Annotated in this window: 43 protein-coding genes and 1 pseudogene; 27 read left to right on the forward strand and 17 right to left on the reverse strand. The window is 60.5% G+C overall.

Annotated features, from left to right (window positions below):
- Positions 1 to 135, reverse strand: a pseudogene (locus PMI11_RS38050) (alpha/beta hydrolase); the annotation flags it as partial.
- Between the two features lie 137 nt (positions 136 to 272).
- Positions 273 to 644, reverse strand: coding sequence for a DUF488 domain-containing protein (locus PMI11_RS11225; protein ID WP_007816787.1), 372 nt, complete (start codon positions 642 to 644; stop codon positions 273 to 275).
- A 230-nt stretch (positions 645 to 874) separates the two neighbouring features.
- Between PMI11_RS11225 and PMI11_RS11230 the strand changes: the two genes are divergently transcribed.
- Both PMI11_RS11230 and PMI11_RS11235 read left to right on the forward strand, forming a co-directional pair.
- On the forward strand, positions 875 to 2,650 hold the full coding sequence (locus PMI11_RS11230) for a cytochrome c biogenesis protein DipZ (RefSeq protein WP_007816790.1): 1,776 nt from the start codon (positions 875 to 877) through the stop codon (positions 2,648 to 2,650).
- Positions 2,651 to 2,693: 43 nt separating this feature from the next.
- Positions 2,694 to 3,452: an alpha/beta hydrolase gene (locus PMI11_RS11235; RefSeq protein ID WP_007816791.1), complete on the forward strand. Its 759-nt coding sequence runs from the start codon at positions 2,694 to 2,696 to the stop codon at positions 3,450 to 3,452.
- 32 nt (positions 3,453 to 3,484) lie between these two features.
- On the opposite strand, the gene dhaL (PMI11_RS11240) is transcribed toward PMI11_RS11235, so the two are convergent.
- The 13 genes from dhaL (PMI11_RS11240) to PMI11_RS11305 form a co-directional block, all read right to left on the reverse strand.
- Entirely contained in the window at positions 3,485 to 4,141 is a 657-nt protein-coding gene (dhaL, locus tag PMI11_RS11240; protein ID WP_007816793.1) for a dihydroxyacetone kinase subunit DhaL, read from the reverse strand.
- A 52-nt stretch (positions 4,142 to 4,193) separates the two neighbouring features.
- The gene (locus PMI11_RS36415; protein WP_007816796.1) at positions 4,194 to 6,284 is read right to left on the reverse strand and encodes a bifunctional sugar-binding transcriptional regulator/dihydroxyacetone kinase subunit DhaK; all 2,091 of its coding nucleotides are present in this window, start codon (positions 6,282 to 6,284) and stop codon (positions 4,194 to 4,196) included.
- 153 nt (positions 6,285 to 6,437) lie between these two features.
- Entirely contained in the window at positions 6,438 to 7,085 is a 648-nt protein-coding gene (gene dhaL / locus PMI11_RS11255) for a dihydroxyacetone kinase subunit DhaL (protein ID WP_007816798.1), read from the reverse strand.
- Positions 7,086 to 7,099: 14 nt separating this feature from the next.
- Positions 7,100 to 8,095 (reverse strand): dihydroxyacetone kinase subunit DhaK, encoded by a 996-nt coding sequence (locus tag PMI11_RS11260; RefSeq protein WP_007816799.1) that lies wholly within the window; start codon positions 8,093 to 8,095, stop codon positions 7,100 to 7,102.
- Positions 8,096 to 8,117: 22 nt separating this feature from the next.
- Positions 8,118 to 8,888, reverse strand: coding sequence for an SDR family oxidoreductase (locus PMI11_RS11265; RefSeq protein ID WP_007816802.1), 771 nt, complete (start codon positions 8,886 to 8,888; stop codon positions 8,118 to 8,120).
- A 59-nt stretch (positions 8,889 to 8,947) separates the two neighbouring features.
- Positions 8,948 to 9,934, reverse strand: coding sequence for a substrate-binding domain-containing protein (locus PMI11_RS11270; RefSeq protein ID WP_007816804.1), 987 nt, complete (start codon positions 9,932 to 9,934; stop codon positions 8,948 to 8,950).
- 95 nt (positions 9,935 to 10,029) lie between these two features.
- Positions 10,030 to 11,034, reverse strand: a complete 1,005-nt coding sequence (locus PMI11_RS11275) for an ABC transporter permease (RefSeq protein ID WP_037071153.1) — start codon at positions 11,032 to 11,034, stop codon at positions 10,030 to 10,032.
- Between the two features lie 40 nt (positions 11,035 to 11,074).
- Positions 11,075 to 12,553 (reverse strand): sugar ABC transporter ATP-binding protein, encoded by a 1,479-nt coding sequence (locus tag PMI11_RS11280; protein ID WP_007816809.1) that lies wholly within the window; start codon positions 12,551 to 12,553, stop codon positions 11,075 to 11,077.
- A gap of 100 nt (positions 12,554 to 12,653) precedes the next feature.
- Entirely contained in the window at positions 12,654 to 12,911 is a 258-nt protein-coding gene (locus PMI11_RS11285) for a hypothetical protein (RefSeq protein WP_157179622.1), read from the reverse strand.
- Positions 12,912 to 13,087: 176 nt separating this feature from the next.
- A complete protein-coding gene (locus PMI11_RS11290; protein ID WP_007816813.1) occupies positions 13,088 to 14,071 on the reverse strand; it encodes an ABC transporter permease in 984 nt (327 codons plus the stop codon).
- The gene (locus tag PMI11_RS11295) at positions 14,068 to 15,063 is read right to left on the reverse strand and encodes an ABC transporter permease (RefSeq protein WP_007816815.1); all 996 of its coding nucleotides are present in this window, start codon (positions 15,061 to 15,063) and stop codon (positions 14,068 to 14,070) included. The genes PMI11_RS11290 and PMI11_RS11295 overlap by 4 nt, the downstream gene beginning before the upstream one ends.
- Entirely contained in the window at positions 15,060 to 16,598 is a 1,539-nt protein-coding gene (locus PMI11_RS11300) for a sugar ABC transporter ATP-binding protein (RefSeq protein WP_007816818.1), read from the reverse strand. The genes PMI11_RS11295 and PMI11_RS11300 overlap by 4 nt, the downstream gene beginning before the upstream one ends.
- Positions 16,599 to 16,676: 78 nt before the next feature.
- Positions 16,677 to 17,816, reverse strand: a complete 1,140-nt coding sequence (locus PMI11_RS11305; protein WP_007816825.1) for a sugar ABC transporter substrate-binding protein — start codon at positions 17,814 to 17,816, stop codon at positions 16,677 to 16,679.
- A gap of 235 nt (positions 17,817 to 18,051) precedes the next feature.
- On the opposite strand from PMI11_RS11305, the gene PMI11_RS11310 reads away from it, so the two are divergent.
- Positions 18,052 to 19,086: a LacI family DNA-binding transcriptional regulator gene (locus PMI11_RS11310; RefSeq protein ID WP_007816827.1), complete on the forward strand. Its 1,035-nt coding sequence runs from the start codon at positions 18,052 to 18,054 to the stop codon at positions 19,084 to 19,086.
- Here the strand turns inward: PMI11_RS11310 and PMI11_RS11315 are convergent.
- On the reverse strand, positions 19,058 to 21,361 hold the full coding sequence (locus PMI11_RS11315; protein ID WP_007816829.1) for an FdhF/YdeP family oxidoreductase: 2,304 nt from the start codon (positions 21,359 to 21,361) through the stop codon (positions 19,058 to 19,060). The genes PMI11_RS11310 and PMI11_RS11315 overlap by 29 nt on opposite strands.
- Positions 21,362 to 21,609: 248 nt before the next feature.
- On the opposite strand from PMI11_RS11315, the gene PMI11_RS11320 reads away from it, so the two are divergent.
- The 17 genes from PMI11_RS11320 to PMI11_RS11400 all read left to right on the forward strand — a co-directional run bounded on the left by PMI11_RS11320 (position 21,610) and on the right by PMI11_RS11400 (position 47,302).
- Positions 21,610 to 22,197 carry an ANTAR domain-containing response regulator gene (locus PMI11_RS11320; protein ID WP_007816832.1) on the forward strand — a complete coding sequence of 196 codons (588 nt, stop codon included), beginning with the start codon at positions 21,610 to 21,612 and terminating at the stop codon, positions 22,195 to 22,197.
- 37 nt (positions 22,198 to 22,234) lie between these two features.
- Entirely contained in the window at positions 22,235 to 23,518 is a 1,284-nt protein-coding gene (locus PMI11_RS11325; RefSeq protein ID WP_193385603.1) for a CmpA/NrtA family ABC transporter substrate-binding protein, read from the forward strand.
- A 360-nt stretch (positions 23,519 to 23,878) separates the two neighbouring features.
- Positions 23,879 to 25,177: a CmpA/NrtA family ABC transporter substrate-binding protein gene (locus PMI11_RS11330; RefSeq protein WP_007816837.1), complete on the forward strand. Its 1,299-nt coding sequence runs from the start codon at positions 23,879 to 23,881 to the stop codon at positions 25,175 to 25,177.
- A gap of 59 nt (positions 25,178 to 25,236) precedes the next feature.
- Positions 25,237 to 26,118 carry a nitrate ABC transporter permease gene (gene ntrB / locus PMI11_RS11335; RefSeq protein ID WP_007816839.1) on the forward strand — a complete coding sequence of 294 codons (882 nt, stop codon included), beginning with the start codon at positions 25,237 to 25,239 and terminating at the stop codon, positions 26,116 to 26,118.
- A 20-nt stretch (positions 26,119 to 26,138) separates the two neighbouring features.
- Positions 26,139 to 26,936 (forward strand): ABC transporter ATP-binding protein, encoded by a 798-nt coding sequence (locus tag PMI11_RS11340; protein WP_007816841.1) that lies wholly within the window; start codon positions 26,139 to 26,141, stop codon positions 26,934 to 26,936.
- A 3-nt stretch (positions 26,937 to 26,939) separates the two neighbouring features.
- Positions 26,940 to 29,390 carry a nitrite reductase large subunit NirB gene (gene nirB, locus PMI11_RS11345; RefSeq protein WP_007816843.1) on the forward strand — a complete coding sequence of 817 codons (2,451 nt, stop codon included), beginning with the start codon at positions 26,940 to 26,942 and terminating at the stop codon, positions 29,388 to 29,390.
- Positions 29,391 to 29,401: 11 nt separating this feature from the next.
- Positions 29,402 to 29,731 (forward strand): nitrite reductase small subunit NirD, encoded by a 330-nt coding sequence (nirD, locus tag PMI11_RS11350; protein WP_007816845.1) that lies wholly within the window; start codon positions 29,402 to 29,404, stop codon positions 29,729 to 29,731.
- A complete protein-coding gene (locus tag PMI11_RS11355; RefSeq protein ID WP_037071163.1) occupies positions 29,731 to 32,385 on the forward strand; it encodes a nitrate reductase in 2,655 nt (884 codons plus the stop codon). The genes nirD and PMI11_RS11355 overlap by 1 nt, the downstream gene beginning before the upstream one ends.
- Positions 32,357 to 33,832 (forward strand): siroheme synthase CysG, encoded by a 1,476-nt coding sequence (gene cysG, locus PMI11_RS11360; protein WP_007816849.1) that lies wholly within the window; start codon positions 32,357 to 32,359, stop codon positions 33,830 to 33,832. The genes PMI11_RS11355 and cysG overlap by 29 nt, the downstream gene beginning before the upstream one ends.
- Before the next feature lie 174 nt (positions 33,833 to 34,006).
- On the forward strand, positions 34,007 to 37,294 hold the full coding sequence (locus tag PMI11_RS11365) for a GH36-type glycosyl hydrolase domain-containing protein (protein ID WP_007816851.1): 3,288 nt from the start codon (positions 34,007 to 34,009) through the stop codon (positions 37,292 to 37,294).
- 308 nt (positions 37,295 to 37,602) lie between these two features.
- On the forward strand, positions 37,603 to 38,910 hold the full coding sequence (locus tag PMI11_RS11370) for an ABC transporter substrate-binding protein (protein WP_007816853.1): 1,308 nt from the start codon (positions 37,603 to 37,605) through the stop codon (positions 38,908 to 38,910).
- Positions 38,910 to 39,869 carry a carbohydrate ABC transporter permease gene (locus PMI11_RS11375; protein ID WP_007816859.1) on the forward strand — a complete coding sequence of 320 codons (960 nt, stop codon included), beginning with the start codon at positions 38,910 to 38,912 and terminating at the stop codon, positions 39,867 to 39,869. Before PMI11_RS11370 ends, PMI11_RS11375 begins: the two co-directional genes overlap by 1 nt.
- Entirely contained in the window at positions 39,866 to 40,687 is an 822-nt protein-coding gene (locus PMI11_RS11380) for a carbohydrate ABC transporter permease (protein WP_007816861.1), read from the forward strand. Before PMI11_RS11375 ends, PMI11_RS11380 begins: the two co-directional genes overlap by 4 nt.
- 4 nt (positions 40,688 to 40,691) lie before the next feature.
- Positions 40,692 to 42,743, forward strand: a complete 2,052-nt coding sequence (locus PMI11_RS11385) for an alpha-L-fucosidase (RefSeq protein WP_007816863.1) — start codon at positions 40,692 to 40,694, stop codon at positions 42,741 to 42,743.
- Positions 42,744 to 42,883: 140 nt separating this feature from the next.
- The gene (locus tag PMI11_RS11390) at positions 42,884 to 43,918 is read left to right on the forward strand and encodes a LacI family DNA-binding transcriptional regulator (RefSeq protein ID WP_007816865.1); all 1,035 of its coding nucleotides are present in this window, start codon (positions 42,884 to 42,886) and stop codon (positions 43,916 to 43,918) included.
- 37 nt (positions 43,919 to 43,955) lie between these two features.
- On the forward strand, positions 43,956 to 45,053 hold the full coding sequence (gene ugpC / locus PMI11_RS11395) for an ABC transporter ATP-binding protein (RefSeq protein ID WP_007816867.1): 1,098 nt from the start codon (positions 43,956 to 43,958) through the stop codon (positions 45,051 to 45,053).
- Positions 45,054 to 45,055: 2 nt separating this feature from the next.
- The gene (locus PMI11_RS11400; protein ID WP_037071164.1) at positions 45,056 to 47,302 is read left to right on the forward strand and encodes a glycoside hydrolase family 95 protein; all 2,247 of its coding nucleotides are present in this window, start codon (positions 45,056 to 45,058) and stop codon (positions 47,300 to 47,302) included.
- A gap of 171 nt (positions 47,303 to 47,473) precedes the next feature.
- On the opposite strand, the gene PMI11_RS11405 is transcribed toward PMI11_RS11400, so the two are convergent.
- Positions 47,474 to 49,087: a hypothetical protein gene (locus PMI11_RS11405; RefSeq protein ID WP_007816870.1), complete on the reverse strand. Its 1,614-nt coding sequence runs from the start codon at positions 49,085 to 49,087 to the stop codon at positions 47,474 to 47,476.
- 327 nt (positions 49,088 to 49,414) lie between these two features.
- On the opposite strand from PMI11_RS11405, the gene PMI11_RS11410 reads away from it, so the two are divergent.
- From PMI11_RS11410 to PMI11_RS11440, 7 genes are all read left to right on the forward strand, one after another.
- Positions 49,415 to 50,548 (forward strand): transporter substrate-binding protein, encoded by a 1,134-nt coding sequence (locus tag PMI11_RS11410; RefSeq protein WP_007816872.1) that lies wholly within the window; start codon positions 49,415 to 49,417, stop codon positions 50,546 to 50,548.
- Positions 50,545 to 51,126, forward strand: a complete 582-nt coding sequence (locus PMI11_RS11415) for an ANTAR domain-containing response regulator (RefSeq protein WP_007816873.1) — start codon at positions 50,545 to 50,547, stop codon at positions 51,124 to 51,126. Before PMI11_RS11410 ends, PMI11_RS11415 begins: the two co-directional genes overlap by 4 nt.
- Entirely contained in the window at positions 51,126 to 51,974 is an 849-nt protein-coding gene (locus PMI11_RS11420; RefSeq protein ID WP_007816876.1) for an ABC transporter permease, read from the forward strand. The genes PMI11_RS11415 and PMI11_RS11420 overlap by 1 nt, the downstream gene beginning before the upstream one ends.
- Complete coding sequence (locus tag PMI11_RS11425) at positions 51,974 to 52,894, forward strand: ABC transporter permease (RefSeq protein WP_007816878.1); 921 nt, start codon at positions 51,974 to 51,976, stop codon at positions 52,892 to 52,894. Before PMI11_RS11420 ends, PMI11_RS11425 begins: the two co-directional genes overlap by 1 nt.
- A 25-nt stretch (positions 52,895 to 52,919) precedes the next feature.
- Positions 52,920 to 54,539, forward strand: coding sequence for an ABC transporter substrate-binding protein (locus PMI11_RS11430; RefSeq protein ID WP_007816879.1), 1,620 nt, complete (start codon positions 52,920 to 52,922; stop codon positions 54,537 to 54,539).
- Between the two features lie 67 nt (positions 54,540 to 54,606).
- Positions 54,607 to 55,551, forward strand: coding sequence for an acetamidase/formamidase family protein (locus PMI11_RS11435; protein WP_007816881.1), 945 nt, complete (start codon positions 54,607 to 54,609; stop codon positions 55,549 to 55,551).
- Positions 55,548 to 57,224: an ABC transporter ATP-binding protein gene (locus PMI11_RS11440; protein WP_007816883.1), complete on the forward strand. Its 1,677-nt coding sequence runs from the start codon at positions 55,548 to 55,550 to the stop codon at positions 57,222 to 57,224. Before PMI11_RS11435 ends, PMI11_RS11440 begins: the two co-directional genes overlap by 4 nt.
- The last annotated feature ends 447 nt before the right edge of the window (positions 57,225 to 57,671 follow it).

The following is a 57,671-nucleotide window of genomic DNA, read 5'->3' on the forward strand; positions in this document are numbered from 1 at the left end:
CCCTGCCGTCACGGCGGGCGCGGTAACCTGTGACTGGGCACCAGCGGCGCTGGTCAGGCCGAATTCGACCGCCGCCACGGTCATGGCCGCAACACCGAAAAAACGACGACGCTGAAGATTGATTTCGCTGGACATTGGCTCTCTCCGTTTCAAGTTGATGGCAGGGAGAAAACAGCTCGCATGTATCCCCGATGTTTCGGGTATCCGCTTCAATTGCATGCGGATGTAGCATCCGGCCTTCCAGATACGTTCTGATACAATTGGCTGCCTTCTCAATCGAAATTCCGTTGGATGAGGAAATCACGAAGCACCACGGCATTGTTGTGCTCGTCATCGCTGGTGGCATAAAGCAGCGTGACGGTGCCTTTCCTTATGAAATCGGTCACGGGCTTCAGCTCTTCCTCTTTATGCTCAAGCTCTGCAGTGTAGCGCCGGCGGAACTCCTCCCAGCGAGAGGGCTCATGATTGAACCAGTCGCGCAACTCGGTGCTTGGCGCGACATCCTTTAGCCAGGCAGTCATTGCAGCACGCTCCTTGCTGAGACCGCGCGGCCAGATGCGATCGACCAGCAGTCGGGCGCCATCCGCATCCGCCTTGGCCGCATAGACCCGCTTGAGCTTTATCGTCTCAGCTCTGGCTGTCATCTGATCCTCCTCATTCACCGATCATCCCTCTTCTTGCGGGATCCCGGCCGGGCGAAGCGCTGATGCATGGAAGATAGCGCAGCCCTCATCGGAGCGCTTCCTACACTTCGGTACATATTGCCGGGAAATCAGACACATCCGAGATACATCGCCCCGACCAGATAGCCGCGTTGCTGGTCGGGCTGCATCGCCGTCCAGAGCCCGATCACCCGGTTTCAAAGGAAACGATGATGACGCTTCTTATCATTGCCTATCTCGGAGGGGCGCTGACCATATTCAGCCCCTGCATCCTCCCCATCCTGCCCTTCGCCTTCGCCCGCGCCGGACAGCCATTCGCGCGCAGCACGCTGCCCATGCTGATCGGCATGGCCGCCACGTTCGCGTTGGTAGCCACACTTGCCGCCGTTGGCGGCAGCTGGGCGATCAGCGCCAATGAATATGGCCGCCTTGCCGCGCTGACCTTGCTTGCCGTCTTCGGCGTCGGTCTTCTTTCGCCGCGTGTCGCAAGCTTCATCACCCAGCCGGTCGTCGATTTCGGCAATCGCCTGCTGAACGCTTCCGGCAAGACCGGTGTTGCGCCGACTGTGGCGAGCGCGCTCGTTCTCGGCGTTGCAACCGGTCTGCTCTGGGCGCCCTGCGCAGGACCAATCCTCGGTCTCGTACTGACCGGAGCCGCACTCCAGGGCGCCAACCTGCAGACGACATTCCTGCTGCTGGCCTATGCAGCGGGCGCGGCCACCTCACTCGCAATCGCCCTCTCCGTCGGCGGCAAGATCTTTGCCGGCATGAAGAAGTCGCTCGGCATCAGCGAGCGCATTCGTCAGGGCCTCGGCGTTGCCGTGCTTGCAGGTGTCGTCGTTATCGCACTCGGTCTCGACACCGCCCTGCTTTCGCGGCTTTCCTACGCCAGCACCGCATCCTTCGAGCAGGCCGTTCTCGACAGGGTGAATGTGAAGCCAACCGATGGAAGATCGTCCGAAGTCGCGAGCAACGACAAGACGATCGGTCTTGCCGATGCGAAGAAACCCTTCCATAGCGATCTGCCGGTCGAAGGCCGTGCGCCATCACTGGACGGGGCCGTCGAGTGGCTGAACTCGCCGCCGCTGACGGCGGAACAGCTTCGTGGCAAGGTCGTGCTTGTCGATTTCTGGACCTATTCCTGCATCAACTGCATCCGCACTATCCCCTATGTCCGCGCCTGGGCTGAAAAATATAAAGACCAGGGTCTGGTTGTGATCGGCGTGCATGCCCCGGAATTTGCCTTCGAAAAGAAGATCGACAATGTCAAAAGGGCCATTGGCGACTTCAACATCGGCTATCCGGTCGCAATCGACAACGACTACAAGATCTGGCGCGCCTTCGATAACAGCTACTGGCCGGCCCATTATCTGATCGATGCCAAGGGCCAGATCCGCGAACATCACTTCGGCGAAGGCAACTACCGACAGACCGAGCAGGCGATCCAGGACCTGTTGCGCGAAGCCGGCAGCGAGATGGCAACAAGCGCACCGGTCGTGCCGGATGCGAAAGGTGCCGAGGTGAGCCCGGACCTGAAGGACATCGGCTCTGGCGAGACCTATATCGGCTATAAGCAGGCCACCGGCTTTGCGTCCAATGAGAGCATGCGCGCCGATGCCACCAAGGACTATTCGGTCAAGCAGCCGGGTCTCAACCAGTGGGGTCTTGCGGGCAAATGGACTGTCGGTGCCGAAGAGGCGACCCTGGATCAGGCAGGCGGCGGCATCGCCTACCGCTTCAGCGCCCGCGATCTACATCTCGTTCTTGGCCCAAGTACTGACGGCAAACCGATCCGCTTCCAGGTGACGGTCGACGGCAAGGCGCCGGGTGCCGACCACGGCAGCGATATCGATGCCGATGGAAACGGCACGGTGACCTCGACCAAACTCTACCAGCTCGTGCGCCAGTCAGACACGGTGGAAGCACGCAACTTCGAGATCCATTTCCTCGATCCCGGCGTGCAGGCCTACGCCTTCACATTCGGCTGAGCATTCCTTCTCTCGTTTAACTTGAACAACAGGAGCAATCACCATGAAACGCAAGTATTTTTCTACCATCGCCTTTGCCTTCGCCACCAGCGTCATCGCTTTTGCTGCCCAGGCGGCCGAGGTGAAAAACATCGTCGTCGTCCACGGCGCACTCGCCGATGGCTCCGGCTGGCGCCAGGCAACCGAAATCCTCGAGCGCCGCGGCTTCAACGTCACCATCGTCCAGGAGCCGATCACCTCGCTTGCCGATGATATCGCCGCCACCAACCGGGTGCTGGAACTGCAGGATGGCCCGACCCTGCTCGTCGGGCACAGCTATGGTGGCATGGTGATCACCGAAGCCGGCAACAGTTCCAACATCGCGGGCCTGATCTATGTCGCAGCCTTCCAGCCGGACAAGGGTGAAAGCCTCATCAGCCTGGCGAGTTCCAAGCCGCCTGGCGGCATGAATATTCGTGAGACGAAGGACGGAAAATACCTCTATCTCGACCCGGCCACCTTCACGAACGACTTCGCCGCCGACCTGCCGAAGGACGAGGCCGCGTTCCTCGCGAAGTCGCAGGTCTTCGCCTCCAAGGAGGCCTTCTCGGCCAAGATCGGCGATCCCGCCTGGAAGACTAAAAAGAGCTGGACGATTGTCGCCACCGAAGACCGTTCCATCAATCCCGACCTCGAACGCGACATGGCAAAGCGGGCCGGCAGCACGGTGACGGAGATCAAGGCAAGCCACGCCGTCTTCGCATCTCAGCCGGAAAAGGTTGCCGATGTGATCGCGAAGGCTGCCAAGGCAGCCGGCAAGTAATCAGATCAAAAGCGGCAACCGGAGCCGGTGGATCACTCCGCCGGCTCATTTTCCGTGAACGTCTCCTTCATCGCCTTGATGATGACGACGGCCGATGCCGCGCCCGGATCGATGTGGCCAAGGGATCGTTCGCCGAGGCGGGCGGCACGGCCGCGGGTGGCAACCATCGAACGGGTCGAGCGTGCGCCGGCATCGGCCGCTTCAAGAATTCCGTTCCACATGTCCGAGACGGTCGCCTGTCTGTCGCGGGCAGCCGCCGCCGCTTCTGTTGCCGGGATCCAGGCATCCAGCATCGTCTTGTCGCCGCGCTGACCCTTGCCGCGGTCCCGGATACCTGATGTCATGGCCTCGACAATTGCAGCCTGAGCGGCGATCGAAAGCGTCTCATCCCGTTTCAGAGCCTGCGCTGCCTTGCGGAAGGCCGTGGCATAGAGCGGGCCGGTCGATGCGCCAACGGCATCCAGAAAGGCGGATGCGGCAAGCGAAAAGACTTCTGATGGCAACATCTCATCGAGATCGCGTTTCGCCAATTCGCCATTCACCGCCTGGAAACCGAGCGACATGGTAATGCCGTGGTCGGCATCGCCGATCGCGCCATCCAGATCGGAGAGATGATCCTTCTCAGCCGAAATCGCCACAGAGATCCGGTGAAACATCCTGCTGAGGCGGCGGGCCGCGTTTGCCGACATGCGTATCCTCCCAATTCATGCAGCCCAGCCCCCTGGGATGCTTTTATGCTTTTCAGTTTACGACCCTCAGAAACGCCGTATCGCAGGGGTGATGCAGCAGATCCGTCAGTTCCTGGTCGAGATGCAGGATCGATATGGATGCGCCGACCATGTCGAGCGATGTGCAATAATGCCCCACCCAGTTCGCTTCGATCTTGATCCCCTTCGCGCTCAGGCGCTGTTCCACCCGCCGGTAGAGAATATAGAGCTCCATCAGCGGCGTGCCGCCGAACGAGTTGACGAGAACGGCAACGCGGTCCCCCGCCACCGGTTTCATCTCCGAGAATATGCGGTCCATGACGACATCGACCACAGCATCGGCGCTCATCATCTTCTCGCGCATCACGCCCGGTTCGCCGTGGATGCCCATGCCGATTTCCATATCGTCGGGACCGATCTCGAAATTGTGGCGACGCGTCTGCGGCAACGAACAGGGCTCCAGCGCGACACCCATCGTGAACGTACGGTTATTGGCTTTTCGCGTTGCTGCCTCGCAAGCATTCAGCGACAGGCCACGATCGCAGGCCGCACCGGCAATCTTGAAGATGAAGAAATTGCCGGCAACACCGCGGCGTCCATCCCGATCCTCCAAAGGCGATGAGGAGATATCGTCGGTCGTCACCACGGTGCGGACTTCGATATTGTCCTCTGCCGCCATTTCGGCAGCCATCTCGAAATTCATGACATCGCCGGCGTAATTGCCGTAGACGAAGAGCACGCCCTCCCCGCCCGACGCTGCCTTGGCGCATTGCAGGATCGGCCCCGGAGGTGGCGAGGAAAAGATATTCCCGACCGCGACAGCGTCAGCGAGCCCTTTGCCGACATAACCGAGGAAAGCCGGCTCATGGCCGGTGCCACCGCCGACGACCAGTCCGACCTTGCCGGCCCGCGGGCCCGCGCGGGCAACGAGAGCGCGGTTGGAGCCGTCGACCGGCCGGAGGTAATTCGCATGCGCTTTGACGACACCCTCGAGCATTTCCTCGACGACATCATCAGGATTGTTCAGGAACTTCTTGATATGGGTGCGAGCGCTGTTCGGTGGCGCCGACACCTCGCTTTCCACGCGCGGACGCTGGGAGAGCCTTTGGGCGATCTCGGTGACGCCATCGGCATTCAGGATGCCGCGACCGGTAGCTGCATCGGTGATCAGGACATTGACATAGCCGCCGCGAAGCGCGGCGAGGATCGCCGGCACCTTGTCGAAACCACCGGCAACAGCAATGCGCATGTTGATCTTCTTCAGGAGGTCGAGCGAAATGCCGACGGTTCGGTCGTCCAGCGGACCGGCGACGGGCCGTCCGTGTCCATCGATGAAGCGTCCGGCAACGACACCGGTCGCGTCCTTCGCCAGATAATCCTGCAGCGATACCGACTCAAAAAAGCCGCTGGTGTGGATGGTAGAATTCGGCCGCATGGAGGCGATGCCGAAAATCACCCTGTTTGCCCGCGAAAGCGCCTCAAACTGCTGATCGATCAAAGGTTCGCGCATCAGCATGTTACGCAATTCGGCGCTGGAAACGATGGCAGGCGCCGAAATGTTGATGAGCCGGCCATCGACCGCGTCGGCAAAGGCCGCGGCACAAAGTTCCGGCGTGTAGGCGAAGGTTGCACTCGTCCCACCTGTCGCCTGCACGATGGTCATATCCTGCAGTCCCGAAATGGTGGCCTGCTCGCCGACCGCCATGATGGTGCGGCCCCAGACGACCGCCATTGTATCCCCGGATTTCAACAGTTTCTGCAGTGCCTGCGCGCCGGCTGCGCCAAGCCGTTCGATCAGCGGCCGGGCATTGTCGTCGCTCGGCACGACAAGACAGTCATGCAGACCGAAATGCCGCTTCAGTTCCTGGGCGATGGTGAGCGAACTCAGGCGCGAGGGTTCGATGGAAATGTTGACGATGCCGCGGGCGCGTGCATCGGCGAGGTAGCTGTTCACCGTGGCGCGTGAAATGCCCATGGTTTCGGCGATATCGCCTTGGGTCATGCCATCTTCGTAGTAAAGCCAGCATGCCCACACATAGGGATCGTCGCCGTAGCGCAGCGGGATTGGTTCAGCCGCGATATCAGCCGTAGTGTTCTTTCGTGCCGATGATGTCTTAGCCGTCATCCTGCCTGGTTTCCCCTCGTCTGCAATCGACGGCGAAGATGAGCGCAAAAGCTGCAGTTTTCAACGTGCCTCCGCCCAATTGTTCCCGGCCGCCGAAGCGGCCGGGAAGGTGATGCAAGGGAGGATCACGGGCTCTCACCAAAGCCCGATTTGTCAAGCGGGCTGGAGCCTCGTTTCCACGCCATCAGCCAGCGACTTCAGAATCAACGCGCAGGATGTCGCGCCCGCGTCGAGCACGCCGAGCGAACGTTCACCAAGGCGGCTAGCCCGACCGATCTTGGCAACGAGATCGCGTGTACTGTCCCGTCCGGCCTCCGCAGCTGCGACGAGAGCCTGAAGCGCCTCGCCAAAGGACTTTCCGCTGCCAATCGCCGAATCGAACGCACTAATCGCCGGCACGAGCGTGTCGAGCAGCGTCTTGTCGCCGACCTTGGCCGAGCCGATCGCCTGGATGCCATCGAGGCCATTGTGGAGCATGGTGCTAAATGTCGCGGCGTCGATCGCATCAGACTTCTCGATCGTTTCGGCAAACTGCGTGAACATGACGCCATAGAGCGGTCCCATGGAGCCGCCGATCTCCGTCATCAGCACGGTGCCGAGCGTGTCGAGCGCCTCCGCCAGGGACATATCTGCCCCCTTGACGCGCTCGGCAGCCATGCCGAAACCCTTGGCCATGTTGACGCCATGATCGCCGTCGCCGATCTTGCCGTCAATTTCGCTCAGATAGGCGCGATTTTCGATGATCCGATCGGCAAGCGAGAGAATGATATCGCCTGATTTGGCATTCCGAAATTGCTGCATTCGCCTGCCTCCCCTCAGAGCATCGCAGGGCACTGAACATCGACATTCAGCAGCCGCTTAAGCTCGTCGTCCAGTGCCATGACGGTCAGTGTTGCGCCGACCATTTCCAGCGATGTGAAATAGTTGCCGATATAGACCTTGTAGATCTTCAGTCCGCGTCCGGTGATCTCGGATTCAATCGTATCGTGGAGAATATAGAGCTCGTTGAGCGGCGTTGCGCCAAGCCCGGACACGATAACTGCGACTTCGGCTCCAGCAGGAAGCTGGTGATCGTCGAGAACGATCTTCGCCATCTCCTCGGCAACCTCCTTGGCGGACTTCAGCGGCTCGACGCGCACGCCGGGTTCGCCATGATGGCCGATGCCGACTTCCATCGTGCCAGGCTCGATGGTGAAGTTCGGATGGCCGACGGAGGGCAGCGTGCAGGGGCCGAGGCCGACGCCGATCGAACGGCAATTGTCGATCGCTTTCTGAGCGGTCGCACGAACCTCTTCAAGGCTCGCGCCCTCGGCAGCCTTTGCCGCGCCGCACTTCCACATGAATATCTCGCCGGCGACGCCACGGCGCTTTTCGCGCTCCTCGGGGCCTGCTGAACATACATCGTCATTGGCAACGACGGTGACGATCTCGATGCCTTCCTTGGCCGCCAGCTTGATTGCCATCTTCACGTTCATGTTGTCGCCGGCATAGTTGCCATAGAGGCAGACGACGCCATTGCCGCCATTGGCTTCGCGCGCGGCATCGAGGAAGCTCTTTGCGGTTGGCGAAGAGAAAAGTTCGCCGACGGCCACGGCATCCAGCATGTTGCGGCCGGTATAACCGATGAAGGCCGGCTCATGGCCCGAACCACCACCAGTGATGACGCCCACCTTGCCGGCGACCGGTGTTTGACGGGCGGCAATGACACGGGGATTTTGTGCCGATAGCCTGACGATGTCGGCATGGGCCTTGACGAAGCCCTTGACGGTATCCTCGACGACCTCGTCCGGATTGTTGATAAATCTCTGCATTATAACTCCTATCTACCGTGCGTCAGATAATGGTGTAGCCGCCGTCGACCAGAAGGTCCGCGCCATTGATCATATCGGCACCGTTGGAAGCCAGGAACACCGCCGCCGCCGCAATCTCCTCTGGAAATGCAAAACGGCCGGATGGAATGCGCTGTTTCAGCGCCTCACCGCGTGGGCCGTCCCATGCCTTCCTGCCGAGATCGGTCAGGACGACGGTCGGAGAAATCGTGTTGACGTTGATGCCGTGCTTTCCCCATTCGGCAGCCAGCGTCTTGGAAAGACCGATGACGCCGAACTTCGACGCACAATAGGCAACATGCTGGTCGATGGCGACCGTGCCTGCCTGTGAGGCCATGTTGATGATCTTGCCGCCCCTGCCTGCCTTGATCATGGCGCGGCCGGCGGCCTGGGACACCAGGAAGGTGCCTTTGAGATTGATCGCGATGGTCTTGTCCCACGCATCGAGGCTGAGTTCCTCTGCCGGCGCGAGCATGACGACACCGGCGCTGTTGACGGCAATATCAATGTGACCGAATGCGGCCACCACGTCGGAAACCACCTTTTCGACCGATTGCGGGTCCGATACGTCGCAGACGAATGATTTCGCGCCGTTGCCGAGTTCGTCGGCCTTGGCCTTCGCGACCGATCCATTGATGTCCACCACGCCGACGATCGCGCCTTTGGCGGCCATGGCGGATGCGATGGCGCTGCCGATGCCGGAGGCCCCACCCGTGATCAGAGCGACCTTACCGCTCAAGGAAAAGTTCAAATCAACCTGTTTTGAATCAGTCATGGCTTTCTTCTCAACCTGTCGGGATATGGGGCGGAATCTTCATCCCGCCCCAGGGAGGATCACTTGCGAGTGGAAAGCAGTTTATCGACGTTTTCAGCCGTCACCGGGGTCCACGGGACATTATAGGTCTTATCCTTGCCGTCGTTCCACGGCATATCCTTGTAGGTGGTCCAGATATCGGATTCCGGCTTATAGTTACCCTTCTTGGCATTGAAGATCGCAAGATCCAGAGCGCCCTGCGCCTGGGCACGGGCATCCTGAAGGATCGAGGTCATCTCACCGGCCTTGGCAGCCCGCAGCGCATCGGTGACGCCGTCGATACCGGCGATGGCGAAGCTCTTGACGTCGAGCCCGGCAGCCTTGATCGCCTCGATGGCGCCGAGCGCCATTTCATCGTTCTGGCCGATAATGCCGTTGATCTGGTTCGGGTGCGACGTCAGCCAGTTCTCCATCAGCGTCTGGGCTTCGGCGCGCGACCAGTTTGCAGTCTGGTCTTCGAGAACCTTGACGTTAGGGCACTCGGCCAACGCCTTCTTGTTACCCTGCAACCGTTGGATCTGCGCCGACTGGCCGACCGGGCCCTCGATGATCACGACATTGCCCTTGCAGCCGATCTTGTCCAGCACACTCTTGGCTTCGAGATAACCGGAAACCGTGTCATCGGAACCGACATAGGAGGTCAGTTGATCGGAATTGACGCGGGTGTTGGAGCCGATGACCGGTATGCCGGCGTCGACGGCGGACTGAACGGCAGATGCCCCTGCATCAACGTCGATCGGAGCGAAGATGATGGCGTTGTACTTCTGCGTGATCATCGTCTTGAACTGGTCCTGCTGAACCAGCGCGTCATAGCGGCCATCGAAGACCGTCAGTTCGACCTCGCCGCTCTTGACGGCGGGGTGGTCCTGCAGGGCCGCAGTCCAGATCTGCATGAATTCCGCATTCAAGCCGTAGGGTGCTGCGCCGATCTTGATCTTTTCCTGGGCTGCGGCCGACGTCGCCAACAGCGCCGTTGCCGAAGCAAGTACAATCAGAAGCTTTTTCATTTTCATTATCCTCCACCTTGGGTTTAGGCTGCCGGCATGGCTTGCCTGTCGAACGGGGCGACCGAAGCGCCTGCCCCGAATTTCTTTTGTTGAGTTCAGGCTCCGAAATTTCGTTTCTGGTCGAGCATCACGGCGCCGACGATCAGGGCGCCTTTCAAGACCTGCTGGTAGTAGGACTGGATACCCATCAGATCGAGACCGTTGTTCATCACGCCGATGATGAGCGCGCCGATCAGTGTCCCCGTCACCCGGCCGACACCACCGGAAAGGCTCGTCCCCCCGATGACGACTGCCGCGATCGCATCCAGTTCATACGCGACACCAGCCTGCGGCAGGCCCGAACCGGTGCGGGCGCTGAGCAGGATGCCCGCAAGCCCTGCCAGGCCGCCGGAGATGACATAGACGGTGAAGCGGATACGGTCGGTGTTGATGCCCGAAGTCTTGGCCGCATGCGGGTTGCCGCCGACGGCATAGATGTAGCGGCCGAACCGCGTACGGTTGAGCACCCACCAGGAAGCCACAAAGACGGCCGCAAGCACGATGACGGGAGCGGGAAGACCGAATACATCACCGGTGCCGATCCAGCGAAAGGCGGGTGTCAGCGCCGGAACCGGGCGACCGCCACCGTAGATCAACGTCATGCCACGGGCAGCCGAGAGCATGCCGAGTGTGGCGACGAAGGCGGGCACCGAGAAGCGCGAGACGATCGCGCCTGAGATCGAGCCGCAGACAACACCGACCAGGACGCCGACCAAGAGGCCGATAGCGACCGGATAGGGCGAACCGATGACGCCGGCCGTTTCCGAAGTGGTGGCAAAACTGGCGCTGACGATGCCGGCGAGCGCCACGACAGAGCCGACAGACAGGTCGATGCCGCGCGTCAGGATCACGAAGGTCATGCCGATCGCCAGCACGCCGTTGATGGACGTCTGCAGCAGCACGTTGGAAATGTTGCCGCCGGTCAGGAAGAACTCATTCGAGAACGACAGGATAACGACCAGAAGCAGGAAGGCGAGGAAGATGCCGTATTCCTGCACGATCAAACGCCGCTGCTCGGTCTTGAACCAGCTGCCCGCACTCTTGTTCTCACTCACTGACACTGCCTGCTCCTCTGCTGCCGGACGAACGCCCTGACCCTGGTCAGGTTGATAAGTGGACGAGTGATTGGGCATTCGTCTCCTCCCGGCTGTATATTCCGGCGCTCTTGCCGGCGCGCATCACCATGATGCGGTCCGACATGCCGAGAACTTCGTCTATTTCCGATGAGATCATCACCACCGTGCCGCCGCCTTCGGCGAAGTCGCAGATGATGCGGTAGATTTCGCGCTTGGCGCCGACATCGACGCCGCGTGTTGGCTCATCCAGCAGCAGGACCTTAGGGTTGCGCAGGAACCATTTGCCGAGAACGACCTTCTGCTGGTTGCCGCCGGAAAGGCCTGATACCGGCATGGTGTCGCGCGCTGCCTTGATCTGAAACTGCTCGCGCATCCGCCTGCTGGCATCCACTTCCTTCGCATGGTCCATCGCAAAGGCGGGGCTCAACTCCGGCAAGCTTGCCATGCAGATATTGGCGCGAACGGAATCGGAAAGATTGAGCCCCGTCTGCTTTCGATCCTCGGTTACCAGCGCCAGTCCATGAGCCATCGCGTCCGAGGGCTTCGCGACCGAGATCGGCGCACCGTCCACTGCAATGTGTCCCTTCGATGGTTTATCGAGGCCAAAGAGGCAGTTGAAGATTTCCGTACGGCCGGAGCCCATAAGCCCGTATATGCCGAAGATCTCGCCCTTATGGGCGGAAAAGGAAATGTCCTCGATCTTGTTCGGGCAGGAGAGCGCACTGACCTCCAGACCGATCTGAGGTGTCGGCGTATTGGTCTTGACGTATTCTTCCGACAATTCCCGTCCGACGATCATGCGGATCAGGCTCGGCCGGTCGATCTCCGACAAGGCGCCGGCACCGACGAAGGAACCGTCGCGGAAGACCGTGTAGGAATCAGCGATCTGGAAGATTTCCGACAGGCGGTGCGAGACGTAGACGATACCGCGCCCCTGGGCCTGCAGGCGGCGGATCGCCGCAAAGAGCTGCTGGGCCTCACGCTCGCCGATCGCCGATGTCGGCTCGTCCATGAAGATGACTTCGGCATCGTGGCTCAGCGCCTTGGCGATCTCCACAAGCTGCATCTGCGCGACCGAGAGGTTCATCATGTACTGGTTTGCGCGGATATCGAATTCCAGTTCATCGAGCAGCTTTTGCGCCGCACGGTTCATGGTGCGGAAATCGATGCCGCCGAAACGGGCTGACGGCTCGCGGCCGAGATAGATGTTCTCGGCGACCGTCATATGCGGAACCGGGCTCAGCTCCTGCTCAATGATGGCAATACCGGATGCGAGCGCATCAGCAGGACTGGAGAAATCCACCTCCCGGCCCCGCCGGCGGATCGAGCCGGCATCGCGCTTGTGAATGCCCATCAGAATTTTCAGGAAGGTCGATTTGCCAGCGCCATTGCCGCCGCAAAGCGCATGGACTGAGCCGGCGCGAAGTTGAAAGCGGCCGTCGCGCAAGGCTGCGACACCACCAAAGGACTTCTTGAGCCCTTCCACTTCCAGCAGAAATTCCACGTCCGTCTCCTCCACGCATGCGTCTGGCGAGCACATTCCAGCGCGCCATTCGACATCCGGAAACCTCCGCCCGAATATCAATTCTGACAATATTCGATTGCTATTCGACAAATGTCAAGTGATACACAATCACGTAAATGTCAGGGTATCCGAGAGCCAGGAACGGCGCCAAAAAATCCAGCGATTTCAGGGCGAAGAGCGACAGCGCGGCGGAAATGAGGGCCTGCGGAACATCATGCCGACGTAGCGCAAAGAGATTATCGACGGCGAGCATGATCGCGTCCCGCTCTTCTGAGGAGCGGGCACCGGCGTGTCGATTTCTGCCAACAAGCATCCGGGCGGCGCTGATCCACGACACCTATTCTGCCGAGCGCGCCGCCAAGTCATCACCACCGTGGGTACACGCGTGGTCAGCCCCGAACCCGCCAAAGCGATCGTCGATAACTATCTCGCCCCAGCTTCGGCCCGAATGGTCTATCGGTCGAAAACGTCAGGGCAATCGACAGCCTGAACCGGGCAAAACACTGAATTTCGTCACAAGACCTTCTGCCGCCCGTAAAGCAGCAACATGCCGATGATGACCGCGCCATAGATGAGCTGACGGCCGGCCTCCTCGATCTGCATGACCGAAAGGATCGACTGAAGAAGGGTGATCAGGATGACACCGGCGACGGTTCCGAGATAGGAACCCTTGCCGCCGAGTACATGCGTGCCGCCAAGCACCACGGCGGCAATCGACGGCAAGAGATAAGCGTCACCCATGGATTGAGACGCCTTCGAGGCGTAACCGGCGAGAAGCACGCCGCCGAGAGCGCTAAGCCCGCCTGACATGATGAAGGCCAGCAGGGTGACCCTACGGGTATTGATGCCGGACATGTACGCGGCGCGCTCGCGATTGCCGATCGCATAGAGCGCCCGGCCGAAAGTCGTTCGCCTCAGCAGGAAGACGGCGAGCAGGCCGACGGCCAACCACACCAGGACGCCATTCGGAAGCCCGGGTACGGCATAACCAGTAGCCAGAAAGCGCATTGATGCTGAGGCCGAGTCCTGCGGTGAGAAGCCACCTGTATAAACGACCATCAACCCTTGAGCGACGGCATTGGTCGCAAGCGTGATGATCATCGAGGGAATGCGCAGATAGGCGACTGCGATGCCATTGACGAGACCGATCGCGGCACCGCAGAGAATACCGAAGGGGATTGCGAGGACCGCACCCGTCGTTCCGTAAGCAGTGGCGGCGCAGGCCATCATTGCCCCTGTCGTCACCACCCAGGGAACAGACAGGTCGATTTGTCCAAGTAGGATGACCGCCATCATGCCGGTTGCGATGACGCCGAGGAAGGAAGCCACCTTCAACTGCTGCACCAGGTAATCCGGCGACAGGAAGTTGGAGGAGTAGAGCGAACCGCCGAGAAGCAGGAGGATGATGCAGCCGAAAGCGATCGCCACAGCCGGATCGACGCCGCGCAGCCGGGCGGGCACAGGAATTTGCCGCATGGTGGAAGCATCCTCGCTCATTGGAACCACTCCAGACGATTGCGAACACGCGACAGGCCGATGCAGCCGATGCTGACCGCCAGCATCAGCACCACGCCCTGGAAGAGCGGCTGCCAGAGCGGATCGAGATCGAAGACGAACAACAGGTCGCCGATGGTGCGGAAGGCCAGCGCACCGAAAACGGCGCCGACAGCGCTTCCCTTACCACCCGCAAGCGAAACACCGCCGAGCACCACTGCTGCAATCGAATAGAGCGTATAAGCGTTGCCGCTCGCAAGGGCCGCCTCGCCCGTATAGGAAAAGAAGGTCAGATAAAGCCCGCCAATCGCTGACAGCAGACCAGCCAGTGCATAGGCAGCAAGCTTTGCCCGCTTCACCGGCATGGCGGACATATAGGCGGCATTTTCTGCCGAGCCGACCGCATAGGCAGTGCGGCCGAGCACCGAACGGCTGAAAGGCACCCAGATCACCAGGACGACAAGCGCGAGCACGACAAGGCTTGCCGGGATGACGCCGAAAAGTTTCGAAGTAAAAACATCGGCGAGATCTTCATTGACCGAGCCGCCGGGTGTGGGCCGCAACAGCAGCGCAAGTCCGTAAAAGACCGCGCTGGTCGCGATCGTGGTGACGATCGGCTGTAACCGCCCGAAGATGATGATGAGCCCATTGAGCAAGCCGCAGGCGAGACCGGTCAAAAGTACGACCACGACACCCAACCCCGTCTGCAGCGGCGTGCCGACGACAAGCCACGAGGCGAGGCAGTTGCACAGGATCAGGATCATGCCGACCGAAAGGTCGATCCCCGCCGTTATGACCACGAAACACTGCGCCATGGCCACGAAGGCGAGCAATGTCGCCTTGTTGGAGGCCGTCTGCACCACATTGGGCGTGAAGCCGGCGGGATGGTTCGAGACATAGATGATGAACATCAGGATGAAGAGGAGCGCTGCAAAGAGCGTGCCCTTCTGCTGAACGTACCGGTAGCGCCATTCACCAGTCGCCTGCCTGCTCATTGGGCCATCCTTTGCTGCGCCTCGGCGGCGCCGATGTTGAGGGCGGCACTCACCAGCTCGCGCTCGTTGATCTCGTCTCCCTCGAGAATGCGGACGATGCTGCCATCATACATGACGAGCACGCGGTCGCAGCAACCGACCAACTCATCATAGTCGGTCGAATAGAAGATGATGGCCGCCCCCGCATCGGCAAGCTTACGCAGCAGGGCATAAATTTCCTGCTTGGTGCCGACATCGATGCCGCGTGTCGGATCGTTGAGCAGAATGATGCGCGGCCGGTTCATCAGCCATTTGGCGATCACGACTTTCTGTTGATTGCCGCCGGACAGCGAGGCGACGGGCATGTCGATCGTCGCCGCCTTGATCGCCAGCAGCTTCAGAAGTTCGTCGATCTCCCTGATCTCGGCTGCGCGGTCGATCACGCCATTGCGCGAAACACGATCAAGGGCTGCGATCGACAGGTTTTCGCGCACCGTCATCGGCAGCATCAACCCCTCCGTCTTGCGGTCCTCCGGGATCAGCGCCATGGAGATCTCGCCCGATTTCGCAGCGCCCGGGCTCTTCAGCCTTACCGGTCTTCCATCGACTGTCACCTCACCTTTGAGGTCCCGCAGCACGCCGAACAGCGCCAACAGCAATTCGCGCTGCCCCTGCCCGTCCAGGCCGCCGAAACCGATAATCTCGCCAGGGCGCACGTCGAAATTGATCCCGGAGAGTCGGCCTCCCCAGGAGAGGTCGCGGCAGGACAGAACCGGCGCGTCCGCCCTCGATTGCAGTGGCTTGGGCGGAAAGACGTTGGAATATTCGCGTCCGATCATCAGCTCCACCACCTGCTGGTCGGTCTTGGTGCCGGCGGGATAGGATTCGATACTGCGGCCGTTTCTAAAGACCGTGCAGTCATCGGCCAGTTGCGCAATCTCATGCATGCGATGGGAAATATAGATCAGCGCCATGCCCTCGGCCCTGAGCTGCTTCAGCACGGCAAAAACCTTCTCGACATCCGACTGGGTCAGCGCCGAGGTCGCCTCGTCGAGGATCATCAGACGCGGCTTGCGGGCAAGTGCCTTGGCGATCTCTACCATCTGCCGGCGAGAAAGCGGCAAATCCTTCACCAGGGAAGATGGATGGATATCGGCAGCGCCGGCGCGGGCAAGTGCTTCCTCGGCAATCTGGCGCTGCCTCTTACGGTCGATCATGCCGAAACGCAGCGGCGGATTGCTGATGACGATGTTGTCGGCCACCGAAAGATCGGGAATGAGCGACAATTCCTGGAAAACACAGACGATACCGGCGGCAATGGCGGCGGCCGGCGAGGCAAAGGAAACCTCATTGCCCTCCAGCAGCATGCGCCCTTCATCCGGCGCCACCACACCGGCCATGATCTTGATAAGGGTCGATTTTCCGGCCCCGTTTTCGCCGAGAACGGCGTGGATCGCCCCTGGTCGAACGGCGATATTAGCTTCCTTCAGCGCAATCGCGCCGCCATAGCGCTTCGATATGCCTTCCAGGCGCAGAAGCGGTTCGGAAAGGGTCATGCATCCAGCCTCCATTCGGTCGTGTCGAGATCGAGGCTACGGGCGCGGGCGCCCGCAGCTAGGTCCGGATGGTGGTGCTTACTGGTTTTCCTTGGTCTGCCCCATGATTTCCTGTGCGGAGAAATTGATGCCGCAGGTCGGGAAGGAGTTGCCGACGAAGAAGTTGTCGGACTGGGTGGGGTAATAATCCTCCCCTTCCTTGAAATCGGGATCGGAAACGAGGGCCGTCGGTAGCTTGACGGCCTGCGGAACGACCTCGCCTTCGAGAGCTGCGATGGCCGTCTTGATGGCAACAGCAACCTGTGCTGGGCCGGTGCCTGCCGACGAGCATTTCAGGCCATCCCCGGCATGGGCCGCGCAGAATTTACGGAAGCCATTTTCCGTCTCACCGCCGAAGGGCACGAAGGGATGCTTCGCATCGATCATCGCCTGCACGACACCAGTGTCACCGCCCTGCGCGGTGATGCCATCGAACGGGCCATTGGTGGCGATCGCATCGGCCGTTGCCTTCTGCGCTACGCCATCATCCCACTTGCCGACAACTTCAGTGACGGTGAACTTCTTGCCGGAAGCGTCCAGCGTTTCATGAATGCCGCTATGGCGATCCGTATCGACGGAGGTACCGGCTACGCCGCGCACTTCCAGGATCTTGCCGCCCTGCGGCAGGTGCTTCACCAGCCAGTCGGCCCAGATGACACCAAGGCCTTTCTGGTCGACGTTGACGTTGATCGCATCCTTGGTGTCGAGGATATTGTCGAAGGCGACAAGAACGACGCCAGCTTCCTTGGCGCGCTTGATGACCGGACCAAAAGCTGTCGGGTTCTGGGCGTTGACAACGACGGCATCATAGCCGGCGTCGATGAAGTTGTTGATCGCCGAAATCTGGGCCGGAACATCCTCGCCGGTCGACACGACCTTGAATTCTTTCAGCTTGGCGGCGACATCCGGCTGAGCGGCATAGGCCTTTGCCGTCTGCACCATCTGGATGCGCCAGGTATTGGCGATATAGCCGTTGGCAAGCGCGATGCGGTAAGGACCATCCTTCTTCGGATATTGCAGGAATTGGGTTTCGGCCGACCACGGAACCATGCAGTTCGGATCGGCGGCCGGGCCGGACACGACCTTTGGCGCCGCCATGGCCGTGCTGCAGAGCAGAGCAAACGCCGACGCGGAAAACGCGGCGATACGGACCATCTTCGCTTTCTTCACCTTAAGCATTGAATGTCTCCTCCTCAGGCGGACCAGACCGCCCCTCCACAAAATCTTATTGGCATGCTGATCCCGGAAGGCTCCATCCCATCCTTTTCCGGTGCAATTTGAGCCTAACATAGTTGACAGCGCTGTCAAATCGGATTTGCTAGCGCTGTCAACTGTAATTATCGATAGGAAATATTTCGCAATTGCGAGATACATTACAGATCGGCATGAGTTTGCTGTATAAATCGAGATGACAATGCGAAGAATAACCTTGGATGACGTGGCAACTCTGGCCGGCGTCAGCCCGATCACAGTTTCACGCGTACTTCGCAAGCCCGATGCGGTCTCGGAGGCGCTGCGGCTGCGTGTCAATGCCGCCGTCCAGGAACTCGGCTATGTGCCGAATATTGCGGCCAGCCGGCTTGCCTCGTCGCGCACGCATGCAATCGGCGTCATTGTACCGACCCTCTATAACGTGATCTTTGCGGAGTATCTCTTCGCTCTACACGACGTGCTTGTCGGGGCGGGCTTTCAGGTCATCGTCGTCAATAGCCGGTATTCAGAACAGGAAGAGGAAAATGCCATCAAGGTACTGCTCGGCCAACGGGTCGAAGCGATCATCATCGCCGGCATTCATCATACGCCGCTTGCCCATCAGCTTCTGATGCGGGCGCATTTGCCCGTTGTCGAGACATTCGAGTTATCGCCCGATCCGATCGACCTCAATATTGGTATGCTGCAAGATCGCGCCGGGCAGGCAGCAACGCAGCATCTCATCGACCGCGGCTTCAAGCGTATCGCCTTTCTGGCGGGCAATCTCGACCATCGTTCCCAGTCCCGCTTCGACGGCTATCGCCTAGCGATGCAGGAAGCGGGCTTGGAGAACCTTGAGATCGTCACCCAGCGGCCGCGGCACAGCTCGGTTGCACTCGGCTCCGATCTCCTGGCCTTCATGCATGAACGTGGCGACCGCCCGGAAGCGATATTCTGCACCGACGACAACGTGGCGCTCGGCGCCATGCAGGAGTGCCGCAAGCGCGGCATCCGCGTGCCTGACGATATCGCCATCATCGGTTTTCATGATCTGGAATTTTCTGCCTGTGCGTCACCATCCCTCTCATCGATCGTGACGAGGCGTTTCGAGACGGGCAAACTTGCCGCCGAAAAGGTGCTGACGGCTCTCAATTCGACGAGCCACCAGCCGCCGAGCCAGATCGATCTTGGTTTCGAGGTCATCGCCCGCGAAAGTACGGGCGTGACCATCAGGCAGCAGCTTGGGCCTCGCTCTTAGCGATCGTGACCGGAACACCCTTGTAGCTCGGCGTGCCCGACTTGCGATCGTAGTGATCGAGCGCGATCACCGCATTCATTTCCGGATAATAGCCGGCCACCGAACCGACGGGGATATTATACTCGACAGCCGTGAAACCAATGACGGTTTTCCCGCCGCCGTTTCCGGTGGCTGAACGGATATCGATCCGGTCTCCGTCACGCAGGCCCCGTTCAGCAAGATCCAGACTGCTCATGAAGATGACATCACGGCGGCCGAAAATACCGCGATATCGATCGTCAAGGCCATAGACGGTCGTGTTGTATTGGTCGTGGCTGCGCAGCGTCGTCAGCACCAGTGTCGTCGGGTCCTTCAGGCGGGGATCTTCGTCGAGACCGGGGGCGATAAGGAAATTCGCCTTTCCGCTCGCCGTCTTCCAGACGCGATAGGCGGCCGGAACATCGAGCCGGAAGCCGCCGCGGACCCGGACGCGACTGTTGAACTCGTGAAAATCCGGAAAGACCACTTCGATCTTTTCTCGGATTCGATCGTAATTGGCGATCAGCCCGTTCCAGTCAATGCCATATTTTGTACCGAGTGTGGCCATCGCAATGCCGGCGATTATGGCGGGCTCGGATTTCAGAAACTCGCTCGGCGGCTTGAGGAAGCCGCGCGAGGCATGCACCATCGACATGGAATCTTCCACCGTTACGGACTGCGGGCCTGATGCCTGCGTGTCGAGGTCGGTCCGCCCGAGGCACGGAAGGATGATCGAGGTCTTTGCCGTCAGGAGATGCGAGCGGTTGAGCTTGGTGGCGATATGGACGGCAAGATCGAGCTTGCGCATCGCCTCGAAGGTGACGTCAGGATCGGACATGGCGACAGCCAGATTGCCGCCGAGGCAAATCAGCGCCCTGGACTTGCCGGTCGCAATTGCCTCGATGGACTCGACCGCATTATGGCCCTTCTCTGCAGAAGGCCGAAAACCGAAGGCGCGTTCCATGCCGTCGAGCAGCGCCTTGTTCGGGATTTCCGTAATGCCGACAGTCCTGTCCCCCTGTACATTGGAGTGGCCACGCAACGGGCAGAGCCCCGCGCCCTGGCGGCCGATATTGCCACGCAGCATTAGGAAATTGGCAAGCTGCTGGACATTCGCCGTTCCGTTGGCGTGTTGTGTGACCCCCATGCCGTAGCAGAGAATGACATTGCGGGCATTGAGATAAACATCGACGGCGCTGTTCAGCGCCTCCATGGTAAGGCCGCTAACGCTGAGGATATCGGCCCAGCTGGCATTGGCGAGATCCACCTTCAGGGAATCGATGCCGACGGTGTGTTCGGTAATGAAGGCCCGGTCGAGAACGCCCTCACCGCCGGCTGCGAGATCGGCCTCGTCGCGCTCGAAGATCAGCTTCATCAGCCCCTTGAGGGCAGCGAGGTCGCCGCCTGTGCGAAGCTGATGATAGGCCGATGCAATGCGTGTCGAGGACAGGGTCACCATTTCCACCGGGTTTTGCGGCGCCGCGAAACGTTCGAGCGCCCGCTCCTTCAGCGGGTTGAAGACAATGATGGGAACACCGCGACGGGACGCCTCATGCAAGGTCGTCATCATGCGGGGATGGTTGGTTCCGGGATTGTGGCCGAAGCTGAAAATGGCGTCGGCATGATCGAAATCCTCAAGCGTCACCGTACCCTTGCCAACCCCGAGCGACAGCGGCAGGCCGACGCTCGTCGCCTCATGGCACATGTTCGAGCAATCGGGGAAATTGTTCGTACCATAGGCCCGCACGAATAGCTGATAGAGGAACGCCGCCTCGTTGGACGCGCGCCCGGACGTGTAGAATTCAGCCTCGTTGGGGCTTGCTAGCTTGTTGAGTTCTGCGCCGATCAAGCCGAAGGCATCATCCCAATCGATCGCCTCATATTTATCCGTGGCGCTATTGTATTTCAAAGGATGCGTCAGCCGACCCTGGTCTTCGAGCTTGTGATCGATCCATTCCCAAAGCTCAGAGACCGTGTGTTCGGCAAAGAATTCCGGCGCGACACGGCGGGCTGTCGATTCCCAGGTGATGGCCTTTGCGCCGTTTTCACAGAATTCGAAGGAAGAGGTGTGCTTCGGATCGGGCCAGGCGCAGCCGGGACAGTCGAAGCCTTCGGGCTGGTTTGCCTTGAGCAGGGTCGTACTTCCCTGCGCGACGATCTGCTGATGCTTCAGCGTTTTCGCCACCGCTTTCAGTGCATCCCATCCGCCTGCGGGGTGACTGTATGCCTCAACGCCTTCCGGACGCTTGTCGCTCATCTTCGCTCTCCGTCTTCAAGATAGCCCGACGATAACAGCGAGTGTCCGGGCGGTGCATTATACTGAGGCATAGGTAGCGCAGCCGCCGACAAAGGCATGGATGTCGTAATCTTTTTCGAAATTCCCAACGCAGAAAAGAACTGCACATATACCAAGCAAATAGATCATTATTTAAGCATTTTCACCGAATGCCTAATAAATTGCCTTTTTAGCTTGTCCGCCTTGCTGCATTGCGTCATAAATGATGCATGAGCCGGCTCGATCTGACCATCCTTGTGATCGATGAAAACACCATTCGCGCCTCCATCATCGAAGAGGGGCTGCGAGAGGCGGGGCATGCGCGCGTGACGGTCATCCATGAAGTCCAAGGCGTGGCGCGTATCATCGATACGCTGCGGCCGGACGTCATCATCATCGATATCGAGAACCCCAATCGCGACATGATGGAGCATCTGTTCCAGTTGACCCGTACCGTCGGCAGGCCGATTGCCATGTTCGTCGACCGCTCGGACACCGCCTCTATAGAGGCCGCGGTTGATGCCGGCGTGTCGGCTTACATCGTCGACGGGTTGAAGAAGGAGCGCGTCAAACCCATTCTTGATATGGCGGTCAGCCGCTTCAATGCCTTCAGCCGGCTGCAGCGCGAACTTGCCGATGCCAAGTCGGCTCTTGAGGAACGCAAGGTCGTCGAACGCGCCAAGGGCATATTGATGAAGATGCGCGGCCTTTCGGAGGAGGAAGCGTTTGCATTGCTTCGTCAGACGGCAATGAACGAGAAGAAGAAAATGTCCGACATCGCCCAGAGCGTCGTGACCGCGGCAGGACTTTTAATGTGATGGCCGGTCCGGTTGCGACTGTCCGGAGGAAGCCGGAGTGAATATGATGACGAAAAGCCTTGATCCCGATGCCGGCCTGCCCGCGCCTGCTCGCGCCAACGGCGAAGGCTCCAGAACGCTGAGGGCCGGCTTCATTCCGCTCGTCGATGCCTCCGTGCTCATCGCCGCAGCGGAATTCGGCTTTGCTGAGCGGGAAGGCCTGACGCTCGATCTCGTCAAGGACGTCTCCTGGGCGAACGTTCGCGACCGCCTCGCTTTCCGGCAGTTCGATATCGCCCACATGCTCTCGCCGATGCCCGTTGCCTCCATGCTCGGCCTCGGCTCCAATCCATCGCCGACGATTACGCCCTTCTCTCTCGGGCGCGGCGGCAATGCGATCACGCTCTCGACCCGCCTGTTCGACAGGATGCGGGACGCCGCTCATCTATCGGAAAGCGCCAGCGCGCTGGAAAACGCCAAGGCACTGGCAAAGGTACTGGCGGAGATGAAGGCAAGCGGCAAGCCACTGCCGACCTTCGGCGTCACCTATCCCTTTTCCTCGCATAATTACGAATTCCGCTACTGGCTCGCCGCCGGCGGCATCGACCCGGACAAGGACGTAAAACTCGTCGTCGTGCCGCCGCCGCTGACCTCGGATGCGCTGGCCGCCGGGGCGATTGACGGATTTTGCGTCGGCGCACCCTGGAACATGGTGGCGTCAGAGCGCGGTGTCGGGCGTATCGTCGCTACCAAACAGGATATCTGGCCATCAGCACCGGAAAAGGTGGTCGGCATGCGCCCGGAATGGGCGGACAGCCATCCGGAAACGGTCTCACGGCTGATTGTCGCTCTCGACGCAGCGGCACGCTGGTGCGACCGGCCGGAAAACCACGATGCGCTTGCCGAGGCCCTGGCGGATGCCCGCTACATAGCAGCACCGGTCCACATCATCCGTCATGTGCTGGCCGGCGAGTTCAGCCTCGATGCAAAGGGGAACCGGCGCATCATCGACAATTACTTCATGTTCCATTCTGGCTTTGCCAATTATCCGCGCACGAGCCAGGCGCTCTGGATCTACAGCCAGATGATCCGCTGGGGCCAGGCCGAACTCGGACTCAACCCCGCACGCGCAGCCGCTTCCGCCTATCGCCCGGACCTTTATCGCACAGCCCTGGGCGAGGGCAGCGCACCTATCGATGCTGACGTGCGCATCGAAGGCGCCGACGAAACCGACCGCTTTATGGACGGCCATGTTTTCGATCCATCGAAACTGCCTGACTATATTGCGGGTTTTGCGGTGAAGAGCGCCCTGCCCTTCATTCCGCATCCTGATGAAACCTGAAAAGGTTGCTGCATTGCATAAATCGCTTGCAGCATTTTCGACCCGCAACTGAGCAATCGCACAAAAGTTTTGCAGAGCAATTTCGTGCTTCGAAAAGCGGCAGCAGGCACAACTCAAAGAAATTTCTTTTTATTTCAATAGCTTGCAGCAACAACAACAAATTGGCACGCCGCTTGCAAGACTAAAACCGCACCGGTCAACGGCGACCAGGTGCGGGATGAGCGCGTAATAAGCGCTTACAACAGACATCGACGTCGCAAGGTTTTTGCTGTCCGGGACTTCTCCCTTCCCGAGGACGCAATCTCCGAGCGGCGTTTTTTTATTTCGAAAATTCCGGCAGCCACCCAGAGGAGCCCGCGCATGACCAAGATTTTCACGACCGCGATCAGCCGTCGCAGCATGCTGAAGACCACCGCCGCCGCCGCCCTCGTGAGCGCCGTTCGGACGGCATTTCCTTCAGGCGCTTTCGCTGCTGCGGCCACACCTGAGGTGACCGGCGTCAAGCTTGGCTTCATCGCTCTGACGGATGCGGCGCCTCTCATCGTCGCCAAGGAAAAAGGTCTGTTCGAAAAGCACGGGCTTCCTGAAGTCGACGTGGCGAAGCAGGCCTCCTGGGGTGCAACGCGTGACAATCTGGTTCTCGGCGGCGCAGCCAATGGCATCGATGGCGCGCATATCCTCTCGCCGCTGCCCTATCTCATGCACACCGGCAAGGTGACCCAGAACAACCAACCGGTGCCGATGGCACTGCTGGCACGTCTGAACTACGACAGCCAGGGCATCTCGGTCGCCAAGGAATATGCCGATACCGGCGTCCAGCTCGACTCCTCCAAGCTGAAAGCCGCTTTCGAGAAGAAGAAGGCCGAGGGCAAGGAGGTTAAGGCCGCCATGACCTTCCCCGGCGGTACGCATGACCTGTGGATCCGCTACTGGCTCGCCGCCGGCGGCATCGATCCGGACAAGGATGTCTCGACCATCGTCGTGCCGCCGCCGCAAATGGTGGCAAACATGAAAGTCGGCAACATGGACGTCTTCTGTGTCGGCGAGCCCTGGAACGAGCAGCTTGTCAACCAGGGCATCGGCTTCACAGCGGCAACGACCGGTGAGCTCTGGAAAGGTCATCCGGAAAAAGCCCTCGGAATGCGCGCCGACTGGGTGGAAAAGAACCCGAATGCCGCCAAGGCCCTGCTGATGGCCATCATGGAAGCCCAGCAATGGTGCGACAGCATGGACAACAAGGAGGAGATGGCGACCATCCTCGGCAAGCGGCAATGGTTCAACGTGCCGCCGAAGGATGTGCTCGGCCGCCTGAAGGGCGACATCAACTACGGCAATGGCCGGGTCGCGCATGGCACTGATCTCTACATGAAATTCTGGGCCGGCGGCGTCTCCTACCCCTTCAAGAGCCACGACACCTGGTTCATGGCGGAGAACATCCGCTGGGGCAAACTCGCGCCGAATACGGATATCAAGGCGCTGGTCGACAAGGTCAACCGCGAGGACATCTGGCGCGAGGCTGCAAAGGACCTCGGCGTCGGCGCGGCCGACATTCCGGCCTCGACGTCGCGCGGCAAGGAGACCTTCTTCGACGGCAAGGTCTTCGATCCGGAGAACCCCTCTGCCTATCTCGACAGCCTCTCCATCAAGGCCGCTTCGTAACCCCCGCCTCCGGCGCGTGAGGCGCGCGCCGGCCTTTTATTCCATGAAGGAGCGAACGTATGTCAGCGCTTGCAAAGAATGAAACCATCAAGGCGGCTGTTGCGCCGAAGACGGCCAATGTCGTCCATCTCGCAAAGAAGCCTGCGCGCAAGATCGATCTGCGGCTCCTTTTGGTCGCTGCCGCCCGCAATATCGTGCCACCGCTGATCGTTCTCGCGATCATTCTCGGCCTCTGGCAGATCCTCTGTTCCTCGCCGAACGCCTCGCTGCCATCGCCGCACCAGGTCTGGCAGGAAAGCTATGATCTGATCGCCTATCCTTTCTTCAACTACGGATCTCAGGATATCGGTCTCGGCTGGCGCGTACTGGTTTCGCTGCAGCGGGTTGCCTATGGCTTCGGCCTTGCAGCCGTAGCCGGCATCGTCATCGGCGCCGTTATCGGCCAATCGGTCTGGGCGATGCGTGGCCTCGATCCGATCTTTCAGGTGCTGCGCACCGTGCCGCCGCTTGCTTGGCTGCCGCTGTCGCTCGCGGCCTTCCAGGACAGCAATCCTTCGGCGATCTTCGTGATCTTCATCACTTCGATCTGGCCGGTCATCATCAATACCGCCGTCGGCGTGCGCAATATCCCTCAGGATTATCGCAACGTCGCCGAAGTGTTGCGGCTCAACCAGTTCGAGTTCTTCTTCAAGATCATGCTGCCCTCGGCAGCCCCCTACATCTTCACCGGCCTGCGCATCGGCATCGGCCTTTCATGGCTGGCGATCGTCGCTGCCGAAATGCTGACCGGCGGCGTCGGCATCGGCTTCTTCATCTGGGATGCGTGGAACTCGTCCCGCCTGCCCGACATCATCGTGGCGCTTGCCTATATCGGCGTCGTCGGCTTCGCCCTCGACAAGCTCGTGTCCGCCGTCGGCAAACTCGTCACGCGCGGCGCCTAGGCCAATTGAGGGGATCGACCATGAATGCCTATCTGAAACTCGACCATATCGACAAACATTTCGATCGGGCGGGCGCCCGCACCGAGGTGTTGAAGGATATCAACCTCGTCATCGACAAGGGCGAATTCGTCTCGATCATCGGCCATTCCGGCTGCGGCAAGTCCACGCTGCTCAACCTGATCGCCGGCCTGACGCCTGTCTCGAAGGGAGCCGTGCTGCTCGAAAACCGCGAGGTCAATGAGCCTGGCCCCGAACGCGCCGTCGTCTTCCAGAACCATTCGCTGCTGCCCTGGCTGACAGTCTATGAAAACGTCAATCTCGCCGTCTCGAAGGTCTTCAGCAATAAGAAGAGCAAGGCGGAGCGCCACGACTGGGTCATGGCCAATCTCGACCTCGTGCAGATGGCTCATGCAAAAGACAGGCGCCCCTCCGAAATATCAGGCGGCATGAAGCAGCGCGTCGGCATTGCCCGGGCACTCTCGATGGAGCCGAAGATCCTTCTGCTCGACGAGCCCTTCGGCGCGCTCGACGCACTGACCCGTGCGCATCTGCAGGACGCCGTGATGGAAATTCACGCCCGGCTCGGCAATACGATGGTCATGATCACCCATGACGTCGACGAGGCCGTACTGCTTTCCGACCGCATCGTGATGATGACCAACGGCCCCGCCGCCCGCATCGGCGAAGTGCTGGACGTGCCGATCGCCCGGCCGCGCAACCGTATCGAACTCGCCTCCGACCGAACCTACCTCAAATGCCGCGAAGCCGTGCTGAAGTTCCTCTACGAACGTCACCGCTTCGTCGAAGCCGCGGAGTAAACCATGACCGAAAAACTCGTCATCATCGGTAACGGCATGGCGCCTGGGCGCATGCTGGAACACCTCTTCGAACAGGCGCCGGGCCGCTATCAGGTCACGATCTTCAACGCCGAGCCGCGCGTCAATTACGATCGCATCATGCTCTCGCCGGTCCTCTCGGGCGAAAAGACCTACGAGCAGATCGTCATCCATGGCGATGGCTGGTACATCGACCACGGCATCACCCTCTACAAGGGCCACAAGATCGTCTCGATCGACCGCGACAGGAAGACGGTTACGTCGGATCATGGTGTGACCGAGAGCTATGACAAGCTCGTCATCGCCACCGGCTCCGTGCCCTTCATCATTCCCGTTCCCGGCAAGGATCTGCCCGGCGTCATCACCTATCGCGACCTCGATGACGTGCAGGCCATGCTGCTCGCCGCCCAGTCGCGGCAGAAGGCGATCGTCATCGGCGGCGGTCTGCTCGGGCTCGAAGCGGCCGCCGGCCTCGCCCAGCGGGGCATGGATGTCACCGTATTGCACGTCATGCCGACGCTGATGGAGCGCCAGCTTGATCCCGCCGCCGGCTACCTCTTACAGAAGGCAGTTGAGGAACGCGGCATCAAGGTCATCTGCAAGGCCAACACCAAGCAGATCATCGGCAACGGCAAAGTGGAAGGCGTCGAGCTCGACAACGGCACGGTCATTCCGGCGACACTTGTCGTCATGGCGGTCGGCATTCGCCCGAACGTCAATCTCGCCAAGGAAGCCGGACTTGCGGTTAATCGCGGGATCGTCGTCGATGCCGGCATGCAGACCTCCGATGGCGACATCTACTCGCTCGGCGAATGCGCCGAAGTCGGCGGCATGGTCTACGGTCTTGTCGCACCGCTCTACGAGATGGCCCGCGTGGCAGCCTCCCATCTGGCGGGCGATACGAAGCCGGGCTTCGTGCATTCCGATACACCGACCAAACTCAAAGTTACCGGCATCGAGCTCTATTCTCTGGGTGATTTCGCCGACGGTGATGACCGGCAGGAAATCGTGCTGCGCGATGCAACTGCGGGCGTCTACAAGCGCTTGGTGCTGAAGGACAACCGCATTATCGGCACGGTGCTTTATGGCGAAACCTCCGACGGCGCCTGGTTCAACGATCTCAAGAAAAAGGCGGTCGACATCTCTGAGATGCGCGACACTCTGATCTTCGGCCAGGCCTATCAGGGAGGGTCCCCGCTGGACCCTATGGCGGCCGTTGCAGCCTTGCCGGATGATGCGGAAATCTGCGGCTGCAACGGCGTCTGCAAGGGCAAAATCACTTCAACGATTACGGCCAAGGGCCTGACATCGCTCGATGATGTGCGCGCCCACACCAAGGCTTCCGCCTCCTGCGGCTCCTGCACCGGCCTTGTCGAGCAGCTCATGTCCTTGACGCTGGGTGATGCCTATAATCCGAAAGCCGTGCAGCCTATGTGCACTTGCACGGAACTCGGCCATGACGATGTGCGCCGCCTGATCAAGGCGAAAAAGCTGAAGACCATACCCGCCATTATGCAGGAGCTGGAATGGAAGACATCCGGCGGCTGCGCCAAATGTCGCCCGGCACTCAACTACTATCTCGTCTGTGACTGGCCGGATGAATATGCCGACGACTATCAGTCGCGCTTCATCAACGAACGCGTTCACGCCAATATCCAGAAGGATGGCACCTATTCCGTCGTGCCACGCATGTGGGGCGGGGTGACCAATTCCGGCGAGCTGCGCGCCATCGCCGATGTGGTCGACAAGTTCGCGATCCCGATGGTCAAAGTGACCGGCGGCCAGCGCATAGACCTGCTCGGCGTCGAAAAAGAAGACCTGCCGGCCGTCTGGGCCGATCTCGGCAAGGCCGGCTTCATCTCCGGCCAGGCCTATGCCAAGGGCCTGCGCACGGTGAAGACCTGCGTCGGCTCTGACTGGTGCCGCTTCGGCACGCAGGATTCCACCGGTCTCGGCATTCGCATCGAGAAATTCATGTGGGGCTCCTGGACACCGGCCAAATTGAAGATGGCAGTCTCCGGATGTCCGCGAAACTGCGCGGAGGCCACCTGCAAGGATATCGGCGTCATCTGTGTGGATTCCGGCTTCGAGATCCATTTCGCCGGCGCTGCAGGTCTCGACATCAAGGGCACGGAGGTGCTCGGCCTGGTGAAGACAGAGGACGAAGCGCTCGAACATATCGTGGCGCTGACCCAGATGTATCGCGAGCAGGGCCGCTATCTCGAGCGCATCTACAAATGGGCCAAGCGCATCGGCCTCGATGAGATCCGCCGGCAGATCATGGAGGATCACGACAAGCGCAAGGCCTATTACGAGCGCTTCGTCTTTTCCCAGAAGTTCGCCCAGGTCGACCCCTGGTCGGAGCGCGTCTCCGGCAAGGACAAGCACGAATTCCGGCCGATGGCGACCATCGGCTTCAATCAGGCAGCCGAGTGAGGAGATCAACCATGAACTGGCACCCGATCGGCGAGATCTCCGATATTCCTTTGCGTGGCTCCCGCTGCGTGAAGACCCCGCATATGAATATCGCCGTCTTCCGCACGGGCGAGGACGAGGTCTATGCGATCGAAAACCGCTGCCCGCACAAGGGCGGGCCGCTTTCCGAGGGCATCGTGCATGGAAATGCCGTCACCTGCCCACTACACAACTGGGTGATTTCGCTGGAGACCGGCAAGGCACTCGGCGCCGATGACGGCGCGGTGCGTACGATCCCGCTCAGGAACGAGGGCGGCAGGCTCTATATCGCGCTCGAAAGCCTCGTTATGGCGGCCGAATGATGGGAGCGGAGGTCAGGACCACCTGCCCCTATTGCGGTGTCGGCTGCGGCGTGATCGCCCGGGTTGACGAGGCCGGCACCGTGACAGTGAAGGGCGACCCGGAGCATCCGGCTAATTTCGGGCGGCTCTGTTCCAAAGGTTCGGCGCTTGCCGAAACCATCGATCTCGACGGTCGGCTGCTCCATCCTGAAATCGATGGCAGACAGGCGGGCTGGGATGAGGCACTCGATCTTGTCGCCAGCAGGTTTTCCGAGACCATTGCCGAACACGGCCCTGATGCTGTCGCCTTCTATGTCTCGGGCCAGCTTCTGACCGAGGATTACTACGTCGCCAACAAGCTAATGAAGGGCTTCATCGGCTCTGCGAATATCGACACCAATTCCCGCCTCTGCATGTCTTCCTCGGTCGCCGGCCATCGACGTGCTTTCGGCTCGGATACGGTTCCCGGCCTCTACGAGGATCTGGAGCTCGCCGACCTCGTCGTGTTGACAGGCTCTAACCTCGCCTGGTGCCATCCGGTTATCTACCAGCGGCTCGCTGCCGCCAAGGCGGCCCGGGCGGGCCTGAAAATCGTCGTCATCGATCCGCGCCGGACGATGACCTGTGACATTGCCGACCTGCATCTTGCCATTCGGCCGGATGGCGACGTGGCGCTCTTCATGGGACTGCTCGCCCATCTCGCGGCAAGCCCCGCCATCGACCAGAACTATATCGGTGCCCACACGGAAGGTTTTGGAGCGGCCTTCGCCGCTGCCGCTGCACTAACGGTAGACGACCTGCTTGAGCGCACTGGCCTGCCAGCCATGCAGGTGAGAGAGTTCTTCCGCCTGTTCGAGACGACCGAGAAGGTCGTCACCTGCTACAGCCAGGGCGTCAACCAGTCCGCTTCCGGCACCGACAAGGTCAATGCCATCATCAACTGCCATCTGGCGACGGCGCGCATCGGCCGACCCGGCATGGGGCCGTTTTCGTTGACCGGTCAACCGAACGCCATGGGTGGTCGCGAGGTCGGCGGGCTCGCAAACATGCTGGCCGCCCATATGGCGATCGAAAGCGCTGACGATCGCGACCGGGTGCAGCGCTTCTGGAATGCGCCTGATATTGTCGCCAAACCCGGCCTGAAGGCCGTCGATCTGTTCCGCGCCGTCGAGGAGGGGCGCGTCAAGGCGCTCTGGATCATGGCGACCAATCCGGTCGTTTCCCTACCGGATGCCCGCCGCGTCGAGGCGGCGATTGCCGCCTGCCCCTTCGTGGTCGTGTCCGACATGTTGCGCGAGACCGATACGACGCGGCACGCGCATGTGCTGCTGCCCTCCCTCGGCTGGGGCGAGAAGGACGGAACGGTCACCAATTCGGAACGTCGCATATCGAGGCAACGCCCCTTTCTCGCTCTGCCGGGAGAAGCGCGCGCCGACTGGTGGCAGATGGCAGAGGTCGGTCGCCGGATGGGCTTTAACGCCTTCGACTACACGTCTCCGGCCGATATTTTCGCCGAGCACGCGGCACTCTCCGCCTTCGAGAATGATGGCAGCCGCGACTTCGACATCGGCGCCTACGCCGAGATGGAAGCACCAGCCTATGACGCACTGAAACCATTCCAGTGGCCGCAGCCTTCCGGAACGGAAAAAAGGGAAACGCGGTTCTTCGCCGAGGGTGGTTTCTTCCATCCCGATCGCAAGGCGTGTTTCGTCGCCGTCGAAGCGACAGCAACCGACAGAACAGATTCGGCCTATCCCTTCACGCTGAATACCGGCCGCATCCGCGACCAGTGGCACACCATGACGCGAACGGGAAAGAGCGCGCGGCTGTCATCCCATATCGCCGAGCCTTTTGCGGAAATCCATCCGTGTGACGCGATGGAACTCGGCGTGGCCGATGCCGCCCTCGTGCAGATCGAGAGCAGCTATGGCAAGGCCATCATCCGCGCGCTGGTGACCGACCGGCAGGCACGCGGCAGCGTTTTTGTGCCGATGCATTGGAGCGACCAGAATTCGGCTGAGGCGCGGATCGGTGCCGTCGTCAAACCCGCGACGGACCCCGTTTCTGGTCAGCCCGCCTCGAAGAATGTCGCGGTTGCCGTCAGCCGCTATCGCGCTGCCACTTACGGCTTCGCCGTCAGCATGGCAAAGCCTGATGTGGCGGGCGCGGACTATTGGGCACTCGCCAAGGCCGATGGCGGATGGCGGTTGGAGCTTGCGTTCCACGACGGCATCGAAGACTGGACGGCCTGGAGCCGGAAGAGCTTCGGCATTGCCGACCATATCGAGCCCCTAGGTTACGCCGACCAGCAATCCGGCGACCGGCGGATCGCCTTCTTCGACGGAGAGAGGCTGCTGGCCGCGCTCTTCCTTGCAAGGGAGCCGGTTGCCGTCGCGCGCAACTGGGCGGTGTCGCAGCTGACCGCCGATCACAGCGATCTGCGGCGCCGCTTTGCCATCATCGCCGGCCGGCCGGGCGCCGACAGGCCGGATCCGGGTGCGACGGTCTGTTCCTGTTTCAGCGTCGGCGTCAACCAGATCGTCGCCGCCGTCCGCTCCGGCTGCCGCAGCGTCGAAGCGATTGGCAACGAACTCAAGGCCGGCACCAATTGCGGTTCTTGCCGCGCCGAAATCAGGGGGATCATCAATGCCTGTGTTGCAGACGCTGCCGAATAATGTTGCCGACCGGGCGCCCGCCCGCATGGCGCCGCTTGCCAAGCTGCCGGTCTTCTGGTCGCTTGCCGCGCAACGGGTGATCGTCGTTGGCGGCTCGGATGCCTGTGCCTGGAAGGCGGAACTGCTGGCCGCCTGCGGTGCGAAGGTCGATATCTATGCCGAGCACCTCGGCGAAGCCTGTGTCACCCTCATTGAGCGCGGCTCATCGCATCCGGATGGTGCGTTTATCTACCATCCGACGGCATGGAGCGAAGATATTTTTGCAGGCGCGGCGCTTGCCATAGCGGACTGCGAGGATGAGGCCGAGGCTCGAACATTTTTCGAAGCGGCGCAGCGAGCCAGCGTTCCCGTCAACATCATCGACAAGCCTGCTTTCTGCCAGTTCCAGTTCGGTTCCATCGTCAACCGCTCGCCTGTCGTGGTGTCGATCTCGACGGATGGCGCCGCCCCCATTCTCGCCCAGGCCATTCGCCGCCGCATCGAGACGCTGCTGCCGACATCCCTGAAGTCCTGGGCGGTGCTTGCCCAGTCACTGCGCGAAGAAATCGCCCTTCGTCTGAAGCCCGGCGCAGAGCGCCGCGCCTTCTGGGAGCGTTTTGTCGATCGCGCTTTCGGAGCTGAACCGACGGAAGCAAGCGCTCGCGATCTGCTTGCCGATGTGGAAAGGCCAGCTCGGGCGTGCCCCGTCGGGCGGGTGACACTTGTCGGCGCCGGTCCGGGCGATGCGGAATATCTGACGCTGAAGGCCGTGCGGGCATTGCAGGCCGCCGATGTCATCCTGTTCGATGATCTGGTGTCGGATGAGGTTCTGGAACTGGCGCGGCGCGAGGCAAAGCGCCTGCTCGTCGGCAAACGTGGCGGACGCACAAGCTGCCGCCAAGAAGACATCAACGAGATGATGCTGACCTTCGCCAAGGCCGGCAAGAATGTTGCCCGGCTGAAATCTGGCGACCCGATGATCTTCGGCCGCGCCGGCGAGGAGATCGCCTATCTGAAGCAGCATAATATCCCGGTCGAGGTCATCCCCGGCATCACGGCGGCCAGCGCGATGGCGTCGCGGCTCGGCGTGTCCTTGACGCATCGCGATCATGCGCAGAGCGTCCAATTCGTCACCGGACATTCGCGTCACGGCAACTTGCCTGACACGATCGACTGGCAGGCGATCGCAGACACAAGAAAAACGACGATCTTCTACATGGGCGGACGCACTGCTGGAGCGATCCAGAACAAGCTGATCGAGGCCGGCCTCGATGCAAAAACGCCCGTCGTGATCGTCAGCTCTGTTGCCAATGCCGACGAGCGGCGCTGGGGCGGCAGTCTCAATGATCTTTCTTCAGCCATGGCCGGAATCGGCCTCGACCGGCCCGTGCTGATCGGCGTCGGAGAGGTTTTTGCTGCTTGTGATCAAGCGAAGGAAGACTATCTGCCTGTTGCGGCCCAGGCTTAATGAGACGCCAGGCCTCTCCGGGACCGATATCATAGAACTCGTGGATTGACGGGAGATCGACAGGTCAACGATCCGACCGCAGACCATGATCTAATCAATGACAAGAGGCAGAATTTCGCTCAAACATGTTCTCCGTCATTCTTCGATTCCCTTTCAGGCGACGCGAGATCTCACATGCCCTCGAAACTGAACCGCAAATTGCAGATGCCCCGCCGCGACGATCTTGGTCTTCTGACGATCGCTAACGGCTCCGGCCTCTCCATATCGGCGCTACTGAACGGCACGCTGTTTTCCATCGATTATGGCGATAGCCTCGGATCGGTGCAGATCAATCAAATCCAGGGATCGCCGCTTTCCGGCAGTGTCGGACGCCTCTATCTGCGGATCGGCGGCAAGAAGCCTGCCGTTGCAGAGATCGTCGGACCTCGGGCGCAGGGTCGCTTCGGCCATAGTGAGGCAGGCTTCTCCTGGAGCGGCGACATCGGAGACATCCGCTATCATGTGAGCCTCGTGCTTGCCCCCTCCGAAACGACATGGTTCTGGCATGTCACGCTAACGCATTCCGGTAAGGAAAGGCTGCCGGCCGATCTCGTTCTGGTTCAGGATATCGGCCTCGGCGACCGCGGTTTCCTGATGAACAGCGAAGCCTATGCCTCGCAATATGTCGACCATCACATCGCCGAGCATCCGGCCTTCGGGCCTGTGGTGATGAACCGGCAGAACCTCAAGCAGGGCGGCGGGCGCAATCCGTGGCTCGCACAGGGTTGCCTAGAAGGTGTTGCCGCTTACGCTACCGATGCGATCCAGCTGGTCAAATCGGCCGCCGGCAAGGACGACCTTCTGGTTGGTCCCTTCGGCAGCGACCTGCCAAGCCAACGCCGGCAACATGAAATGGCCTGCCCGGCCCTTCAGTCCAAACCGCTCTCCATTTCTGCCGAAGGCGTGACCGCGACCTTCTTCGGCCTGTTCCTCAACGATCATCAGGCAGCCTCCGACAATAGCGATCTTTCTCGCCTCGACCATCTGCGTGCCATCGCAAAGAAGGCATCAGGTCCGGCTGGGCAAGTGCCGTCGCGCAGCATCCTGCAGGATGCCGGACTGCTCACCGTTGAGGCGCTGGACGACAAGACGCTCGCCCGCCTCTATCCCGAGCGCATGCTCGAAGAGCGCGTCGACGGAAAACTCATCTCCTTCTTCGTGCCCGAGGGTGCTCTCAACCGTCACGTGGTTCTGCAGGAGAAGGATCTGCAGGTGGCGCGCCGTCACGGCGCGATCGTGCGCAGCGGCCAGAACATGCTGCTCGACGATGTGACACTGGCATCGACCTGCTGGATGCAGGGCATATTTGCCGCGCAGCTGACGATCGGCAACACGTCCTTCCACAAGCTGTTTTCCGTCTCGCGCGAGCCCTACAATCTGACGCGGACGAGCGGGCTACGCATTCTTGCCGATGCCGGTCAGGGCTGGCAGCTTCTCGGCGTGCCTTCAGCCTTCGACATGGGCCTCAGCGACTGCCGTTGGATCTATCGCCTTGGCGACCGCACCATCACCGTCACGGCGGCAGCGTCAGGCGAAGATCCCGCCATGCAATGGGCCGTCTCCGTCGAGGGCAAGCCCTGCCGCTTCCTGGTCTTCGGCCACCTCGTTCTCGGCGAGCGTGAATATGACACAAGCGGCTACGCCGAATTCGACGATGAAACCAAGCGCATCCGCTTCCGCCCGGACCCGCACTGGCTCTGGGGCGAGCGTTTTCCCGATGCCAGCTACTGGCTGGTGAGCTCCACGCCTGACGCCGTCGAGGCTGTCGGCGGCGATGAGCTTCTTTACGAGGATGGCGTTGCCCGCAACGGCGCCTACATTGCCCTGCGCTCCCACGAGACACAATCGCTCGCCTTCGCCGTCGTCGGCTCGATGACGGACATGGCAGAGGCCGAGCGTCTGGCCGAACGCTATGCAGGCGGTGTCACGCAGGAGGCGATGCTCGTTCCAGCTTCGCGTTTCTGGCAGCACGCCATTCGCAGCCTGACACTCGACAAGCCCAAAGCCGAGGCGGTGGCGCATGCCGCGATCCTGCCCTGGCTCGCACACGATGCGATCGTACATCTGAGCATACCGCACGGGCTGGAGCAATATACGGGTGCGGCCTGGGGCACGCGCGATGCCTGCCAGGGACCGGTGGAATTCCTGCTCGCCTATGAGCATGACCGCGAAGCCAAGGAAGTGGTGAAGACAGTCTTCAGCGAGCAGTACCTCGAAAAAGGCGACTGGCCGCAATGGTTCATGCTGGAGCCCTATTCCAATATCCGCTCCGGTGACAGCCACGGCGATATTGTCGTCTGGCCGCTGAAGGCGCTCTGCGACTACATCGAAGCGACCGGCGACCTTGCCATCCTCGATGAGAAGGTCGCCTGGCGCGACGACAAGACCATGGGCAGGGCACCGGCCGATACGATCGCCGTGCACGTCGACAAGTTGCTCGACACCGTGCGCGAACGCTTCATTCCCGGCACGCATCTGATCCGATATGGCGAGGGCGACTGGAATGATTCCCTGCAGCCAGCCGATCCGCATCTGCGCGACTGGATGGTGAGCAGCTGGACCGTGTCCCTGCTCTACGAACAGATCGTGCGCTATTCCGCCATCCTTCGCCGGATCGGGAAGGGTGCTGACGCCACGGAACTGCGCAAAATCGCCACCGCAATGCGGCGCGACTTCAACAAACACCTCATCCGCGATGGTGTCGTCGCCGGCTACGGTATCTTCGATCCCACCCATGATAGCGTCGAGCTGCTGCTGCATCCAGACGACCAGCGCACCGGGCTGCACTATTCGCTGATTTCGATGACGCAGGCCATGCTCGGCAAACTGTTCACGCCTGAGCAGCGACAGGTGCACATGAAACTGATCGAAAAGCACCTGCTCTTTCCCGATGGCGTACGCCTGATGGAAAAGCCCGCAACCTATGCCGGCGGTCCGGAAACACTGTTCCGGCGCGCGGAATCCTCATCCTTCTTCGGCCGCGAGATCGGCCTCATGTATGCGCATGCGCATCTACGCTACTGCGAGACATTGGCAATCGCCGAGGATGCAAAGGCTCTCTGGAAGACGATCGGCCTCGTCAATCCAATCGCTGTCACGGACGCCCTGCCACATGCGTCGCTGCGCCAGCGCAATACCTATTTCAGCAGCAGCGATGCCGCCTTCCCTGATCGCTATCAGGCGACGAGCGACTGGGACCAGGTCAAGAAGGGTGAGATCGACGTCGATGGCGGCTGGCGCATCTATTCTAGCGGCCCCGGTCTCTATGCCCGGAGTTTCGTCGAAAACATCCTCGGCTTCAAGCGCCGCTTCGGGCGGCGCAGGCGCCTGCCGCTGCTGCCGTCTTCCGCCTCGATCACCATCAAGACGGATCATGCGCCCTGGCGCCGGCTGAAAGTGCCGTCGAAGGCACCAAAGCGCTAGGATTAATCAACATCACCCTATGTGTCATGAACGGCAGGCCCTTACCGGCCTGCCGTCGTCTTTTGCGCGACTGCACCAACACGAAACCCTACGGATCATATCAATTGTTCTTCCTGCAACGGTGTCGAAGCGTTGAAGGTTCGGGAAAAGGCCACCTAAGCTTCTCTTATATAATTTATATATCTCAACAGCTTATGCGCATTCTGTTTGTTTATCGATAAAAACACTTGTTCGACGCAAAATAGATGATAACGTTTCAATTAAATTGAATGCCAGATGGCAGTAGTCAACGTTTGGGAGGACGTGACATGACCAGCAGCAGTAGATTTATGCCCGAAATTCGTCGTCGCACCCTGCTCGCAGGGGCAGGAAGCACCGCCTTGCTGGCCGTAGCAGGTGCGGCACGGGCGCAGGATGCGGTGAGTGGCGAACTCGTCATTTTGAACTGGCTCGGGGGCTCCGAGCTCGACATGATGCATTCGATCCAGAAGGCCTTTCTGGCGAAATATCCCAATGTGACGATCCGCGAAGTCGTGGTCACCGGCCAGGGTGACATGCGTGGCGGTATCCGCACCGCGCTGATGGGCGGAGAAGTCGTCGATGTGTTGATCAACACCTGGCCGGCCTTCCGCAAGGAGCTCGCCGATGCCGGCATGCTGCGGCCGGTCGATGACCAATGGAAGTCCTTCGGCTGGGACAAGCTGATCAGCCAGTCCTGGAAAGACCTCGGCGCCATAGATGGCAAGACCTATGGCCTGACCTACACGTTCGGTGACCGCTCCGGCATCTGGTACAAGAAGGAACATCTCGCCAAGGCCGGCATTACCGAGCCGCCGAAGACGTGGGATGAATTTGTCGCGTCCTTTTCGAAGCTGACCCAAGCCGGTTATGCGGCCCCGGTTGCCATTCCCGGTAAATATTGGGCGCATGCCGAATGGTTCGAAACCCTGTTGCTGAGGACCGCAGGCGTCGAGACGGCGACGAAGCTCGCCGCCCATGAGATCCCCTGGACCGATCCCGCTGTGAAGACGGCGCTGACCAAATATGCCCAGATGCTGACATCCGGATGCTGCGGCGCGCCGAACACGATGCTCGCCAATGACTGGGACGGCGAAGCTGACCAGATTTTCCAGGCCAATGCCAAGAACTATCTGCTGATCGGCATGTGGATGAACAACCGCGCCAAGAACGACTACAAGCTGGTCGAAGGCAAGGATTACGGCCTCTTCCAGTTCCCGTCGCTCGGCATGGGCCATGATGATACATCGAGCGTCGATGCCAAGGAATTACTGGTGACGACGAACGGCCCCAATCCGAAGGCGGCCGACGCCTTTCTCGATTTCTGGACGAGCGCGAATGCCGCCAATATTCTCGCCAAGGCCGGTTATGCCTCGCCGAGCAGCAATGTCGATGCCTCGCTCTATGGCGAAGCGCAGAAAGTGGCGACACAGGCTGTTGCAAACTCGAAGCTGCAATTCGTGCTCGGGGATCTCCTGCCCGGCGATCTCGTCGACGAATATCGCGTCCAGCTGCAGAAATTCCTGCAAGATCCATCCGATGCCAATATCGACACGGTTCTTGCGGCTATCGAAACCAAGGCCCAGGGTTCCTACTGATGGCTAGCACCTCCGCTTCCCCGGTGCGGGAAGCGGCGGGCGTGATGCAGGGTTCTCCGCTGGCGGCTGGCATCAAGGGCCGTCGGCGTCTGCTCAGGAACACGCCCGCCGCACTGATCCTGATTGCCCCGGTTATCGTGTTGTTTGCGATTGCCGTGATCTACCCGCTGGTGGAGACGATCCGGCTGAGCTTCTGGGACATCCAGGGGCTGAGAAAGCCTGTTTTCATCGGCTTCGGAAATTATGCGCGGCTCTTTGCCGACGCGGCTTTCCGCAACACGCTGCTGACGACCTTGATCTTCACCATCGGCACGACCGTCATCTCGGTGACGATCGGCTGGATCCTGGCGATGCTGTGCGCTTTTGCTCCGCAGCAGACCCTGCCCTTCCGTGTGATGATCTTTGCGGCATTCGGCATTTCGGAAGCGGTTTCCGGCTATATGTGGATCGGCATTTACAGGGCGGATGCCGGCGGCCTGCTCAATTCGCTGATCCAGCTTCTGGGCTTTCCGGGCTTTGCGCATGCCTGGTTAGGGGATGCCAACACGGCCCTCTGGGCGCTGATCGTCGCGGCTTCCTGGAGCGGCGTCGGTCTGCCCCTAATGCTGATCTTAGCAGCCATACAGGCAATCCCGAAATCTGTGCTCGAAGCAGCCTATATGGATGGCGCCAAGCCGGTCTCGACCATGCGACATATCATGATGCCGCTGTCGATGCCGGGCGTGCGTGTCGCCGTCTTCATCAACCTGCTGACGGCTCTGCGCGCCTTCGACATCATCTATATCCTGACCGGCGGCGGGCCGGTGCGCTCGACGGAAACCGTCGGTTACTTCATGTACCGGGAATCCATGACCCAGTTCAAACTGGGCTATGGCGCGGCCGCGACCGTCATCCTGCTGCTTGCGGTCCTCATCGTCTCGATCCCCGCCATCATCCAGCGAACGGCAGGTGCGAAATGATCGGCAAGGCTCCTCGCTGGATTATCGTCGTCGTCGGCATCGTCGCCTTCATCTGGGTGATCCCGATCATCGGCATCGTCGTAACGTCGCTGCGCCCGCCCGAAGGCGTCTCGCTGGGCTGGTGGCGCTTCGATCATTTCGATCTGACCTTCGATGCCTGGCGCCGCGTCTGGGACAAATATCCGCTCGCAGACTCGATGTGGGTGACGATGAAGACGGCAGGCATTGCGACGGCGCTCACCATGCTTTTGACGCCGGCGGCCGCCTATGCCTTCCATTTCCTGACATTCCCCTTCCGCCGGCTGCTGCTGATCATCATCATCAATGCATTCGTGTTGCCGCAGCAGGTCGTCATCATTCCGCTCTTCACGCTCTGGCGCGACATGGGGCTGATCGACAACATGCTGTCGGTGCTCATCCCCTATGTCGGGCTGTCCTTCGCCTGGTCGATCTTCCTCGTCAAAAACTTCTTCGAGGATTTTCCGCGCGAACTCGTGGAGGCCGCCAAGATCGACGGCTGCGGGCCGCTTGCGACCTTCCGCCATGTGGTGCTGCCGAACAGCCTTTCGCCGATCTTTGCCGTCGGCATCCTGCAGTTCCTCTGGACATGGAACGCCCTGCTGCTGCCCATGCTCTTCCTGCGCAGCGATGTGCCCCTTCCCGTGCTGCTTGCCCGCATTTCCGGCAGCTACGAGATCAATTGGGACCTGAGATCGGTGGCCGCCATCATCACCACCATCGTCCCCCTGCTCGTCTTCCTTGTCTTCCAACGTCAGTTCGCCGCCGGCTCGCAGACCCGCACCGGCGCAAAGGAATAGGACCATGCCCAAGACCACAAACAAGCCGCTCCGCTACCGCCAGATCCATCTCGATTTCCATACGTCGGAACATATTCCCGGCATCGGCGCCGATTTCGATCCGGATGCCTTCGTCTCGACGCTAAAGGCAGCGCATGTCGATTCCATCACCATTTTTGCCAAGTGCCATCACGGCTGGTCCTACTATCCGACCAAGGTCGGCAAGCCGCATCCGCAGCTTGCCCGTCCGGATCTGCTCGGCGACATGGTAAAGGCGCTGTCTGCCGCCGATATCGAAAGCCCGATCTACATCTCCGTGCAATGGGACGAGCTGACGGCGCGCGAACATCCCGAATGGCGGGCCATGAGCGCCTCGAACCGCTATCATCACGATAGGCCGGCAGACCCTTCAGCCGGCAAGCAACTGAGCCCGGCATGGCATACACTTTGCCTCAATCATGCGGGCCTGCGGCACTACATCCTCGAACAGGCGCGCGAAGTTGCCCAGAACTATCCGACACAGGGGCTTTTCTTCGATATCATCCTGACACCGGATTGCGTCTGCCCGGCCTGCATCGAGCGCATGCAATGCGAGGGTCTTGACCCGGAAGATCCGGCCGATCGCCTGAAGAATGACGAGGCGGTCAACGAGCAGTTCCGTCGCGAGACCAGCGAGGCGCTGTTTGCAGAGTTTCCGGGCCTGCGCGTGTTCTACAATTGCGGCCATATCCACAAGCAGGGGCCGGAACGCTTTTCGACCTATTCGCATCTCGAGCTCGAAAGCCTGCCGACCGGCGGCTGGGGCTACGACCATTTCCCGTCGAGCGCCCGTTACGCGGCCACACTCGGCATGGATTTCCTCGCTCATACCGGCAAGTTCCACACATCCTGGGGCGAATTCGGCGGCTTCAAGCATCCGGATGCGTTGGAATATGAATGCGCTCAGATGATCGCGCTCGGCTCCAAATGCCTGGTCGGCGACCAGCTGCATCCGAATGGCGCAATCAACCCCGACACTTATGCCTCGATCGCGCCGGCCTATCATCGGGTCGAAAAGCTCGAACCCTTCTTGGAAGGCGCAAAGCAGATCTCCGAGATCGCCATCCTCTCGGCCGAACATATGAACCCCAAGGGGTCACGCAACCATCCAAGCGATGATGGTGCGGCGCAGATGCTGCAGGAACTGAAACGCCCCTTCGATGTCCTCGATATATCCGGCCGCTTCGAACAATACCGCTTGCTGATCCTGCCGGACGAAATCCCCGTCGATGCGACGCTCGCCGCGCGGCTGAGATCCTATCTGGCCGGCGGTGGCAAAATCATCGCTTCCTGGCATTCGGGACTCGATGAGAGCGGTAAATTCGCGATCGACTTCGGTATTGAAAGAGGCGTGGCACCCGTCGCTTTCAAGCCGAGCTATGTAAGGGCCGGCAAGGACCTCGACGCCTCCATGCCGGAAACGGCTTTCGTTTTCTACGATGACGCTGAAACCGTCCGCTCAGCCGGTGCGACTGTCCTGGCGGGTATTTTCCCATCCTACTTCAATCGCTCCTACAAACATTTCTGCTCGCACCAGCATGCGCCCGACGACACAAATGCCGAGATGGTCGGCGCTGCCGTGACCGAGCATAAGGGGGCGGCCTATATAGCCTACCCGATCTTCCGGCTCTACCGGGCGATGGGTCAGCCGCTCTACAAATATGTCGTTCGCGGCCTTATCAACCGGCTCGTTCCCAATCCGGCGATGGTCACCGACCTGCCCTCCTCCGGGCGGGCGACCTTGACGCGTCAGATCGAGCACGATCGCCATATCCTGCATCTCCTCTACGGTCCGCCGCAGATCCGCGGCAAGGACGTGCGCGGCGATGACGGTTCGACCCGTGTGATGGAAATGATCGAGGACATTCCGGCGATCGGCCCTGTCAATGCCACAGTGCGTCTGCCGGCAAAACCGAAACGCGTCTTCGATGCGATGACCGGCGAGGATCTCGCATGGAATGCCGGCGACGACGACGCCATCAACATTACCGTGCCACGCCTGCACATCCACAGCGCTGTAGTGTTCGAAGGCGCCTGATGCAGGTTGAGGTAAGGGAACCGTCGGACTTTGCTCTTGCCGCCCGCAATACTGGTGGGCGGCGGGGCGCTGGGCTATACGACGGAAAGGCGCCTGACCGGGCGCCATTTCCCATGAATGAGTGTAGGAGCCCGCTCGAAATGCGACAGACGGACCAGACGGCTGCAAGGAGGCGCGGAGCCACGATCATCGACGTTGCCAGGGTGGCAAACGTCGCAGTCGGCACCGTGTCCCGCTATCTCAACGGCCAGACGATCCGCCGGTCCAACCGCGAGCAAATCGAGCAGGCGATACAGGATCTCGGCTATCGGCGCAATGCCGCCGCCGCTTCGATCCGCACCGACCTCACCCATATAATCGGCTTCCTGGTGCCGACATTCGACGAATTCCATGCCCGCATGCTGGAGCATCTCGCCCATTCGGTGCGCCCAACCGGACGCGCACTTCTGACTTATTGCCATGGCGGCGATCCGCGGGTGGTCGCGGAAGCCTTGGATTTCTTCGCCGCGCAGCGTGTCGATGCACTGGTCATGGACGGCACAGCGGAGGTTTACGACCGCGTCGACGACCTGATCCATCACGACATTCCGATCATCTTCTACAACAACGACGTCCGCGGGCTGGCGGCCGACCGGGTCATGGTGGAGAACCACCGCGCAAGCTATCGCATCGTCAGCCACCTCATCGATCTCGGTCACAGCCGCATCGGCATTTTGACAGGCGATCCACGCAATTCTTCGGGTATCGAGCGGCTGGCAGGCTATGAGCAGGCGCTGCGCGACAGGGGCATAACAATCGATCCGACGCTCGCGGCGCGTGGAAACTGGCGCATGGATGGCGGTTATGAGGCGACCAAGCGATTGATGTCGCTCGAAAATCCGCCCACCGCGATCTTTTCCGCCAATTACGGCATGGCAGTCGGAGGCCTGAGCTGGCTGAAGGAGAACGGTCGCCATGTGCCTGAGGATATTTCGCTCGCCAGCTTCGACGACGTGGCAATCTTCCGGCTCTATGAAGCCGGCATTACGGCCGTCGCCCAGCCGGTCGCAAGCATTGCAGAAACCATCACAGACATTCTCGTGGAACGCCTGACGGAACCGTCAGGCGGGGCGACGCGCAGCGTCGTCCTTGAATGCGACATCATCCTGCGAGGCTCGACGCGACGGATCATCTGACGCGCTCTGCCCGCCAAGCGGTTAAAGGGAGGAAGCTTTGGCCAGCGTAGAATTGCACGATATCGACAAATCCTATGGCAGCTTTCAAGCGATAGAGGGCCTCAATCTGAGCGTCGATGACGGTTCATTCACGGTCTTCGTCGGCCCTTCTGGTTGCGGAAAGTCGACGCTGTTGCGCATGATCGCCGGCCTCGAAAAGATCACCGGCGGGGACCTCACGATCGGCGGGCGGCGCATGAACGAAGCCGATCCGATCGAACGCGGCGTCGCCATGGTCTTCCAGAACTACGCGCTTTATCCGCATATGACGGTGGAGCAGAATATCGGCTTCTCGCTGCGCATGGCCGGCATGGGCAAGGCCGATATCGACAGGAGCGTTTCCGCCGCCGCTGCAACCTTGCAGATCGAGTCGCTCCTGAAGCGCAAACCCGCCCAACTCTCGGGCGGCCAACGCCAGCGTGTCGCAATCGGCCGGGCGATCGTGCGCAACCCGGCCGTCTTCCTGTTCGACGAGCCGCTGTCGAACCTCGATGCGGAATTGCGGGTCTCGATGCGCGTCGAAATCGCCAAGCTACACCGGCGCATCGGCGCCACGATGATCTATGTCACCCATGACCAGACCGAAGCGATGACGCTCGCCGACAAGATCGTCGTCATGCGCGCCGGCAAGATCGAGCAGGCCGGCACGCCGGACACGCTCTATGCCGATCCCGACAATTTCTTCGTCGCCGGCTTCATCGGGTCGCCGCGGATGAATTTCCTCGATGGCAAGCTCGGCGGCGATGGGGTGATCAAGCTCGATTGCGGCGCGGTTTTCAGAGCCGGCATCGTCGGCCCGGGCAAGGACATGCCGGTCAAGGTCGGCATCCGCCCGGAACATTTCACCGGACAGGACGAAGGCGGCGGCGCGATCGACGTCAAGGTCGACGTGGTGGAGAACCTCGGCGGAACCCGCTTCATCTACGGAACTCTCGCTTCGGGCCAACCCGTGATCATCGAGGACCGCTCGGAAAGGACCCTGCGTCCGGGCGAAACGGTCAACGCCGGCTTTTCCGCGAGAAAGGCGCTGCTCTTCAGCGTCGACGGCCTGCGGATCCGCGACATCAGGCCAGCAAACAGCATCCCGGCAGAATGACGATGGCGGACAATCTTCTCTGGTACGATGCCCCTGCCAGGCTCTGGACGGATGCGCTGCCACTCGGCAATGGTCGGCTCGGCGCCATGGTCTTCGGCGACCCCGTTTCCGAGAGGCTGCAGATCAACGATTCGACCTTCTGGGCCGGCGGGCCTTACCGGCCGGTCAATCCCGATTCCTATGGCCACTTGGAGAAAATACGGGAACTGATCTTCGCCGGGCACTATGCGGAAGCAGAAGCAATGGCCGAAGAACATTTGATGGCGCGGCCGATCAAGCAGATGTCCTATCAGCCGATCGGCGATCTCCATATCGATTTCCTCCATTCGCAAACTATCGGCAGCTACCGTCGCACGCTCGATCTCGATACGGCGATCGCCACGACCTCCTATGTTGCCGACGGCATCACCTTCTTTCGCGAAGCCTTTATTTCCACGGTTGATGGCGTGCTTGTCCTGCGCCTTTCGGCGGATCGGCCCGGAGCCATCAGATGCCGGATATCGCTCGACAGCCCGCAACAGGGGCAACTCTTCGACCAGGACGCTGCAGGACTGACCTTCTCCGGCACCGGCAAGGCGGAATGGGGCATTGCTGCCGCCCTTCGCTTTGCTTTCGGCATTCGGGTGATCAATACAGGAGGGAGCTTGAGCTCCTCCAGCGGCATCATCTCCGTAGACAGTACCGACGAGCTTGTGATTCTGCTCGATGCCGCCACGAGTTTCCGACGTTTTGACGATGTCTCCGGCGATCCGGATGGCGCAATCACCGCACGCCTTTCTAAAGCTACCGGCCACAGCATCGAGGCCATGCGTCGTGACCATATCATCGAGCATCAAAGGCTGTTCCGTGCCTTCGCGATTGATCTTGGCACGACGCAGGCAGCCTCGCACCCGACCGATCGCCGGATTGCGGGCTTTGCCGACGGAGAGGATCCCGCGCTTGCGGCACTCTATGTGCAATTCGGCCGCTACCTGATGATCGCCTCGTCCCGCCCGGGTACGCAGCCTGCAAACCTGCAGGGCATCTGGAACGAGGAAGTCGATCCGCCCTGGGGCAGCAAATATACAGCCAACATCAATCTGCAGATGAACTACTGGCTGCCGGCCCCGGCCAATCTGCCCCAATGCATTGTACCGCTCGTCGAGATGGCGGAGGAGCTTGCTGAAGCCGGACGTGAGACGGCACAAGTGCATTATCGCGCCCGCGGCTGGGTCATGCACCACAATACCGATCTCTGGCGCGCGACCGGGCCGATCGACGGCGCCAAATGGGGCCTCTGGCCGACCGGTGGCGCCTGGCTCATGACACAATTGCTTGATCTCAGCGATTACCTCGACGACGCCGATCGTCTACGCAGGCGGCTTTTCCCGGTTGCCAAGGCTGCGGCAGAGTTTGTCTTCGATGCGCTGGCGTCGCTTCCGGGCACAAACTATCTGGTGACAACCCCCTCGCTGTCACCCGAGAATGTCCACCCGCACGGCGCTTCGATCTGCGCCGGGCCTGCCATGGACAACCAGATTATCCGGGACTTCCTCAATCTGCTTCGCCCCATCGCCACCTCCATCGGCGGCGAGGATGAGTTCGTCTCGGAGATCGATCGTGTCCTGCCGCGCCTTCCGCCGGACAGGATCGGATCGGCGGGCCAGCTGCAGGAATGGCTTGAAGACTGGGACTTGCAAGCGCCGGAAATGCACCACCGGCATGTCTCGCACCTCTACGGCCTCTATCCGAGCTGGCAGATCGACATGGACAACACGCCTGCACTTGCCGCCGCTGCCCGTCGCTCGCTGGAAATCCGCGGTGACGACGCGACGGGCTGGGGCATCGGCTGGCGCATCAATCTCTGGGCACGGCTTCGTGACGGCGATCATGCGCTCGAGGTGGTCAAACTGCTGATCAGCCCTGAGCGGACCTATGCCAATCTGTTCGACGCCCATCCGCCCTTCCAGATCGACGGCAATTTCGGCGGGGCCGCCGGCATCCTGGAAATGCTGGTGCAATCTCGCCCAGGCGAAATTCACCTACTTCCGGCCTTGCCCAAAGCGTGGCCGCGCGGCTCATTGCGCGGTTTGCGGGTGCGCGGCGGCATGCTTCTCGACCTCGACTGGGAGAATGGCAGACCGGTGAAGATTGCGATTTCGGCAGCACGGGATATTCAGACCGCCATCCGTTTTGCGGACGGCAGGTTCACCATCACCCTCACCGCTGGCCAGACTTTCATGGCGAGCAAGGACGACCTCTTCGTATAGAGGTCGGGCCTCTGCGCGAACTCGGCTATTAGTGGCATACAGCGGCTATCAGACCAACAAGCTGGCCGAGTGCATCTTTGTCCGCACGAAGTTCGGGCTGGCGACACCGGCGTCGATCTTGTTTCGCGCTGCTTCGAAAGCAGATATTTCCGCTGCTACGCTCTTCCCTTCCTAGGATTGGTATTCCTCAGAATACTGTGCTGGTGTCGGCCATATGACTGCGAATGACGGATCAAAGGCCTCGATCCGGCCGGTTTCCTGCCAGGCGCCGACGCAATAGTTGGATGGCGAAAACAGACTGCTCGATTTATCCGGCAACTCGATCGAGAAGGCTACTGCCGGCGGAGCCTTGGTTATCTTCAATCCGGATGGCAGACCGATGGTCTGATCCTGGAATTGAAAGGCCGCGTACCTGGCATTCTTGCCGATATCATAATGCGCCTGCCGCAATCGGTCGGGAAAATCCCGGTGAGAGATCACGTCACCGTCAAAGACGATGCCAAGAGATCCCCAGGAACGTGTGAAGCAATCCTCCTCAAAGCGGAACAGGTCATCCAGCTCGGTCGAAGGATAAGAGTCGAAGCTCCAGCTTGATCCGAAGGGAGAACAAGCCTCCCACTTGAACTTATCGGCGTCAGTCGCATAGCCGATAAGGTTGTTGCGATGCTCAAGCTTCGCAAATCTCTTCTTCTTGGCAATCGGCGCGCGAAGGAGCCAGGTATTATTGAAGACGTAATGCGGTCCATCCGCAATATGCGTGTCGGGAAACTTGAAAAGCACGCCCTTGGCATGCTTGTCGTCTTCGGGTCCGGGAATGTGAACGTTCCAGCCAAGATTGCCGTAGACATAGAAGTAGCCGGAGCGCTGCATTTCGAAGGAAAACGGCATATAGCAATCGACGAATTGGTTCAGGCGGATCGTCCAGTTCCACGCGAAATTTTCAGGTTCGACGGCGTTATCCTTTATCCGCACGAACCAGTTATCTTCGATAAGAACGTTCCGGGCGAAGGCTTCCTTGGTGGACTCCGATGCCTGATTGAAGAAATGGACGCCATTGAATGCGTCTGTGATGACGTTGTCGCGGATGATGACATATCCGGCGATGGTCCAGGCACGGAAGAAGTCGCCATCATAGGCACGTGCATCGCCGACGGGGTCAACGGGACTATCCTCATCGCCTGATCCATGCACCTGCTTCCAGGGGATATCGCTCCAAAGCCTGCAGTCTCTCGGGGATAAGTCGGCACGAACATAACCATCGTCCCGGATCGACAGGACGTCGTCTTCACCGTGGCTTTTCGTATCCTGGACCCAGCTGCATTTTTCGATGAGCAGATGACGCGTGTAGGGGCCGGCCGCACCAATCGCAATGCACCCTCCCCTGAAATCGACGCGGCGTATGAAAATATGTTGGCAGTTGTCGAGGTATATTGCTGTCGGCCAGCAGTTCCTGAAAACCAGTTCGTCGATGATAACCCATTGGCAATCACGCAATGTCAAAGCCGCATTATCAGCCATGAAATAGACGCCGGGAAACGAACCGCCTTTCTGGTGAGCGGCGGCCAGTTTGTTCGCAGTTTGCTGATAGGCGTCGAAGTCCATGTCAGAGCCGAGGATTGCTCCCCGACCGGTGATGTAAATAGGGCGATCCCCGGAACCTCGTTTACCCGTTATCGTTATCGGATCGGGATAACGGCCCTTTTTCAGATAGAGCTCGCGACCCGGTCCCAGCCGGTTGAGCTTCGTATGAATATCCTCGGCATTGACCTTTATTTGCGGTTTCATTCAATGCCGCCCCAACAAAAACACCTCAACGACACTATCGTTTGAGTTGATGTTTTTGCAAGCACCCCCAATGGTATCCGGCACGGTGCGAGAGCTTCATCTTCAGGCCCTCCGCCCGCAGCTGTGATCTTACCGCATCGTCCCGGATTTCGCCTGCCGCGCGCTTGACAAAACCGGACTGCCTGTATTTTATTCAAGCCTGCGGATTAGGCAGAGAGCGCCTCCGCATTCTTACATGACTTCGATAGTCGCTGGGCAATTTCGCCCCATGATGGCCCCGTCGCAGATGGGACGCCCTCATGGGGTTTTTGGTTTTTTGGCTTGCAGATGAATGATGCGTTGAAAATCGGCATTCTTTACTCCACCACCGGCCCTTACGGCTCGATGGGGCGCGACGCGCGCGACGGCGCGGAATTCGCGATTGCCGAATTCGCTGCAGAAAGCGGCCGGCCCGTCGAACCGATCTTTTTCGACCCGCAGGCCGATCTTGCCGCTTATCTCGAAGGCGCACGCCATCTGCTGCGTGCCGGCTGCCGCCATATTATCGGCACCATTACCTCGGCCGCCCGTAAGGAAGTCATCCCGCTCATCGAAAAGCATGACGGGCTTCTCTGGTACATGTGCCCCTACGAGGGTTTCGAGGCGAACGAAAACGTCATCTATGTCGGCGGCTGCCCGAACCAGCACCTGCTGCCGCTCTTCGAACATTTGATCCCGCGCTACGGCAACCGGCCCTATCTCGTCGGCGCCAACTATGTCTGGGGCTGGGAGATGAACCGGCTCGCCCGCGAGTTGACAACGAATACAGGCGGCGAGGTTCTCGGCGAGCGTTACCTGCCACTCGAGGAAACTGCCGTTGAGCGCATCGTCACGGATATCGAGCAGCGTCGTCCAAGCTTCATCCTCAACAATCTGATCGGCCCCTCAAGCTACGCCTTCCATGAGGCGATCCGCCGGCTTGCCGATCGCGACGCGGCCTTCCGGCCCGAGAACTGCCCGGTCGTCAGCTGCGACCTAATGGAATGCGAGCTTGACGATATCGCGCCGGGTGCGGCCATCGGCCAGCTCTGCGCAGCCTCCTATTTTGATAGTGTCGCCACCTCCGAAAATGGCGACTTCAAACAGCGGATCCTCGCTCATTATGGCGCGCCGCGCCGCATCTCCAGCGTCTTTGCCAGCGCCTATACGGCTGTGCGTCTTTGCGTCGATGCGATCGTGGCTGCCGATGGCGACGAGCCGGCGAGCGTGCGCCGGGAATTATATAGCAAGAGCTGGGCGACGCCCTTCGGCACGCTCAATATCGACCGCGAAACGAACCACGCTGCCCTGCCTTTTCATCTCGGTCGTATCAATACCCATAACGGCTTTGATGTGATCGTCTCGCGTCCGCCACTTGCTGCCGATCCCTATCTGACCGGCCGCAACAAACCGGCTTCGCCGAAATTGCGGGTTGTATCATGAAGGAAACACCCAATTTCGCCGGCTGGCATACTGTCGTCCTGCACCGCGAGGACGGCAATACCGAAAGACTGATCCGCCAGTTGCGCCTTCTCGGCCTGTCGGCAACGCTGCAATGGGCGCCGCTTTCGGCCGCAGGCGTGCCCGATCTCGTCATCGTCGATGCCGACCAGGGCTTTGACGATCTCCTGCCCTGGAGTGGAATAACGCCGACATGCCCGGTCGTCGCCCTGCTCGGCTCGGAAGCGCCGGGCCGTATCGCCTGGGCGCTCGGCCAGGGTGCCGGCGCGATCATTGCCAAGCCGATTGCCGCCTCCGCCGTATATCCGGCCCTCGTCATGGCCGTCGCCATTCATCAGGAGCGCAAGGGTGTGGCCGAGCGCCTGCAATATCTCGAAGAGCGCGTACGACTGCGCCCGCTCGTGCATGCCGCCGTCGAAAAGCTGATGAAGGCACATGGGGTCGATGAGGAACGCGCCTATTCGATCCTGCGCAATTGCGCCATGCGCCGCCGCCTGCCGATGGAACAGGTCGCTGCCTTTATTATCGGCGGCATAGAACCCCTGCCGGAGGCGGGTTGATGCGTGTCATGAAAGCCATTTTGCGTCAGCCGACCGCCCTCTTCGGCCTTATCGTCGTGCTTGTCGTTATCGGCCTGGCCGTGGCCGCTCCCTGGATCGCGCCCTTCAACCCCGATGAGCAGATGTTCGACGGCCTGTCGCTGGAAGGCGCGCCGCTGCCGCCCGGCGGACCCTATCTGCTCGGCACGGATACGCTGGGTCGTGACCTCTTCTCGCGCATGCTGTTCGGCGCGCGGACCTCGCTCGTCATCGGCCTCGTTGCCAACGGCATTGCCGTAGCAATCGGCCTCTTCATCGGCATTCTCGCCGGTTACCTGCGCGGCATCGTCGGCAATATCCTGATGCGCTTCACCGATCTGATGATGGCGTTCCCGGCCCTGCTGCTGGCGATCGTGCTTGCCGCCTTGCTGCGCCCGAGCCTCTGGATCGTCGCCATGGTGATTGCTCTGGTCAACTGGGTGCAGGTCGCCCGCATCGTCTATACTGAGACGCGCGGGCTGGTGGAGCGCGATTTCATCATGGCCGAGCGCTCGCTCGGTGCCGGCCATATGCGCGTGCTTTTCCTGCATATCCTGCCGCACCTCGTGCCGACGGCGATCGTCTGGGGCACACTTGGTATCGCCACCACCGTTCTGCTGGAAGCGACGCTTTCCTTCCTCGGCATCGGCGTGCAGCCGCCGCAGCCTTCCTGGGGCAATATCATTTTCGAAAGCCAGAGTTACTTCCAGGCAGCTCCGTGGCTCGTCTTCTTCCCCGGCGCGATCATCCTGCTGACGGCACTGTCCTTCAACCTCGTCGGAGATGCACTGCGCGACATCCTCGATCCGACCCAGCGCGGGAGAGGCTGATGTTTTTCCTCATCCTTCGCCGGCTGGTTCAGGCCGCTCTCATCCTTCTTGGCGTTGCCGCCATTACCTTCGTGCTGCTCTATGCGCTGCCGGCCGACCCGGCGCGCATGATTGCGGGTCGCAGTGCCACGGCACAGACTGTTGCCAATATCCGACATGAACTCGGCCTCGACCAGCCTTTGCTCGTGCAGTTCAGCACCTATCTCTCCAATCTGCTGCACGGCAATCTCGGCCGCTCCTATGCGCAGAAGACTGAGGTCTGGACGCTGATAGCCGCTCGACTGCCGGCAACGCTCGTCCTCATGTTGGCCGGGATTCTGGTAGAGGTCGCTCTCGGCCTGTCGCTTGGCACGATCGCTGCGGTGCGCCGCGGCGGTTTCATCGATCGCCTGGTCATGACGGCTTCCTTCGTCGGCGTTTCGGCGCCGCAATTCGTCGTCGCGCTTCTTCTTCTTTATGTATTTGCTGTAACGCTCGGATGGCTACCCATGAGCGGCTATGGCACGTTCTCCCATGTCGTGCTGCCGGCCTCCACCCTCGGCGTCCTTGGCGCCGGCTGGTATGCACGCATGGTCCGATCGGCGATGATCGATGTGCTCAATCAGGATTATGTCCGCACGGCCCGGGCCAAGGGCCTGTCCTCGCGCCGTATCATCTTCCGCCACGCCCTGCCGAACGCCATCCTGCCGATCATTGCCATGATCGGCATCGATATCGGCCAGTTCATGGGTGGCGTGGTCGTGGTCGAGGCCGTCTATGGCTGGCCGGGCATCGGTCAACTCGCCTGGCAGGCGATCCAGCAGGTCGACATACCAATCATCATGGGCGTCACGCTGACATCGGCGCTTGCCATCGTCATCGGCAACTTGCTCGCCGATCTGGTGGCGCCGCTCATCGATCCACGTATCCGTACACGTTGACAGCAACCAAAGAAGGGGAACCCGAATGTTCAAACGCTGGCTTCGACACACGACCATGGCAACGATGGTGGCGCTCGCCCCCCTCACCGCCAAGGCGCAGGAAACGCCCAAGCAGGGCGGCGATATCGTCGTCACCTATAAGGACGACATTACCACGCTCGATCCGGCCATCGGTTATGACTGGGTCAACTGGTCGATGATCAAGAGTCTCTATTCGCGCCTGATGGACTACGCGCCCGGCACGCCTAACCCGGTGCCGTCGCTGGCCGAGAGCTTCATCGTCTCGCCCGATGGCCTCACCTATACGTTCAAGCTGCACAAGGGCGTAAAGTTCTCCAACGGCCGTGAGGTCGTTGCTTCCGACGTGAAATATTCGATTGAACGCGCCGTCAATCCGAAGACGCAAGGCCCGGGCGCCGGCTTCTTCGGTGCTATCCAGGGTTTCGAGGATGAAACCGGCGGCAAGACCGAGACGCTCTCGGGCATCGAGACGCCTGACGACAGCACAGTCGTCTTCCACCTGTCGCGCCCTGACGCGACCTTCCTGCACGTGCTCGCCATCAACTTCGCATCAGTCGTACCGAAGGAAGCGGTCGAAGCAGCCGGCGGCGATTTCGGCAAGAAGCCCGTCGGTTCCGGCACCTTCATCCTGAAGGACTGGACGATTGGCCAGCAGCTCGTTTTCGAGCGCAACAAGGATTATTTCGTCAAGGGCGTACCCTATATCGACAGCTTCAAGGTCGAAGTCGGCCAGGAGCCGCTGGTGGCGCTGCTGCGCCTGCAGAAGGGTGAAGTCGATATTGCCGGAGACGGTATCCCGCCGGCAAAATTCCTTGAGATCAAGAACTCTGCTGACGGCGCGCAGATGATCGTCGATGGCGAGCAACTGCATACGGGCTACATCACGCTCAACACCAAGGTGAAGCCCTTCGACAACGTCAAGGTGCGCCAGGCGATCAACATGGCCGTCAACAAGGATCGCATCACTCGTATCCTGAACGGCCGCGCGACGCCTGCCAACCAGCCGCTGCCGCCGCTGATGCCGGGTTACGACAAGTCCTTCACCGGCTATGCCTATGACGTTGCCAAGGCCAAGGCGCTGCTTGCCGAGGCCGGCTTCCCTGACGGATTCGAAACGGTGCTCTACTCGACCAATACGGATCCGCAGCCGCGTATCGCCCAGGCGATCCAGCAGGATCTCGCAGCGATCGGTGTCAAGGCTGAAGTTCGTGCTCTGGCACAGGCCAATGTCATTTCGGCCGGCGGCACGGAAGGCGAAGCGCCGATGATCTGGTCGGGCGGCATGGCCTGGATCGCCGACTTCCCTGATCCGTCCAACTTCTACGGCCCGATCCTCGGTTGCGCCGGCGCTGTTCAGGGCGGCTGGAACTGGTCCTGGTACTGCAATGCCGATCTCGACAAGCGTGCGGTTGCCGCCGACTCCATGTCCGATCCGGCAAAGTCTGCCGAACGCACCGCTGCCTGGGGCAAGGTCTTCACCGACATCATGGCCGATGCGCCCTGGGTTCCCGTCATCAACGAGCGCCGCGTCGTCGCCAAGTCGCTGCGCATGGGTGGTGCCGACAATATCTACATCGATCCGACCCGCGTCATCAATTACGACGCGATCTACGTGAAGCAATAAGCCCTTAGGAAATAAGGCCTTCCCGGCACGAGCCGGGAAGGCATCATAAAATCGAGGGAGACACCTTATGTGCATTGCCTGCACCCACACGATTCACCGCGCCCAGCATAATTTCGGCTGGAACAAGGATTTCGCACCAGCCGTCGTCGCCAAGCCTGGCGAGACCATCCATTTCGAATGCCTGGATTCCTCCGGCGGACAGCTCGGCAGCGACGCGACGCTCGACACTCTGAACAATCTGGATTTCGGCAAGATCAACCCGGTTTCCGGTCCGATCTATGTCGAGGGCGCCAAGCCCGGCGATGCGCTGAAAGTGACGCTGCGCAAGTTCATTCCCTCGGGCACCGGCTGGACCGCCAATATTCCAGGCTTCGGCCTGCTCGCCGACCAGTTCAAGGAACCGGCGCTGCACGTCTGGTCCTATGACGCCAATAGCATGACGCCGGCCCTTTACGGCCCCGGCGGCCGCGTGCCGCTGAAGCCCTTTGCCGGCACGATCGGCGTTGCTCCGGCCGAGCCGGGCACGCATTCCGTCGTGCCGCCGCGTCGCGTCGGCGGCAATATGGATATTCGCGATCTGACCGCTGGTGTCACTCTCTACCTGCCGATCGAGGTCGAGGGCGCACTCTTCTCCATCGGCGACACGCATGCCGCACAGGGGGATGGAGAAGTCTGCGGCACGGCGATCGAAAGCCAGATGAATGTCGAGGCGACGATCGAACTCGTCAAGGATGCGCGCTTGCAGACGCCGCGCTTCACCACCACCGAGCCCGTCACCCGCCATCTCGACGGCGCCGGCTATGAAGTGACGACCGGCATCGGCCCAGACCTGATGACCGGCGCGCGCGAAAGCGTCATGCGTATGATCGATCTTCTGACCGCGGAACATGGCATGAGCGCCGTCGACGCCTATCTGCTCTGCTCGGTCTGCGGCGATCTGCGCATCAGCGAAATCGTCGATATGCCGAACTGGGTCGTCTCTTTCTACTTCCCGAGGATCGTATTCGCGTGATTGAAGCCATGCCCGCCGCGCCCATTCTCAGCGTCCGCAATCTCAATGTCGATGCGCGAACGCCTGATGGACGCAAACCGGTTCTGAAAGATATCAGCTTTGATCTCGCAAGCGGCGAAACGCTTTGCCTGGCCGGAGAATCCGGCTCGGGCAAATCCGTGACGTCACTGTCGATCATGGGTTTGCTGCCGAAGGCTTCGCTCCAGGTGGCCTCCGGGAACATCTTGCTCGGCGATCGTGATCTGCTGAAACTTTCCGACCGGGCCATGCGCAGTGTGCGCGGCGGCGATATCGCCATGGTCTTCCAGGAACCGATGACCTCGCTCAACCCGGTCATGTCAATCGGTGTGCAGCTGACAGAGGCTATCCGCGAGCATCAGGGCAGCGAGAATGCCGAGGCGATCGCGCTGCAGATGCTTGATGCCGTACAGATCACCGATCCGGCGAAACGCCTGAAGCAATATCCGCACGAACTCTCGGGCGGCATGCGCCAGCGCGTGATGATCGCCATGGCCCTCTCCTGCCGTCCGAAAGTGCTGATTGCCGATGAGCCGACCACGGCGCTCGACGTGACGGTGCAGGCGCAGATCCTCAAACTGATGCGCGAACTGAAGTCGGAATTCGGCACGTCGATTATCCTGATCACCCACGACATGGGCGTTGTCGCTGAAATGGCCGACCGCGTCATCATCATGCAGAATGGCGGCATCGTCGAAGAAGGCCCGGCGATCGGCATTTTCCGCGCGCCGCGGCAGAACTATACGCGGCAACTGCTCTCGGCCGTGCCGCGCCTCGGCGCTTTTGCCGGTACGGATGGGCCGCCGCGCATCACGTCGCGCAGCGTCGAAACCCTGCACCCGGACCGCACCCCGGTCCTGAATGTACGCGGGCTGAACGTCACCTATGGCGGCGCAGCGAGCTTTCTCTTCAAGGGAAAGGCGCCGGCTGCGGCTGTCAGCGACGTCTCCTTCAATATTCTACCCGGCGAAACGCTCGGTCTCGTCGGCGAAAGCGGATCGGGAAAATCGACAACCGGCAAGGCGGTGCTCGGCCTTATCCCTTTTACCGGCGATGTGATCATCAACGGCCGCAACATTGCCGGGCTCAGCCATCGCGAGATGCAGCCCATACGCCGCACGGCGCAGATGATCTTCCAGGACCCCTATGCCTCGCTCGACCCGCGCATGGCAGTCGGCTCCGCGATTGCCGAGCCGCTGGTCATCCATGGTATCGCCAACAAGGCCGAGCGGCGCGACAGGGTTGCGGAACTCCTGCGCCGTGTTGGCCTGACGGCGGATGCCGCCACGCGTTATCCGCACGAATTTTCCGGCGGCCAGCGTCAGCGCATCTGCATTGCCCGCGCTCTCGCGCTCGAGCCGAAGCTGATCGTTGCCGATGAAAGTGTTGCGGCACTCGACGTATCCGTCCGCGCCCGCGTGCTTGATCTGATGCTGGAACTGCAGGAAAGCATGGGGCTCTCCTACCTCTTCATCTCGCACGACATGGCTGTTGTCGAACGCATGTCCCACAAGGTCGCCGTCATGCGCGGCGGCAAGATTGTCGAAACGGGCACCCGTCGTCAAATCTTCGAACACCCGGCAGAGGATTACACGAAGGCCCTGATGGCGGCCGTCCCGATCCCCGATCCGGAAGCGCGGCGAGCACAGGTCTGAGATTTCTAGATAAGGAGCAGAAGCGCCTCCTTTGGAGCTGTGTACGCTTCCGCGAGTTTGCCCTCGGCCTCCGACGAATCATCGCTTAGAATCGACTTGCGGCATGATCGAATGTCGGCCGCGCCTGCCAGCTATAGCCCATTTGTCAGCCGCATTTTCTTTCGGCAGCCCCGTCCAAATGGGCAAATACAGGCTCGCAGCGGATGGATATTCGATAAATTCAGCATTCAGCGACACCCCGTCGTGCCCGTTTTCCCGCGGCCAAATCCGGCTAAGTCGTCCTAATATAGTAATATTTCGCTATTCTGTTTTACCTCTTGTTAATACCCGCACAAGGACTGTTGTACATCTGTCACACACACCAAGGTTTAGTTAGAATTCGCTACAAAATGAGAGCATTCGTTGTTGAGCCCTCCCGCCTTTCGGCTATTTTAGCTCTTACCGAAT

This window comes from Rhizobium sp. CF142, from assembly GCF_000281145.1.
In the GTDB taxonomy this organism is placed as follows: Bacteria; Pseudomonadota; Alphaproteobacteria; order Rhizobiales; family Rhizobiaceae; genus Rhizobium.

Bases quoted from the DNA above. Each gene is read 5' to 3' on its own strand.
- ntrB (WP_007816839.1), top strand. From the start codon at position 25,237: ATGTCAGCGCTTGCAAAGAATGAAACCATCAAGGCGGCTGTTGCGCCG.
- PMI11_RS11365 (WP_007816851.1), top strand. From the start codon at position 34,007: ATGCCCTCGAAACTGAACCGCAAATTGCAGATGCCCCGCCGCGACGAT.
- PMI11_RS11400 (WP_037071164.1), top strand. From the start codon at position 45,056: ATGGCGGACAATCTTCTCTGGTACGATGCCCCTGCCAGGCTCTGGACG.
- PMI11_RS11385 (WP_007816863.1), top strand. From the start codon at position 40,692: ATGCCCAAGACCACAAACAAGCCGCTCCGCTACCGCCAGATCCATCTC.
- PMI11_RS11330 (WP_007816837.1), top strand. From the start codon at position 23,879: ATGACCAAGATTTTCACGACCGCGATCAGCCGTCGCAGCATGCTGAAG.
- PMI11_RS11340 (WP_007816841.1), top strand. From the start codon at position 26,139: ATGAATGCCTATCTGAAACTCGACCATATCGACAAACATTTCGATCGG.
- PMI11_RS11370 (WP_007816853.1), top strand. From the start codon at position 37,603: ATGACCAGCAGCAGTAGATTTATGCCCGAAATTCGTCGTCGCACCCTG.
- PMI11_RS11230 (WP_007816790.1), top strand. From the start codon at position 875: ATGACGCTTCTTATCATTGCCTATCTCGGAGGGGCGCTGACCATATTC.
- PMI11_RS11405 (WP_007816870.1), bottom strand. From the start codon at position 49,087: ATGAAACCGCAAATAAAGGTCAATGCCGAGGATATTCATACGAAGCTC.
- PMI11_RS11270 (WP_007816804.1), bottom strand. From the start codon at position 9,934: ATGAAAAAGCTTCTGATTGTACTTGCTTCGGCAACGGCGCTGTTGGCG.
- PMI11_RS11300 (WP_007816818.1), bottom strand. From the start codon at position 16,598: ATGACCCTTTCCGAACCGCTTCTGCGCCTGGAAGGCATATCGAAGCGC.
- PMI11_RS11290 (WP_007816813.1), bottom strand. From the start codon at position 14,071: ATGAGCGAGGATGCTTCCACCATGCGGCAAATTCCTGTGCCCGCCCGG.
- nirD (WP_007816845.1), top strand. From the start codon at position 29,402: ATGAACTGGCACCCGATCGGCGAGATCTCCGATATTCCTTTGCGTGGC.
- PMI11_RS11375 (WP_007816859.1), top strand. From the start codon at position 38,910: ATGGCTAGCACCTCCGCTTCCCCGGTGCGGGAAGCGGCGGGCGTGATG.
- nirB (WP_007816843.1), top strand. From the start codon at position 26,940: ATGACCGAAAAACTCGTCATCATCGGTAACGGCATGGCGCCTGGGCGC.
- PMI11_RS11410 (WP_007816872.1), top strand. From the start codon at position 49,415: ATGAATGATGCGTTGAAAATCGGCATTCTTTACTCCACCACCGGCCCT.
- PMI11_RS11225 (WP_007816787.1), bottom strand. From the start codon at position 644: ATGACAGCCAGAGCTGAGACGATAAAGCTCAAGCGGGTCTATGCGGCC.
- PMI11_RS11390 (WP_007816865.1), top strand. From the start codon at position 42,884: ATGCGACAGACGGACCAGACGGCTGCAAGGAGGCGCGGAGCCACGATC.
- PMI11_RS11315 (WP_007816829.1), bottom strand. From the start codon at position 21,361: ATGAGCGACAAGCGTCCGGAAGGCGTTGAGGCATACAGTCACCCCGCA.
- PMI11_RS11310 (WP_007816827.1), top strand. From the start codon at position 18,052: ATGCGAAGAATAACCTTGGATGACGTGGCAACTCTGGCCGGCGTCAGC.
- PMI11_RS11380 (WP_007816861.1), top strand. From the start codon at position 39,866: ATGATCGGCAAGGCTCCTCGCTGGATTATCGTCGTCGTCGGCATCGTC.
- PMI11_RS11355 (WP_037071163.1), top strand. From the start codon at position 29,731: ATGGGAGCGGAGGTCAGGACCACCTGCCCCTATTGCGGTGTCGGCTGC.
- PMI11_RS11305 (WP_007816825.1), bottom strand. From the start codon at position 17,816: ATGCTTAAGGTGAAGAAAGCGAAGATGGTCCGTATCGCCGCGTTTTCC.
- PMI11_RS11430 (WP_007816879.1), top strand. From the start codon at position 52,920: ATGTTCAAACGCTGGCTTCGACACACGACCATGGCAACGATGGTGGCG.
- PMI11_RS11260 (WP_007816799.1), bottom strand. From the start codon at position 8,095: ATGCAGAGATTTATCAACAATCCGGACGAGGTCGTCGAGGATACCGTC.
- PMI11_RS11320 (WP_007816832.1), top strand. From the start codon at position 21,610: ATGAGCCGGCTCGATCTGACCATCCTTGTGATCGATGAAAACACCATT.
- cysG (WP_007816849.1), top strand. From the start codon at position 32,357: ATGCCTGTGTTGCAGACGCTGCCGAATAATGTTGCCGACCGGGCGCCC.
- dhaL (WP_007816793.1), bottom strand. From the start codon at position 4,141: ATGTCGGCAAACGCGGCCCGCCGCCTCAGCAGGATGTTTCACCGGATC.
- PMI11_RS11420 (WP_007816876.1), top strand. From the start codon at position 51,126: ATGCGTGTCATGAAAGCCATTTTGCGTCAGCCGACCGCCCTCTTCGGC.
- PMI11_RS11415 (WP_007816873.1), top strand. From the start codon at position 50,545: ATGAAGGAAACACCCAATTTCGCCGGCTGGCATACTGTCGTCCTGCAC.
- dhaL (WP_007816798.1), bottom strand. From the start codon at position 7,085: ATGCAGCAATTTCGGAATGCCAAATCAGGCGATATCATTCTCTCGCTT.
- PMI11_RS11435 (WP_007816881.1), top strand. From the start codon at position 54,607: ATGTGCATTGCCTGCACCCACACGATTCACCGCGCCCAGCATAATTTC.
- PMI11_RS36415 (WP_007816796.1), bottom strand. From the start codon at position 6,284: ATGACGGCTAAGACATCATCGGCACGAAAGAACACTACGGCTGATATC.
- PMI11_RS11295 (WP_007816815.1), bottom strand. From the start codon at position 15,063: ATGAGCAGGCAGGCGACTGGTGAATGGCGCTACCGGTACGTTCAGCAG.
- PMI11_RS11265 (WP_007816802.1), bottom strand. From the start codon at position 8,888: ATGACTGATTCAAAACAGGTTGATTTGAACTTTTCCTTGAGCGGTAAG.
- PMI11_RS11425 (WP_007816878.1), top strand. From the start codon at position 51,974: ATGTTTTTCCTCATCCTTCGCCGGCTGGTTCAGGCCGCTCTCATCCTT.
- PMI11_RS11235 (WP_007816791.1), top strand. From the start codon at position 2,694: ATGAAACGCAAGTATTTTTCTACCATCGCCTTTGCCTTCGCCACCAGC.